We start from the raw sequence: 57671 nt of genomic DNA on the forward strand, positions 1-57671 counted from the left end.
ATTGCGGTGCTGTTCACGGCCGTCAGCTATGGCAAATTGGTTAAGCGTTTCCCGTCTGCGGGTTCCGCTTATACCTACGCCCAGAAATCCATCAGCCCGAATGTTGGCTTTATGGTGGGTTGGTCATCATTGCTGGACTACCTGTTCATGCCGATGATCAACATTCTGTTGGCAAAAATTTACCTTGAGGCGATTTTCCCTGGTGTGCCGTCGTGGATTTTTGTCGGTGCGCTGGTCAGCCTGATGACGCTGTTCAACCTGCGTGGCATCAATATCGTCGCGAACCTGAACTCGGTCATTGTGGTGGTACAGGTGGCGATCATGGTGGTCTTTATGGGGCTGCTGATCCATGGTGTTTATCAAGGCGAAGGGGCCGGTACGTTAGTCAGTGCGCGGCCGTTCTATTCTGAAAACGCTCATTTGGTGCCAATGATAACCGGGGCCACAATACTCTGCTTCTCGTTCCTTGGTTTCGATGGGATTAGCTCCTTGTCGGAAGAGACCCCGAATGCCGGTAAAGTGATCCCGAAAGCGATTTTCCTGACAGCGTTGATCGGTGGCATCATCTTTATTGCGGTGTCTTACTGTTTGCAGCTCTATTTCCCAGATATTTCGCGTTTCACCGATCCTGAAGCGTCACAGCCGGAAATCATGCTGTTTGTGGCCGGTAAATTCTTCCAGTCAGTGATCCTGTGTTTCTCCTGTGTCACCGTATTGGCATCAGGTATGGCCGCACACGCAGGGGTTTCACGTCTGCTGTATGTGATGGGCCGTGACGGTGTATTCCCAGAGAAAGTGTTCGGTTATGTGCACCCTAAATGGCGTACTCCGGCGATTAACGTTCTGTTAGTGGGTGGCGTGGCATTGTCCGCTATCTCATTTGATCTGGTAACGGCAACGGCATTGATTAACTTTGGTGCGCTGGTGGCGTTCACCTTCGTTAACCTGTCTGTGATTGCTCAGTTCTATGTTCGTGAACGCCGCAACAGTACGTTCAAGGATCACTTCAACTACCTGATTCTGCCAATGATTGGTGCGGGTACGGTGGGGGTACTGTGGGTGAATCTGGAAAGTAGTTCAATGACGTTGGGTCTGGTATGGGGCGCAATTGGGTTGAGCTATATGGTCTGGAAAACGCGCGCTTTCCGCCGGGCGCTGCCGCAGTTTACTGAAGAGCCAGCCCAGTTATAAGGTAAGATCACGCTCATCATTAAGTTTATCAATCCGGCACAGTCTCTGTTGCCGGATTTTTTGTATTCAGAAAACCAGGCCATGGCGTATTGCCGTGCGGCTACAATCTCAATCGTGATTAGGCTAGAAAAATCAATCGAGGTGATGAACCCTGGCAGGTAGACTATCAACTCGTCGTGGGAAAATACCGGATAGCGGATAATGCCGCCCGCACCAAGCAATGCCGTACCTAATCCGCAATAGACGATACCGCGTAACCGCACCAATTAGCCAAGAGTAGAGACCCACAGCCCCGGCAATGGAAGCAATTTGGCTGGCGGCAACCAACCGGAACCCTAAATAGTGCCCATTCCAATAAACGTCAGGTCGATGAGCGCCAGCTGTTTTTTAAATTTGCCCTGGACAGGCCAGAAACATTGGCCGCAGCTCCGCCGTTCTCCTCAGAAGAATAATCATTAGGATCCGGTTACATCCCCATAGATTCTTGTGACCCTCTTTTTTCCACTATTACTAACTTATTGATTTTTATGCTTCTCAGGTGTTTCACTAAAAAAAGGGTTTTTACGCATTTTTCGCAATTGCTAATTGATAAATATCAGCTTATCCGTATTATCTTACTTGTTCACTGCCGCACAGGCAGCTTAGAAATTGATTGAAGCTATGTAATTGGGCGCTGCATCGTTCACTGCCGCACAGGCAGCTTAGAAAAATAATTAAAGCCTTAGTAATGGCTCTAACTGGTTCACTGCCGCACAGGCAGCTTAGAAAAATTAAGGAACTGCCAAGGCTCATCAGCCTTTGTTCACTGCCGCACAGGCAGCTTAGAAACGGAAGCATTCGGCGAGCGAGAACTTAACATTGTTCACTGCCGCACAGGCAGCTTAGAAAATCGATAAAGGATCGGAAAGACGGCAGAAAGAGTTCACTGCCGCACAGGCAGCTTAGAAATGACTGAACACAGTGAACCCGTACAGTACCCAGTTCACTGCCGCACAGGCAGCTTAGAAATATGAAATGTATGTAGAAAAAGAATGGGTGATGTTCACTGCCGCACAGGCAGCTTAGAAAATTTCATGAGATACGGAGTTTAGCTTCACGACGTTCACTGCCGCACAGGCAGCTTAGAAAAACGGAAGAACAATGGATGGCGCTGGCTGCGTGTTCACTGCCGCACAGGCAGCTTAGAAAGCCCCAGGTGCCACCCAGTTTTTCCCAGTACTGTTCACTGCCGCACAGGCAGCTTAGAAAAGCAGGAACAGACTGTTGTGACGGATAATAACGTTCACTGCCGCACAGGCAGCTTAGAAAAAACCGCCCAGATTTCTCGCATTGAGCAAATAGTTCACTGCCGCACAGGCAGCTTAGAAAAAGAATGTTTAAATGGGATAAGGACGGCAACTGTTCACTGCCGCACAGGCAGCTTAGAAAAAGTAACGCAGGTTTACAGCTTCACCGCCCACGTTCACTGCCGCACAGGCAGCTTAGAAATGACTGCTAATATTAAAAAAGAGCATTGGTATGTTCACTGCCGCACAGGCAGCTTAGAAAGTCAGCGTCATGACAAACGGGCAGGGGATGCTGTTCACTGCCGCACAGGCAGCTTAGAAATGAAAGCCATAAGTTGCAGGGCGGAAGTCGTAGTTCACTGCCGCACAGGCAGCTTAGAAATGACTTCTCACCCAATACGGTGACTTCCGAGGCGTTCACTGCCGCACAGGCAGCTTAGAAACTCCCGGTTGGGTGGGCGTTCGTTGTGTGAATGTTCACTGCCGCACAGGTAGCCCAATAATCTCAGCTATCTGGCGGCGCTTTATCTGCAAATATTAACTCACTAATCCCTTGGCATATTCAAACAACGCTTTTAGCAGCGCAAGTTTCTCTTTATCGTCTTCATACTGGTTATAAAATTGTTCCAGTTGCAAAACATAATCTTGTACCCGTTCAGGGCTAAGCGCTGAACGGCGATGCTGTAACCAGCGCTGTTGCTCACGGTCATTCAAGGTATTCGGGTAGTTACGGGCGCGGAAGCGGAATAGCAGGGCCTCCAACCGTGGGTCCTGAAATGTCAAATCCAGTGCGGGCAGATTTTGTGGCTCAGTTTGCTGGATAATCTTCATGGTGGCGCGGTCGGCATCACTGAAAAAGCCGTTATACAACTGTGTATCCACATCATCGGCAACCGTGAATGGCTCCGCTTGTGCAAACAGCGCGACCACTCTTTCACGCACCTGTGGGTTTTGACGCAGCAGTTGCAGATTTTGCAAACAACGCTGGCGATCAATCCCCAAGCGATCGGCATTCTCTGGCAGCAGGGTTTTCGCAGGAGCCAATACCGGACATTTATTGATATGTACCAGTTTGATAGGGATTGCCGACTCTTGGGCTTGGAGCTTGTCACGGCGGGTATACAGACGTTCGCGCAATGTATCGCTGTCCAACTCCAGCAGTGGGGACATATCCCCGGCCAGATCACACATAATCACCGCATTTTTGTTCTCGGGGTGCCATGCCAGCGGTGCCACCCAACTGGTGTTGCCCCGTGCGGCACCAAACATGCCAGACACATGAACCAGTGGTGTCATCTGCGCGATATCAATCAACGCATTGATCTTATGCTTACTGCGATGCTGATACAGATAATCAAACAGGCGGGGTTGGGCCTGCTTCACCAATTTTGCCATGGCAATGGTGGCGTAGACATCGGACATCGCATCATGGGCCTGTAAATGTTCGACGCCATTGGCTTTGGTTAAATGTTCCAGTTTAAAGCTGGGCAGGCCATCATCATTTTCGGGCCAAACAATACCTTCTGGGCGCAGGGCATAGCAGGCGCGCATCACATCCAACAGGTCCCAACGGGAATTTCCGCCCTGCCAACTGTAGGCATAGGGATCATAAAAATTACGATAGAAAATGTTGCGACTGACTTCATCATCAAAACGAATATTGTTGTAGCCGAGGATACAGGTGCCGGGTACCGAAAATGCCTGGTGTATTTGGCGGGAAAATTCAGCTTCATTGACCCCGTTGGCTAAGGCATGTTGGGGGGTAATGCCGGTTATCATCACCGCTTCGGGCTGTGGCAGATAATCATCTGCGGGCTTGCAGTAAATGACCAATGGCTCTTCGACGATATTGAAATCCAGATCGGTACGTACCCCGGCAAACTGCGCAGGTCTATCCAATGCTGGCCGCTGGCCGAAGGTTTCATAATCGTGAATGTAAAATGTTGGTTGCTTATTTTTATCTGACATTATTCGGTTTAACCCTTCATTTATCGTGGTCATCTTCGGGTGGGACCTGCTTCCAGAGGGCAACCCGCAGCGACTGATGACGTTGACGCTAGAATATCATTTCAAACGAGCCGAGACGTCAGTTTTGTACCATTAATGATGGTAATCAATGGATGTTTGACGCGCTTCTGGCCGGATTTATTGTTAAATAATTCTATTTCAACTAAAACCTATCGATCTGGCTAATATTTACCTGCCGTTTACTCAGTGATCCATACAATCCGTTGACTAAAAATAAGACAGGATCAGAGACGTTGAAAAAGATTTTATTAACCGGTGCAACAGGTTTTCTAGGCGGAGCTGTACTAGAAAAATTATTGTTGGCAAATTCAGATTTTAATTATTTATTACTGGTGCGAGCCAATACACTAGAACAAGGTTTAATGCGTATTCGCAAGAATCTGGAGAAGTTTTATCTGCCAAATGAGCTGATTAATAAAATAAATATTAACCACATATTATTAGGTGACTTGGCTGAGCCGGATAGTTTTATTAATGATGTGCGCATTGATGATGTCACTCATGTTATTAACTGTGCGGCTATCGCTTCATTCGGTAATAATCCTTTGATTTGGAAAGTGAACGTTGAAGGTACCTTAGCCTTCGGTAAGAGAATGGCACAGGTAGCTGGTTTACAACGTTTTGTTCACGTTGGAACGGCGATGGCCTGTACGCCAGAGGCCGATACCGTGGTTAATGAACGGGTATTGTCCACTGAAAATGATGCTCATTTAGTGGAATACACTAAATCTAAATCAGCCATTGAATGTCTACTGGCTGAACACTGCCCGACATTACCACTGGTCTTTGCCCGGCCCTCGATTGTTGTGGGGCATACCCGCTTGGGATGTCAGCCTTCCAGCAGTATTTTTTGGGTATTCCGCATGGCATTGATGCTGCGGAAATTTATGTGTTCATTAGATGATCATATTGATGTTATTCCCGTTGATTATTGTGCCGATGCGTTACTCTATATTTTGGAATACCCAAATTTACCGGACAATATTTATCATATTTCTGCTGGAGAAAAGGGTAGCGTCAGTTTCTCGGAAATTGATCAGGCGATGTCAGTAGCCGCCAAACAAAAACCAGTGGGTGTTAATTATAGCCAAGTGGAATATACGGCATTGGTGCAGATGCGTAATCAGCTGAAAGGTATTTTTGGCCCTTGCAATGAACGGTTAATGTTGAAAGCGATGCGGTTATACGGATCTTTTGCCATGTTGAATGTGCGTTTTAGTAATGAGCGCTTGCTGAGTCTGGGGATGCCACGTACGCCGCGCTTTACCGATTATATTGCTCTCTGTGTGGAATCCAGTCACGGGATGACTATCCAGCAACAGATGGCTGTCGATTTTAAATAATTCAAAACTCTACAGGTCATTGTAGGCCTGATTGCATTTTAACTTGAAGCGTATCCTGATCTTGAACTGTCGTCTTTCACTCCGATGCTGACGGTTACACAAAAACAACAGGTAAAAATGCCAGTTTACGGCTATGTTTGGTTGAGTATCAGAGTTGACTAAACCCTAAATAATTCGGGTTGCTGAACGTAGCCAACGCACCTGCAGCTTGAAGTATGATGGGTATAAACTGCTTGAGGAATGAGATGATCTCATTAATATGACCTCGCGCAAGTGATGAATCATGGTGGTCAGGCAGATGAAGTTTCTGTCTGATGGGTAAAGCAGGTAAGATAAGCCAATGAATCTTGTCACCAGGCACGGCTAAGCGGTATGGTTTGGGTAGCGTGGTCGGCAGCCGTTGAATTTGTGTAAACTTAAGTGAAGGTATGAAAATGGATAATGCAAGTAAGCCAACTTTCCAGGACGTTTTGGAGTTTGTGCGTATGTTCCGTCGCAAAAACAAGTTACAACGTGAAATCGTTGATAACGAAAAGAAAATTCGTGATAACCAAAAACGCGTTCTGTTGCTCGATAACCTGAGTGAATACATCAAACCAGGTATGAGCATTGAAGAGGTTCAGGCCATTATTGCTAACATGCGTGGTGACTACGAAGACCGTGTTGATGATTACATTATCAAAAATGCCGATCTGTCTAAAGAGCGTCGTGAGTTGTCGAAAAAACTGAAAGCGATGGGTGAAGTTAAGTAAGGTTTATCCAACGCAGGATAACCCCCTTTTAGCAGTTTTGAAGGGGAAAGAGAGTGGGGCTGGCATCTATTGTCAGCCCTTTTTATTTGTGTGCCTTAACCGGACAGCTCTTTGGCTGAAATAACACTGGGCCTGCGTTAGAACAGCACTCTTACAGGGCAATTACCTTCCTCAGGCGATACGTAAAGCTCAGGCGATACGTAAAGCACAACTGCCGAAACCTCAACGTGGGGTAAGAATACTGGGTATCCCAACAGTGGTAGATAGGTTTATCCAACAAGCAATCCATCCAATAACATCTCACACCTTATTACGGGCTAGAATTCTCAGAATCGAGTTACGGCTTTAGGCCAGATGAGCGGTATTTATCGCCGGAAAATCGCAATACATTATGCACTAGAACCATCCTAACCCCACTCAGGGTTAGGATGAGGGAACAAACTATTTTATACACATGTAAGCAAGGGTTTCATTCGAGGCTGAATGAGTAAGGCCGGTATCGATATGGAAATCATTAGTCTCTATTGACGTCCAAATGATCTGGGCGGTTGGGAAACTTGGGTAGGCATTCAAGTTACCCCACTCACCGAATAACGAACCTACACCACGAACACCTTGACCAGCCGACATTTCGCTATTGGTCGGTAATCTCATTCCGGCGTTGATACATGACGCATTGGCCTGCGCCCAGCTCAGATTAGTCGAGCTATAGAGGCCTACCCAATAATTTAGCGTAAAGTCATAAGTGAACACTTTGCTGCTGTCTTGTTTCCAGGTTGCAGTAATGGTCACTTTTCCACCCGGGTTATCCTGAAGCGTAATTGCACCTGTGTTACTGACACTCACGTTAGGATGACTACTTACCCAATCATAGTCGCTGTTAGCGCCGGTAATACCATGTGGCGATAATTGGAAGTGGGTATCTTTAAATCCTGTCGTCGGGAAACCACTATTAATATTAAAGCCACTATAAGTATTCGCTGGCGTATTCAACGTGGCTTTAGTGAAATCTGGATAGAAAGTTACCGGTTTATCTTGTGTACTGGTCACGTTCGCTGAGTTACTCATTGTTGCCGTCACCGTACTGACAGTACCACCAACATTGGTCATTGAGAGGTTGGTAGTTACTTTACCGTTATCATCTGTTTTGGCTGAGGCTGTCTCTACTGTTACGCCGTTAGTGGCAGTAAAAGTCACGGTCATATTAGCCACAGGATTTCCCTTTTTATCCACAACAAGGGCTTGTACCTGGTTAGTTCCGCTTCCTGCGACTTGACCATCTACTTCTACCGTAAAGTTATTAGCCGTAATTTCTGCTGTGGCAGTATCTGCAATAAAGTTAACTTCTACGGTTTGTTCTTTACCGTTGAGAGTCGCCTTCACCGTATGGTTTTTAGCCTGACTACTGATGATTTTTGCCGTTGCGACACCATTAGCATCCGTTGGGGTGACTTCACTAATTATCGCCCCGGTATCCGTGGTAAAGGCTACATCCACATTAGGTACGGTGTTACCAAACTTATCGACTACCGTCAGTTGAACGCTATTGGCGCTTTCACCATCGGCTACCTGACCATTAGTGACCCACTGCAATTTATACTCATCACTGTCATCCAGTGTTGCAGTGCCAGCATCTGGGATAAAGTTAACATCGATCTGTTGTGTTACCCCATTAAGTTCGGCCGTGACCGCATATGTACCCGCTTTGGTACTGGTGATTACTGCGGTTGCTACCCCTTGCTTGTCGCTCAAGGTAGTTTCTGCAATTTTGGCATTATTACCCACAGTGAAATTGACTTGAACACCAGACAATTTATTGCCATAAGCATCAACCACTACGGTGCGTATCTGGTTAGCATCTGTATCATCTGCCAGGCTACCATTGGTGGTGACTTGTAGGCTGTTCGTTTGTAACGTTGCCGTGCTTTGATCGGCAATCAACGTAACCTTGGTTTGCACATCGGCTAATAGCACACCATTAATCTGGGCTGTAATATTAATCAGTTGTGGCTTACTTCCCGATGTGAGCGTTGCCTGATAAATACCTGGAGCAGATTCAGTAATCTCCGTTAGAGTATGAGACACATTCTTCAATGGAACTGAGCGTGCTTTAGCCTTAGCCAGTTCTTCAGGTAACTCTGCCAGTTCGAGAGAAAACGCCAGTTCATTGGCAATCCCCGTGACGGGCTGGTTAGCATTATCTTTAATATTGAATTCAATAACACTGCTTGCACTCGCATTTGCCGGCAGAATTTCTGGCGTAGCAACCAAGCCTGAGGTTTTAGTATTCACACCATGGCTATCTACCACGATATCGCTGTAAGCGACTGGAGAAGCATTGCCAAGGGTGTCGTAAGCGATAGCACTAATACGATAAGTGTTATTACCCTCACCACCAGAAAGATAGCTTGGTAATGTTATCTGCCAATTATTGCCGCTGCCGGTTATTTTTCCACCCGCTAGCGTTAAAGCACTGGCTTCCCATTCGATACGATCAATACCTTGTTGTGCTGTGGCATTTACCACTAATGGCATTGTTTGTCTTGCAGCACCACTAACACGTCCTGGCAACTCTAGGGTAACCAAATTCTGCTTACGGTATTTCATAACAATCTGATTATTACGGTCGACCAGATTATAGCGGCTACCCATTAAGCTACGTTTAATTGCGACTGCATCAGAATCGAGCTGATGTGCCAGAGGAGTGCCAAATGCGTAGTTAAAACCAAGATTGAACCGAGTGTCATTCATTCCTGCGCGTCCCATCTTATGGTCGACACCAACAGTAAATAGAGGGATTGGGGTATAATTCACCCCCATAGTGACCGCAAGAGGGTTTTTCTGACGGTTATCCACCCCAAACAAGCCGACTTCATCACCAAAATATTGTTCATATATCAGCTTCCCCCCCAATTGTGGCAACGTTGGCAGATAAGCTTCACTGCGTAAATCAAAGCCGTTTGCGACTTTTTCATCATACTTATCAAGATCTGGCGAATTTTTCCAACCACTGACACCAAAGTAACCGTTAGCTGCCAGATTAATAAAATCACGACCATATTCAGCACCGACGCCAATACGGGTATGGCTATAGCTTGCATCATGATCAACAAACAGGTTGTAGCCCAGCATTTGCTGTGCAAAGAAATGACGCTGGCCCAAACCAAAGTTCAATGTCACACGGTCATCAATATAGCGGCCACCCAACTGAGTAAAGGTGAGTAAATCTGGGCTATCGGTCAGCGGCAGCAATACATCCAGTTGGCTACCTTTAAGGCTCAATTTTTCATCTAGATTTAGTTGTACTTTCGCACTGCCAAACTGATTAAACCACTTTTGCAATGCTTCATTACCTGCACTGGCGGCGGTACCGCGCGCAATGGAACTCGCTTGCTTGGCTGAGTCATCATTTGCCAATATTGATGCCAACCGTGTTGCTGCATTGGCGGTAGACTGTTCAGCCTGTGAGGTCGAGCGCGGTTTCTCATCCGAGGCTTCGACGGTTTCAGCCGCCATTACCGCAGGGGTAAAAGCAATACTCAAAGGAAATATGGCTTGGATTACAATGTTTGCCCAGACGACTGATTTTGAAATTCGGGTTTTATTTAACTGCTTGTTTTTATTTAACTGCTTGGCTTGATGTAGTGATGATATGCGATAGAAGTTCATACTTACCTAATACTCCATAAATTAAGAATTAATAATAAAATAACCAGATGTGCTTATTCGGGTTTTATTTATGAATTAAGTGGCATTAACCCGGCATGTCAAATACGGGAGGTTCGCCATAAAATGGTGAAATTATTGTTGTGATTGAGGGATGCGAGTGAGTATTTATTGGCAAGAGAAAAATCAGTCATATTAAGGCTCGTCGGTATTAGCATCTCATGATCACGAGTAAATATGAATAATTTAATGGCTTTTAACTAATAAAACAGTCACTTACTGTATTGCTGTTATAGCAATTCATTGCGGCATCCAGTTGTTATGGAATAAATCACAAAAGACATATTGATAACACTATGAGTTAATTCAAGTAACAAATCTGATGAGCCATTAAACATCATGCAACATACTTTATATATCGGAATGCAAGAGAACTTAACGTAGGAATCTTCCTATATAAAATTGTAGTTAAGATTTTTTATTACTATATTTTAAACTGCTTGCTGTAAAATGACGTTAATTTCATAAGCAAAAATTACATTTAAAAAAGTCAATCTGGCATTTTTATGAAAATTAATACACATATTAATAATGAGTGTTCTCTATTAATTTTGGCTAAATATACGGTGGTCTATACCCAAGTTACTTCAAGATGCAGGTAGGCAGCAACCGAGTAACAAATGGGTCGGGGATCCATTTGAACAGCATTTATGCTGCCCGCAGGGTGAGTCTCAGGGACGAGGCTCATTAATCCCCAGGAGCTTATTTCTTTTTAAGATTAACAACACTAAGTAACAGGGGTGAGCAAGGGCAGCTAACCCCCTGCATCTTGAAGGGCGGCGGGTATAACATGCTTAGCGGGAAAGAGGCCAAAGCGGCGGGAAGCGCGGAGCCAGTATCAACCCCGTGGTTATTGTTCATATAGCCATCGTTCATATAGCCATCGTTCATATAGCCATCGTTCATGTGACCATCGAAGAATGGCTGATTCAGTGATTTTCTGCACATAAAATAACCAATTATTGCCAAATTTGTTGATGATAAGTTAATTATACGTTAACGATGTGTGATTGAGATCGGGTGTGGACGATGCGATTGACCCAGATTTCATTTTTTAATGCCCTTATTGGCCTGACCTTTAGTCCTTCTAGTCGTCATCCGTTAGCTATGTCACTAATACGGAGGTCCAATATGTCGAACTTTAACCACTACCCAGACTCCACGCTTAATTCTGCTATTAAGAAAGCGTGGTACCGGCTGATGCCACTGATGTTTATTATGTATTTCGTTGCCTTTATTGACCGGATAAATGTTGGTTTTGCTAAAGATGCGATGTCTGCCGATATCGGGTTGTCACAATCGGCTTTTGCCTTAGGGGCGGGAATTTTCTTTGCTGCTTATGCTCTCTTCGGTATCCCTGCAAATTTAATGATGAATAAGTTAGGTGCCAAGGTATGGCTAAGCTCAACAACGGTGGTCTGGGGGCTGCTGTCCGCCGGTACCGGTTTGGTTAGCAACGAGTACCAATTTGTTATCCTACGCTTTCTACTGGGTGTTGCGGAGGCGGGCTTCTATCCTGGCATACTTTTACTGGCGTCGATTTATTTCCCTAACAAGATCCGGGCATCGGTCATTGGTATCTTCGTCCTTGGCGTACCCGCGGCGCTCACCTTGGGTTCACCCATTTCTGGCGCATTATTGGATATGCAAGGTTTTCTGGGGCAACCGGGGTGGTTTTGGATGTTTCTGCTGGAGGGGGTGCCCGCCGTGGGGTTAGGTATTTTTGCTTTTTTCTACCTTGATGATAGCCCCGCCACAGCCCGTTATCTTAATCCAGAAGAAAAACAGGCCCTTATCACCCAACTCAGTATTGAACAAAGTGATACCGAAAGCAGCAGTGTAAAAGCGGTATTACTCAGCCCTAAAGTTTGGCATCTGGCTTTGATTTACGGGACGATCCAAGTTGGTGTGTATGGTTTGATATTTTTCTTACCCTCGCAGGTCGCCACCTTGCTTGGCTCTACATTGGGATTCAAAGAATCACTGGTGGCAGCGATACCTTGGGCATTTTCCGCGTTAGGCGTGTATTACATTCCACGCTATGCCGATAGAAAAACACATCGCCGTAACCCGATTGCGACGCTGAACCTGGTTGTCGCGGCGATAGGGCTGATCATTTCAGCTTACGCCAGCCCCGTATTGGCCATTGCAGCCCTGTGCCTTTGCGCCATTGGCTTTTTAGCCGTACAGCCTATTTTTTGGACATTCCCTGCACAGATTCTTTCAGGGAAAGCATTAGCGGCGGGCATCGGATTTTGTACGACTATGGGGGCATTTTTCAGTTTTCTGGCGCCGATAATCAGAGTTGAAGCCGAAAGCCTGTTCAACAGCCCACCCGCCGGTCTGATAACACTTTCACTGTTCTCGCTGCTGTCTGCCACGTTAATCTTTTCGTTAAAGTTTTGGCCTTCAAAGGCAACGGCTGAGGTTATCTAACCCGCGAATTATAAGAATCGCCGATCATGATCCGCTTTTAACGTCCTGACGGCATCATAGCGGCCAAATAAACGGTAGCGGTTAAGGGCAATGCCATCATAGCATCCATCACGTAACGGACGCGGGAAGATACGCAACACACTGAGTATTCGCCATGGCCACGGTAAGTTTGCTATTACGCGGAAGATAGCCTCGGAACGCAGATAAACCTGTTGATTTTCAATCAGTACGAGGGTGTTAATTTTCTCAGTTGGCAACCCCGCCCATTCCAACAATGCGCGGCCTTTTTTCGATTGTACGGCGGACAGACGCACGGTGTGGTGGCGGTCATGGCGAATAAGAAAATTAACCCAGCCAGTACACAACGCGCAGACACCATCATAAATGATGACGCGTTCACCTGGCTTGATATAGGGCAGCGGAGCGGACACCACATACCTCCTGAGAGCGTTTAACTATGTTCGAAAAGTTAGCTACGTTCGAAAAGTTTAACGACGTTCGAAAATTGTGGTCACTGTTTTTTATTACGGTCACCGTGTTTTATTACGTTTATTACGTTTATTACGTTTATTACGGTCACAGTCTTCAAATGCGTTTTTATGGTTTTTTTGGCAGTAAGGGTATCACGCGTTTCGAACGCAGTGGATCAGTTATTTGTCTGTATTTTATGTTTTTTTGATCGGGTCTGGTCATCAAAATACATCCTAAGTTAAGCGATTCAGCGTGCATTTATAGGGTATAAATATTGCTGATTTGTTCTTTGTATGTAAATAATTGGTTAAATATTGAGCGAATTTAACGGCTGCGCTGATAAATATGTTAGCAAAAAGATCTGTCTTCAAACGTTTTACCCTTCGTGACCTGACCATTAGACCTTGAAGCCGGGGAATAACGATGAATCTGAAAGGGAAGAAAGCCCTGATCACTGCTGCCGGGCAGGGGATCGGCTTCAAAACAGCCACGTTGTTTGCCCGCAAAGGTGCAGAAGTGATTGCTAGTGATATCAATATCGCTGCGTTGTCCAACATTCCGGGTATAACGGCAATGTCATTGGATGTGACTGACGCGTTGGCTATCAACGATGTGGCGCAGGAAATCGGCTCGATAGACGTGCTGTTTAACTGTGCTGGCGTGGTACACAGCGGCGATATTCTCACCTGTAGCGATCAGGAGTGGCAGTTCGCGCTAGATCTCAACGTCACCGCCATGTTCCATATGATCCGTGCCTTTCTACCTGGGATGATCGCGTGCCATCAGGGTTCTATCATCAATATGTCTTCGGTCGCTTCAAGTATTAAAGGGGTATCGAATCGTTTTGCCTATAGCACTTCTAAAGCCGCGGTAATTGGTCTGACGCGTTCTGTTGCTGCGGATTATGTCACGCAGGGCATCCGCTGTAATGCCATTTGCCCCGGAACAGTTGAATCTCCTTCTCTGCGTCAGCGGATTGCAGTGCAGGCACACGCCGAAGGCCGCAGCGAAGCTGATGTCTTTCAGGCATTCGCTGCACGTCAACCGATTGGCCGTATCGGCAAAGCAGAAGAGATAGCGCAATTGGCATTGTATCTGGCCTCGGACGCCAGCGCTTATACCACCGGCACGGTACATATTATCGACGGAGGCTGGAGCAATTAATATTTAGCGACCGTCATGGGTATTCAGTCAGTTCTGAGGAGAACGACATGAAACTATTACGTTATGGTCCAGTCGGCGAGGAGCGCCCGGCGTTACTTGATGAGTGGGGAGAAATTCGTGATCTCTCGGCACATATTGACGATATCAGTGGCAAGTTTTTACTGCCTGCGACGCTGTACAAACTGCGTCAGTTGGATACCGCCAGCCTGCCATTAATTCGGGGTGAGCAACGCCTCGGTGCTTGCGTGGGTCATGTCGGTAAATTTATCTGTATTGGTCTGAACTATGCCGATCATGCTGCTGAAACGGGGGCGGAAATCCCACAAGAGCCGGTGATCTTCAATAAGTGGACCAGCGCCATTATTGGTCCGAATGACGATATAGAAATCCCGCGAAACTCAGTGAAAACCGACTGGGAAGTTGAACTAGGGGTGGTGATCGGCACCGGCGGGCGATATATCTGTGAGGCCAACGCCATGTCTCACGTTGCTGGTTATTGCGTGGTCAACGATATTTCCGAGCGTGAGTTCCAGTTTGAGCATGGCGGCACTTGGGATAAAGGGAAGGGGTGCGATACTTTCGGCCCGATTGGACCGTGGCTGGTAACCTGCGATGAAATACCCGATCCACATCAGCTAGGGTTGTGGTTAGACGTTGACGGCAGGCGCTATCAAAATGGCAGTACCCGCACCATGATTTTCAAAATCCCGCAAATAATCAGTTATCTAAGCCGCTTTATGAGTTTGCAATCCGGGGATGTGATTTCTACCGGGACCCCACCTGGCGTGGGCCTTGGGCAAAAACCGCCCGTCTATTTACATGCAGGGCAGATAATGCGTTTGGGTATCGAAGGTCTGGGAGAACAGCGCCAGAAAACGATACAAGCTTAGCACTCAAGCAAACGGAGAGGTTAACCATGACAATAATCACTGCATTACGCACTGAGGATGTACGCTTTCCCACCTCATTGGAATTAGATGGCTCGGATGCAATGAATCCCGATCCTGACTATTCAGCAGCCTATGTGATTTTAGACACCGATAATCCGGCCCTCAGTGGCCACGGTCTGACGTTCACCATCGGACGTGGTAATGAAATTTGCTGCGTGGCCATCCATGCATTGGAACATCTGATCGTTGGCCGTGATTTAGCATCAATTACTGCCAATATGGGCAAGTTTTGGCGTGAATTTACCAGCGACAGCCAGTTACGTTGGATCGGCCCGGAGAAAGGGGCGATTCATCTGGCAACTGGCGCGGTAATCAATGCGGTATGGGATTTATGGAGCAAGGCAGAGGGCAAACCGCTGTGGCGTTTAGTGGCCGATATGTCCCCTGAAGCGTTGGTACGCTGTATTGATTTTCGCTACATCACCGACTGTATTACCCCGGAAGAGGCATTGGCGCTGTTGCAGCAGCGGGCGCATAACAAAGCCCTACGGCTGGAAAAACTGCAAGACGAAGGCTACCCTTGTTATACCACGTCAGCAGGCTGGCTGGGATATCCCGATGACAAGTTACGGCGCTTATGCCAGGACGCGGTGGATGCCGGTTTTGACTATTTGAAACTCAAAGTCGGGCGTGATCTCGAAGACGATATTCGCCGGGTGCGCATTACCCGTGAGGTACTTGGTCCTGATCGTAAACTGATGATTGACGCCAATCAGATCTGGGAAACTAACGAGGCTATTTCGTGGGTGAATCAGCTCGCGTTTGCTGAACCGTGGTTTATTGAGGAACCCACGAATCCGGATGATATCGAAGGCCATCGTCGTATTCGTCAAGGTGTTGCTCCGGTTAAAGTGGCAACCGGCGAAATGTGTCAAAACCGCATTATGTTCAAGCAGTTCATCATGCGCGAAGCTATCGACGTGGTGCAGATAGATGCCTGCCGGTTAGGCGGCGTCAACGAAGTGTTGGCGGTAATGCTGATGGCGGCAAAATACGATCTGCCAGTGTGCCCACATGCCGGTGGCGTCGGGTTATGTGAGTATGTACAACACTTGGCGATGATTGACTATCTGTGTATTGCCGGGACGGATAAAGGGCGGGTGATAGAGTATGTCGATCACTTACATGAGCATTTTGTTCACCCGTGTGTGATTAAAAACGCGGCCTATATGCCACCGGAGCAACCGGGTTTCTCCATCGAAATGCATCAATCGTCGATAGAGAAGTACCGTTTTCGCGTTTAACGCCAGTGGTAGCGCAAATCAATACAACAAGTGGGGCCTACAAGCAGAACGGAGGATGAACGCAATCGCATCATGATAAGTATGATTGTTATGATTAGCGAGATTGATAATCAAGTCAGACCAGTCAGTGACTGGGGTGAACGAAAGCAGCCAACACACCTGCAGCTTGAAGTATGACGGGTATATCTTTATCAACCATAACACCATCATGGACAGCGAAGATGATCATTTCTGCCTCAACGGATTATCGTGCCGCAGCGCAGCGTAAATTGCCGCCGTTTCTTTTCCACTACATCGACGGTGGTGCGTACAACGAACACACTCTACGGCGCAATACTGCCGATTTGGCTGATATCGCCCTGCGCCAGCGTGTGCTGAAGAACATGTCGGAACTGAGTCTGGAAACACAGCTTTTCGGCGAGACGCAGGCAATGCCTGTTGTCCTTGGGCCAGTCGGTCTGAGCGGCATGTATGCACGGCGTGGTGAAGTGCAGGCTGCGCGGGCGGCGGATAAAAAAGGTATCCCTTTCACCCTCTCAACCCTTTCGGTTTGCCCTATCGAAGAGGTGGCTCCTGCCATTGCACGGCCAATGTGGTTTCAGCTTTATGTCCTGAAAGATCGGGGTTTTATGCGTAATGCACTGACGCGTGCACAGGCCGCTGGCGTGAAGACGTTGGTGTTTACCGTAGATATGCCGGTACCTGGCGCACGTTACCGCGATGCACACTCTGGTATGAGTGGGCCGAATGCTGCCGCTCGCCGCTTGCTTCAGGCGATAGCCCACCCACAGTGGGCTTGGGATGTGGGCTTAAACGGCAAGCCCCATGACTTGGGGAATATATCGGCCTATCTCGGTAAACCAACCACGTTGGAGGATTATATGGGTTGGATAGCGACAAATTTCGACCCATCGATTTCGTGGAAAGATTTGGAGTGGGTACGTGAGTTCTGGCAAGGGCCGATGATCATTAAAGGTATTCTTGATCCGGAAGATGCCAAAGACGCAGTGAAATTTGGTGCTGATGGCATTGTGGTGTCAAACCACGGCGGGCGTCAGCTTGACGGTGTGCTCTCCACGGCTCGTGCCTTGCCAGCCATTGCAGATGCTGTCAAAGGGGATATCACTATTCTGGCTGATTCCGGCATCCGCACTGGGTTGGACGTCGTACGAATGATAGCGCTCGGCGCGGATAGCGTGCTGTTAGGCCGTGCCTTTGTCTATGCTCTGGCCACCGCCGGAGAAGCCGGTGTTATCAATCTGCTGACGCTGATCGAGCAAGAGATGCGTGTGGCGATGACGTTGACCGGAGCGAAGCGAATTGCCGATATCAACCGAGATTCTTTGGCAGTAAGTGAACGGGGGCATAAGGAATGAACAGGGAGTAAAGGAATGAACGGGGGTAAAAGAATAATAGATAAAAAGCGTTTCGGAGCCTGTGTCGGTTGATGGCCGTCCGATGATTTGACTGAACACCGGCCTAATTTACTGTTGATATGAGAAGGGTTAAGGGGGGGGGCTCCCCTTAACCGCTTGAGGTCAGCGCAGGTAAAGTAACCGCAATCTCATGTTAAATAAGCACCCACTTTCCCCCGCCAATGCCAAGAATAATTACTGACGCTTATCCTGCAACCCACGCCCTGACGACAGATTATTGTTATCCACTTGTGGCAACCCCGTCGCTGCAGATGACGTCAACAACCCCGTCTCAACATAGTTGAATAACTTCTCGCGGGTATCGGTGATGTCCAGATTACGCATCGTCAATTGGCCGATACGATCATCTGGTGAGAACACGGAATCACCTTTCTCCATCGTCAAACGTTCTGGTTTGTAAGTCAGATTGTCAGACACGGTATTCAGGATGGAGTAATCATTGCCACGGCGCAGCTCCAGCGTCACTTCACCGGTTATCTCGCTGGCAACCCAACGCTGAATGGAGTCACGCAGCATCAGCGCTTGTGGATCAAACCAACGGCCTTGATATAGCAGACGACCCAGTACCCGCCCATTAGCATGATATTGCTCAATGGTATCTTCATTGTGAATACCTGTTAGCAAGCGCTCGTAGGCGATATGCAACAGCGCCATCCCCGGGGCTTCATAGATGCCACGGCTTTTGGCTTCGATGATACGGTTTTCAATCTGATCACTCATACCCAGACCGTGACGGCCACCGATGCGGTTAGCCTCCATCATCAGCTCAACGCTATCGTCAAAGACAACACCATTTAGCGCGACCGGGTAACCACGTTCAAAACGGACAGTGACTTCTTCGGCCTTCACCACCACATTTTCGTCCCAGAATTTCACGCCCATAATCGGGTTAACGATTTTAACGCTGGAGTTGAGGAACTCCAGATCCTTGGCCTCGTGGGTGGCACCCAGCATATTGGAGTCGGTTGAGTAGGCTTTTTCGGTTGACATTTTGTAGTCGAAACCGGATTGGATCATAAATTCTGACATCTCGTGGCGGCCGCCCAATTCATCGATGAAATCAGTATCCAGCCACGGTTTGTAAATTTTCAGCTCAGCGTTGGTCAGCAGACCGTAACGATAGAAGCGCTCGATATCGTTACCTTTATAAGTGCTGCCGTCACCCCAGATATTCACATCATCTTCTTTCATGGCGGCTACCAGCATGGTGCCGGTTACCGCACGGCCTAATGGCGTGGTGTTGAAATAAGTGACACCCGCAGTGGTGTTATGGAATGCACCACATTGAATAGCGGCGATACCTTCTGCCACCAACTGCTTACGGCAATCGATCAGACGGGCTTTTTCCGCGCCGTACTCCATCGCTTTACGCGGGATGGCCTCGTAATCTTCTTCATCAGGCTGACCCAGATTAGCGGTATAAGCGTAAGGAATAGCGCCTTTTTTTTGCATCCACAGTAGTGCCGCACTGGTGTCCAGGCCACCGGAAAAAGCAATACCAACACGCTGATTAATAGGAAGGTGTTTAAGAATAGTTGTCATCAATTAAATCCTGTATGAATTAGGTCAGTCTGGAGAATGTGTCAATGCCTACAGTGATATCGCAAAACCCGCCGTCGAGTCAAAGAAATTTTGCATATTTATGGATTTTTATTGCATAAGTATTGCAATTTAATTTCATGAAACCATGTTCCATTTAAAATAATCCTGTATTCTATTGTGGGGCCTGCGTGGGTTTTTTGAAACGCGCAGCGGGTTAAAATATCTAGCGGGAAATCAACATTGTAAATCGGCGCATTGGGATATTTCACCATAGTGGTGGAAAGCGCGGATGGATGCAAATGAACAGGGTTTCAGAGGCCGTTAAGTTGAAAATCTTCCGCGAAAGCGTGTGGTATAAGAAGCGAAAATCATCTCGGGTACTCTTTTGGCGTGAGATCACACCGCTGGCCTTTCCGTTGTTTATTGAAGGTTTGTGCGTACTGCTGATGGGGGTATTTAGTACTCTACTGGTGAGTTGGTTGGGTAAAGAAGCGATGGCAGCGGTGGGGCTAGCCGACAGTTTCAATATGCTGATTGCGGCTTTTTTTGCCTCCGTGGCATTAGGGACCTCGGTCGTTGTGGCCTTCAGTCTGGGCCAACGCAAACGCCAGCAGGCGCAAACTGCCGCCCGGCAATCCATGACACTGCTGGTATTAATCTCCCTGCTATTAGTTGTCTTGGTTCATTTTTCAGGCCAAACCATTATTGATTTAATGGCTAACCAGGCAGACCCCTCGGTTAAAGCGATGGCCCTGACCTATCTACATTTCACCGTCTGGAATTACCCCGCGATGGCGATAACCTTGGTGGGGTGCGGTGCGCTACGTGGTGCGGGCAATACGCGCTTGCCGATGTTTATTAACATTGGCATGAATATTCTTAACATTGTCATTAGCAGCATATTGATTTATGGCCTCTTCAATTGGTCGGGGCTGGGTTTTATCGGTGCTGGTATTGGCATCACATTGGCCCGCTATGCAGGTGCACTGGTGGTGGTCGTGCTGCTGATTTATGGTGCCAATAATACGTTGCGGATCCCCTTCAAAAACTATTTTATGCCCTTTACCTCAGCCATTATGTTTGAGGTGTTGAGCATTGGTATTCCGGCGAGTGTTGAGTCAGTCATGTTCAATATTGGCAAGTTAATCACTCAGCGGTTTGTTGCCGGCATGGGGACCGACGTGATCGCGGGTAACTTTATTGCTTTTTCGATTGTGGCGATAATCAATCTGCCCGGTAATGCGCTGGGGTACACCTCAACCATTATTATTGGTACCCGGCTGGGCAAGGGGCAAATTTTGCAACCTATTCGGCAGATAAAACATATCTTTTGGCTATCGACGCTTGGGGTCTGCTTTATCGCATTGCTGTCCATTCCCAGTGCGGGCTTTCTGGCCTCGCTGTATACCGATGATCCGGCAGTTATCACGGTGGTGAAGCATTTGATCTGGATGAATGCGTTATTTATGCCGATTTGGGCGGCGTCTTGGGTCTTACCTGCCGGCTTGAAAGGCGCTAAGGATGCCAGTTACACCATGTGGGTTGCCCTGGCCGGGATGTGGGGCTGTCGCATTATTGCTGGCTACATTCTGGGGGTAACGCTAGGGTTTGGCGTGACGGGGGTATGGATGGGGATGTTCCTGGATTGGATGGTCCGGGGGGTGTTGTTTTATCGCCGCATGTCCACGGGCCGTTGGTTATGGCGCTACCGGCCCAGCGTCTGAGAATATGAGCCGGTGTCCCTCATCGAATTACTTCACACTCTGCGGTGCCACGTGTCGGGCAAACAGCATAATGACGCCAGAGACAAAACAGGGGATGGCACCGAATAACAGGGCCGCGGTCTGCCAGTTGCCCCCACTGCTGAGAATGCTGGTCGCCCCCATGCTGGCAATAATGGCACCGATAGGCCCCATGGCGATGATAAATGCGCCAGCAGTGGCACGGATGGCGCTGGGAAAGCTCTCACTAAAGAAGAATAGGGCGGCAGAATATGGCCCTATCAGGAAAAACAGACCTGTGCTGTACAGGATAACGATGAGGGAAAAATCGGCTGGCCCATAGAGCATGGTGGCTAAAGATAAACCGCCGAGCATCCAGCCTATAGCAATGGTATTCCGGCGACCGAAACGATCCCCTAACCAACCATGCGCCAGATAACCGCAGTAGCCCACAAGGTTGGAAAGCACCAGGACCCAGAGTGAACTCTCAAAGGAAACATCGTGTACCTTGGTGATAACCGTGGTGCCGAGCACCCCGAAAATCTGAATAGCAAACCAGTTGATCATTAAGGCTCCACCGAGCACCAATGTGGTGCGCAGTGATGTGCCACGAAAAATGGCTGACAGGCCGGTATGTTGGTGATCGGCATACTCAAAATGATAATCTTTTGCTACCTGACGGGCTTTTTCTGGCAGGCCAGCTTCCGTTAATCGACGAATGTGCTGGTGGATTTGAAATTGTGGGGTTTCTTTTAGTTTTAGGGCCAGCAGGGCAATAATAAACGAAGGGACTGCGGCAAAAATAAAACTCCCTTGCCAGCCGATAATCGGCATCAGCAGGGCTGACAGCCCTGAGGCGACCAGTGCGCCAACTGGCCACCCCCCTTGTACCAGACTATAAATAAAGCCTTTGTGCCGATTTAATGTTGGGTCGTTGATGGCGGCATACATTTCGGTGAGATACGTTGCATTCACCGTTTGCTCGGCGAAGCCTAGCCCCGCTATTGAACGAATACCGACCAATACGCCTTTGCCCCATGATCCCCCGATTGCGGTCAACAGAGAGGATATCGCCGCACCGGTTACGGTAAACACAATGCCCAAACGCCGCCCTAACCTGTCAACGATGGGGCCAACAGTCAACGCCACAACCGCACCTCCAGCGGCGACCCAAGTCGCTAACTTAGCCTGTTCTATTTCATCCCAACCAAAATGATCACCAATTTCCGGTAGCAGGGTACCGAACAGAATAAAGTCATAAACGGCGAATACCCATGCGAAGAATGCGAGCCATGTGGCGAATTTGACATCTTTGATTGTTAATTGCTGCGGCTGCCAGCCATCAGCAGATATTTTTTTATAGATGTTCATGGTTGTTATCACTCGTTCAATAGGACGACGCCTCAGGATCAAATTTTGCGCGGCATACGGCGCAGGTAGTCGTCGGCGATCTCATCAAAGGTCACGAAACGTACGCCCTGATGGCTCTGGATATGTTTGATCAACCGTTCCAGCATCAATAACACTTGCGGGCGACCAGATACGTCAGGGTGGATGGTCATGGTAAATACGGCATAATCATGTTCGCGGTATACCCAGTCGAACTGATCGCGCCACATCTCTTCCAGATGGCGGGGATTAACAAAACCATGGCTATTGGGTGCTTTCTTGATGAACATCATGGGGGGCAAGTCATCCAGGTACCAGTTAGCCGGGATCTCCACCAGTGCGGTTTCTGCCCCTCGTTGCAATGGCTTCATCCAGTGGTCTGGGGACTTGCTGTAATCGATGCGGGTCCAATGGTCGCCGACGCGCACATAGTAGGGGTGAAAATCGTGGTGCATCAGGCTGTGGTCATATTTAATGCCTTTTTTCAGCAACAGCTCGTTGGTGACGTTGCTAAATTCCCACCAAGGTGCGACATAGCCCGTGGGCGGTTTTCCGGCCAATTGGGTGAGGAGGGTGATGCAGTGATCCAGCACGGTCTCTTCCTGTGCTGGTGTCATGGCGATGGGATTCTCATGGCTGTAACCATGGATACCCACTTCGTGTCCAGCCGCGGCTACCGCTTTCATTTGTTCAGGGAACGTTTCGATTGAGTGACCGGGAATAAACCAGGTGGCCCGTAGGTTATGGTCAGCAAAGAGTTTGAGCAACCGTGGCGTACCCACTTCACCGGAGAACATACCGCGTGAAATATCATCGGGTGAGTCCTCACCGCCATAAGATCCTAACCAACCAGCCACCGCGTCAACATCAACGCCAAATGCACAGAATATTTCTTTAGCCATAGTTCTTCTCCTGAGTTTGCGATTTATCGCAGGCAAGTTGCCACCTTGCGCGCTGTTGTAAAAACGCGGGAGCAGATCAGCAGGTCAATATTGGCTGCTATCAAATGGGCGTGGACACGTCTATCTATTTGCGACGCTTGCAGTGAGTTTACTTGGGAAGCGATCCCGATAAACAGGTGTTGCAAGGCCGCATGTATCGTAGATATTTTCAGACTGATCACCCAGAGACCTCCGCTGTTTATCGTTCATCTACCCGTCATACTTCAAGCCGCATAGGCGTTGGCTGCCTTCCTGCCACTTGAATTATTTTGGGTAGAGTTCTCCCATAAAATGTATTTTCTAAAAAATGGACATTTCACCGTAACAAGAGAAAGACCCGATTGTTAACTAAATTGATCAAAATTTGATCAATAATGTGACTAAATCGATAAAAATATGTTAAAATTTGATGGTGCAACCCCGATTGTTCGATTTTAAAGGGTAAGAATTGGCAGGGGGGGCGCTCGTAAAAAGCGGTGAAACTATCGTGGTATGTGAAAAAAATGATATTGACTTGTGTGATGCGAATATCCGCTTAACGGTTACATTTGACGAAAAATATAGTGATAATAACTTCTTTGGTAATCCAGGGCCGTTGTCGTCAAGTGGTAAAGCCTAAATTCAGAGGGAGACTACACTGCAACCTAGTACAGCCTCAAAAATTACAGGTATAATCCCACAAATTATTAAACTGGTTTAAAAACGAAAATGACAAAACTCACCTTACAAGAACAAATGCTAAAAGCTGGATTAGTGACCAGCAAAAAAATGGCCAAAGTCCAAAGAACGGCTAAAAAATCACGAGTTCAGACTCGTGAAGCAAGAGAGGCTGTGGAAGAAAATAAAAAAGCGCAACTTGAGCGTGATAAACAGCTAAGCGAACAACAAAAACAAGCGGCTTTATCTAAAGAGTATAAAGCTCAGGTTAAACAGCTCATTGAAATGAACAAAATCGATATTTCAAAAGGCAATATTGGTTTTAACTTCACAGATAATAATTTAATTAAAAAAATAGTTGTGGATAAGCTTACTCAAGCTCAGCTGATTAGTGGCCGTCTCGCCATTGCCCGTTTGGTTGTTGATAACAGTGGTGAGAGTGAATACGCAATTATCCCCGCGAGCGTAGCCGATAAAATTGCGCAGCGAGATGCGAGCAGTATTGTATTAAATAGCGCGCTTAGTCAGGAAGAGCAAGATGGCGAAGATCCGTATGCCGATTTTAAAGTGCCTGATGATTTGATGTGGTAATTAACGTTTTGTAGAGGCTTATGTTGGCAAATACTAATCTTTACAAATACTCATAGATGAAAAGTCCCTCAGGGCTTTTCATTAAGATTTTATGTTCAGCCAGTTAATGGAAAAACGCAGGGTTGTTCTGGAGAGTCGCCAACATCTTTGCTGCCAGCCGACTGGATTACGTCTTTTGGCTTCCCCGCTTTTTATCGTATCTACGCGAGTCCCTTTTGTTGTGCTGGGTGTAAACGGGGATGATAGTCAACTTCTTGCATTTATCTGTCTAGCAGAAACGACTGAAATGCAAAAACCCTGCTTAGTTACCTAGGCAGGGTTCTTTAATTTGGCTCCTCTGACTGGACTCGAACCAGTGACATACGGATTAACAGTCCGCCGTTCTACCGACTGAACTACAGAGGAATCGTGTGAACGGGGCGAATAATAGCGGGGACAGAGGGACATGTCAAAGAAGAAAAGACAAATTTGGATTGTTTGCTTACAAGTTGGGCAACTTGTTGAGATTTTTAGCTTTTAGGCTAAAACTTCGTCAAAATTGTGGGCAACAAAAAAGCAATAGCTGGCGCCGCCAGTAAAGCGTGTAGTGACGCCAAAAGTGCTGTGTCAGCCAGGCCAGTAGTAAACTCAACGTAGGGGAGAGTAAAACTACCGTATTGACTTGCAATTGTTCGTTATGTAGCCAGTCCAATACCCCGAGTTCGGTTAGCAAAAGTACCGGCCAATAACGGCGCGCTACCAGAATCATCAGTACCAGTCGTAGTCTCTGGGGCAACAGTAAAATGGCGTGCCTATCACGGAGCAATGGTTGTTATCAAAAATACAATGGACTTAACATCTGTGGGATAAAAATAGCTTAAAAAGTAGTCAGGGATAGATGTTGTGGGAAGAAATAAATGTTGCGGAATGTGTAGTGCGGATTGAAACCGTTATTCAGATAATAATGAGCCGGGCCAGTTAGCTGCCCGGTTCATTAATAAATGGCCTTTAACCGTTATATATTCCAAACATTCGCGGTAACCACAGAGAGATTTCCGGAATATAGGTCACCAGCATCAGCACAAAGAGTAACGCACCGTAGAAGGGCAACATTGCTTTTACCACTTGTTCTATCTTTTGTTTACTCACCGCACTGGCAACGAATAAGACCGATCCCACTGGTGGCGTAATCAGGCCAATCCCCAGATTAATCAACATAATCATGCCGAAATGGACCGGGTCAATGCCTAACGAGTTGGTTACAGGCATTAATACCGGTGTGAGGATCAAAATCAGTGGAGCCATATCCATCAGCGTACCAATCAGCAGCAGCATAATGTTGATACACATCAGAATGACGTATTTATTATCAGAAATAGAGGTAAAGAAATCAGTGATACGTTCCGGTAACTGCATATAGGTCATGATGGCACCGAAACTGGCGGCAAATCCTATCAAAATCATGACGATAGTGACGGTTTTGACCGTGCGGTACATCAGTTTGGGCAGTTCGGACCACTTATAATCACGGTAGACAAACATGGTGACGAAAAATGACCATAAACAGGCGATAGCCGCGGATTCAGTGGCGGTAAACACGCCTGACAGGATACCGCCCATGATGATAACAACCGTCATCAGCCCCCACAGCGTATCGACAAAGATTTTGAGTGCCTGACGGAATGGCACCCGCTCCCCTTTGGGATAACCACGCTTATAGGCGAAGCCAACACACATGAGCATTAAGGTCAGGCTGAGTAGCAGGCCCGGAACGATACCCGCAATGAATAGGGCAGAGATGGAGACCGTCCCACCAGTTGCCAGTGAATAGATCACCGAGTTATGGCTAGGTGGCGTCAATATTGCCTGCACTGAACCACTGGCAGTCACGGCGGCGGCAAAATCGCGGGGATAGCCTTTTTTATCCATCTCAGGGATCATCACTGAGCCGATAGAGGCGGTGTCGGCCACCGAAGAGCCGGAAATGGCACCAAAAAATGTTGAGGCGACAATATTCACCAATGACAGGCCACCGCGGATAAAGCCCACGAAGATATAGGCGAAGTTAACCAGCCGTCGTGCAATACCGCCCTCCGCCATAATGGCACCCGCCAGAATAAAGAAGGGAATAGCCAGTAGAGAAAATTTATTGACCCCACTGGTTATTTGGATCATCACGGCTTCCAGTGGCAAATCAATCCAAAACGCTCCTGCAATGGCACTGAGGCCCACGGCATAGGCAACGGGGACACCAATAGCCAATAGAATTGCCAGGGTAAAAACTAAAATAAATGCGTCCATAAGGCAGAGTTCCCCAAAATTATGAATTGCCGATCATGACTACCGGGCGCTGGGTTTGCGGGCCAAAAAATAGGCGCTCGATAATAAACATCAGGGTAATAGCAGAACCAATGGGTAAAGGAAGATAGGTTTGCCCAGCGGTCAATAATGGGAACTCCGCTACGGGTTGCGACCATAACTCGCTGCACAGAATATAGCTGTAAACCAAAATAAACAGGCTTATCATCACCATCAGCAAATTAACCAGCAACGCACAGATCTTTTTACCGGCTTCGGGAATTCTATCGATCACCATGCTCACGGCAATATGAGAACCAGAGCGATAACTGGCCGCTGCGCCAATAAAGGTGAATGTCACCATACATAAAATAGCTACCGGTTCTGGCCAAGATAAGCCATCATTTTGAATATAACGGGCAAATATACCGATAGGGATGGCGGCAACCATAATAATTAAAGCAATACCGGCTACCCAGATTGACAGGCGGTATAAAACATCCATCGCAGAGAGATAATAGCGAGCCATAGTGGAAACCTCAGTATTCCCTTTGTCTTTGGCGTTGCAACGGCGTTAGCAACCCTGCTGCAACGGCAATGACGTTGGGTAATATCAGCGGTATTAAAAATAATTCAATACCGCCGGATGGATGTTATTGGACATCGCCAATTTGTTTAATTAAATCCTCATGACCTTTGCCGAACTCATCGCGTACGGGCTGAGTGGCTTTGTAATAATAATCACGATCAATCTCATGATATTGCACACCGCCGGCCTTCATTTTCTCATGAGCTTGTTGCTCATAGGCTGTCCATAATACGCGCTGCTCAGCTTGCGCTTCTTTTGCTAATTTAAGAATGGTTTGCTGATCTTCGGCAGATAATTTGTCCCACTTGGCTTTAGAGTACAGGAACACTTCAGGAATAATAAAATGGCCGCTCAGGGTATAGTTTTTGACAACGGGCAGGTAATTATGGGCCACAAACGTTGGTTGATTATTTTCAGTGCCGTCAATAACCCCGGTTTGCATGCCACTGAACACTTCACTGACGCCCATACTCAGCGCATTGGCTCCCATTGATTTTAGCGTTGCCAACGCAATCGGGCTGCCTTGAACACGGATTTTCATCCCGCTGAGATCTTCCGGTTTAATCACCGGCTGTTTAGTAATCAGGTGACGGGTGCCGCCATCCATCCAACCTAAGAACACCAATTTTGAGTTTTTGTTATCAGTGATTTTGCCGCCTATTTCCTGACCAATTTTACCATCAAGGACTTTATGTAAATGATCTTCGTCACGGAAGATATAGGGGAGGGTAAAGACATTAATCTCCGGTAAAATAGAGGCAACGGGTGTCATAGAAACACGAATAATATCGATTGCGCCCATTTGCGCCTGTTCTATCATTTGCTTCTCATCACCTAACACTCCACCAGGAAATGTTTTCATCTCCAGACGGCCATCAGTCGCGATTTTCAGTTTTTCGCCCATATCTTTCATCGCCACGACATTGGGATAATCTTTAGGATGAACATCAGCCGCTTTAATTTGCTGGGCAGCCGCGGATTGGCTAAATAGCACTTGGCTAAATAACAACGCTGAGGCGGTTAAACATAATGTAGGGAAAGACTTTGGCAATCTCATTCAGTGATCTCCAGAGGTAGAATGCCCTTCATATTTGAAGTTGTAGCGGTGTTATCGACTCTCTTATGAACCACTTACCTAAGTGAGCTCATTGGGATCCGTTCGTTTTTCACCTTGCTACAGTCACCTTGCTACAACGGCAATGACTTTGGGCATAACGTATATAAGTAAAAGAGGTTGTTTTTAATAATCAAAGGGCAATATCAGTATATATAATAGGGATATATCCTTATCCCGATAGCGAACAAGCTAGTCGTTTATATTGGGTTTTAAATTGATGATGGTCACAGAAAAAGAAATGACAGAAACTGCGTTTCAATAATTGTGAAGTGTCATTTCATCACAAGGTCAGAAAAACAGATAATCCCCCATCCCACCGGCGAAAGTTGCGGAATTTTCCTGTGTCCAGATCCTTGAGATTGTTATAGTCGGGGTTAGCAACTACGATAACAGTCTATGAATTAAGATAATTAGGGTAACGCGTGACGTCGGTATTCATCCGTAATTTTACTTTTGCCGCACTGCCAGCCAACGGCCTCAATGGCCAACCACCGTTTCATGGGCTTTTGGCTAAGTGTGATTTTGAGGTGAATGAATATCGGGACGAGTTGTTCACAGCCTATGGTATTCCCTTTCCTGGGAACCTGAATAAGGCGGTGAATAAACGCCGTGCCGAATATCTTGCTGGGCGTTTTGTGGCTCGGCAGGTGTTGAACTTACTGGATATCCGCGATTATCCGTTAGCGAATGGCCTGGATCGTGCACCGCGGTGGCCACCCAACCTGATTGGCAGTATTAGCCACAATAACCAGCGTGCGTTATGTGCCGCTCAAATGATAGCTCCCAGGGACGTCGAGTCTCCTACTTTGCATGGCATAGGCTTGGATATTGAAAGCCATATAGCTGCAGATAAAGCACAGGAGATTTGGTCGGGTATTATCAGCGATGAGGAGTTTTCGCTGTTACAACAAGGCCCATTGCCCTTTAATCAAGCACTGACATTGGTTTTCTCGGCTAAAGAAAGTTTATTTAAAGCGGTATATCCCCAATCTGGCCGCTATTTCGATTTTATCGAAGCACGCCTGTTGAGTTACTCATTAGCGTCAGGAAATTTTGAATTACAGTTATTACGACATTTAAATGATGACTTTCCCGCTGGCCGTTATTTTAGTGGTTGTTTTAGCCTCAGTGAGACGGATATTCAGACCTTTATTGCTTATTAAAACCATGAGAACAAGGGGCTTAACATGAAATAATAATTAACTATGAATGTGTTGGGAGAATCGTTAAAGGACATCACTCGCTATGTAGTTAATAACAATAATTCATTTAATAACAACAATCTATTTAATAAAAACAATCTATTTAATAAAAACAATCTAGCTAATATATTATTAATTGTCATGGTGTTATTTCGTGGTTTTTGCATACTGTCAGGCATGTCCAGAACCTCGATCTGATGGTGTGTGGATGGGTTAAGACCAGGCATCAATACGTTGGTGTGAATCGGCTTGGATACCCGCTATTTTGGTCGGGTCAGGAAAGGAAGGGCGCTGTTGAGCTGCTTAGGCTAGACGTAGATAAACGAGGATAGTAACTCAGTCATAGAAAAGCAAAAATCCCGCTTAGTTTCCTAAACGGGATTTTCTAAATTTGGCTCCTCTGACTGGACTCGAACCAGTGACATACGGATTAACAGTCCGCCGTTCTACCGACTGAACTACAGAGGAATCGTGTGAACGGGGCGCATGATATCCAGCATGCCCGATACTGTCAATGCTAAATTAGTACATTACGTTTAACTGCTCAGCATCTGAACAAATAGAAGGTAAATAATAACAAAATAGCGCCAGCCCAAGGTTTTTATTATTCACGCATATTTTTAGGGGCGGAGAATAAGCTAACTGTGCGAGTGAGTATTCTCGGGGGGCGGATTGTCTGCCAATGCGTTTTCCCAGCGTTTTAGTCGGGCCAATGGATCTTGACGATAGAACCGGCAAAAATGTTGATAGACTGCCGGAAAACGGCCCTCCAGCAGCTCCGGGGCACTGAAAAAATATTCTGATAATACGGCAAAACATTCTGCTGGATTGCTGGCTGCATAGGCATCCATACTGGCACCTTCCACACCAACCATATCAATCTCATCCTGGATATTATCCATGGCGTGGTGTAGATCATGCTCCCATACCGCCACATCACGCATCGCAATTGGGGGTACGCCATTTGAATTACCCCCATTACGCATATCCAACTTATGGGCAGCCTCATGGATCACCAGATTAAAGCCTGATAAATCGAATGAATCTTTAATATCTTGCCAGTTCAGGACGATAGGCCCTTGTTCCCAGCTTTGGCCAGATTGCACGCTTTGGCCAGAATGAACCAACCCGAGGTCATCTTGCCAGCTCTCCTCAACGACAAAGGGAGAAGGGTAAATAAGGACTTCATGGAAGCCATCTAACCATTTGGCACCCAGTTCCATAACCGGCAGTGCGAATAGCAAAGCAAGGCGTGCCTGCATCAATGGGGTTAATACCAAGCCTTGTAGCGGGACAAAGCGCTTTTGTTGTAACAAATGACTGGCCACCGAAACCAGCCGTTGCTGCTCTGATTCGTTTAGTGGAGCCAGCAAAGGAATATTTAGTGCCTCATGCCATTGCGCAAGCATCTCCGCTTGCGGTTTATTTGCTTTCCACAGCCATTTAATCATCAGGTTGCTCGCAAAGTAATCATGCTAACGTCTAAAGCAGGGGGAGTATTGTAGTCAACATGCCGTAAAAGTAGACATGATGGCAACTGTTATTATGGAGAGATACTGGAATCATTGAACGAGGTGGCTTGGAAAACCGTTGAGAGGGAATTCCTCCAAGGAGCCACATTCATCTCTACTTAATTATTCAATCAGTTACGGAATAAAATGTCTGTGACCGACCCCGCACTTAAATTACGTATAGGAAGTTTTTAGTTTTTAAGTGGCTGAATGATTTGGTTTTATGATTATAACATGTATTAAAAAAGGGAACGGGACTGTTCAATACCATCTTGCTATTTTCTGAGAAATAAAAGGTTAGCGAGGTTAATGACTAACCTATTTTATAGCGCGGTGTTTGAATGGGGAACTGCGCCTGGATCGAAATATAAGGGCGGTTTAGTGCTTTATGCCATTTGTATCTTAAATCTTACGGCTCAACAGCACGTTTCCGTTAATCTGAATTTGTCAGCACTCTGTAGCTATGGCATTTACCATGGCTTATGGTGTGTTTTACACATGCTACATCACAGTGACTTCAGTGCTTCGACCGACTCGATGGCCATTGAAGGGACAAATTCTGTCACGCTGTAATCTGCGACAGCATTAAACGGATCTTCTGCCAATATTTTATCCAATGCTTCACGCGCAATACTTTTCACTAAAATAATGCCGCCAGTGCGTGGTACTTTCCGGCCAGAGGCGATAAAGACGCCTTGCGCATAATATTTTTTCAACCAGTCTTTGTGGCTCTCGGTGAGTGCTTCGACGACGTCGATAGGTTGATGGTAGGTCAAGCTGACAATAAACATGCACAACTCCTTCACGGTTGAGGGATATTCAAGATAACGCCTTAGTACGTGGCTGGCGTCCCTAACATAATAAATTATTAGTCGTTCTTTCAAGTCTCGGTGATGACATGCCTATGTAGTCGATAGCTAACTAACTGAGATATTACCAGGTATGGGTAGGGGGAGCAGGGAAGGCCGCTGCTCCAGAGGTTGTTTTTTAATCTGCTTAGAGGGTTTAATTTACCTGGAAGGTCTAACTTACCTAGAGGATCCAACTTATTTAGTTGTTGTGCTCTTGAGCCTCGCGCAGACGTTCTTGTTCTTCGGCAATGACGGCTTTAATTTCATCTAATACAGCATCGACATCCGCTGCCTGAGTACTTTCTACAAAGTCCCCAGTGAGAGGTGTATCTGGATGAAGTTTACCGTCTTCATAGAGCGCCCACATCTCCTTGGCATACTTGCGATTAAGTAATTCGGGGGCATATTGACCATAATAGTGGGTCATATTGGCAACATCCCGCTCAAGCATGGCTTTAGCATGGTTATTGGCGGCCGCATTAACCGCCTGCGGCAGATCGATAATAACCGGGCCATCTTTATCCATTAACACATTAAATTCTGAAAGATCGCCGTGTACCAGACCTGCGCATAACATCCGTACCACGTATTGGATCATGACTTCATGGTCAGCCAGGGCCTGCTCTTTAGATAACGGCACGTCACTGAGTCTGGGGGCCGCCAGGCCATCTTCATCAGTGACCAACTCCATCAGTAAAACGCCATCAAGACAGGTGTAAGGCTGTGGAACACGCACTCCGGCATTAGCTAACAGGAACAGCGCATCTACCTCGGCAGTTTGCCAGGTTTCCTCTTGCTGTTTGCGGCCAAATTTAGAGCCTTTAGCCATTGCCCGGGCATCACGGCTGTTACGGACCTTACGCCCTTCTTGATATTGAACCGCTTGTTTGAAACTGCGGTTCTCTGCTTCTTTATAAACTTTAGCGCAGCGTATGTCTGACCCGCAACGGACAACATACACATCAGCTTCTTTGCCACTTTTCAAACGACGGATGACTTCGTCAACCAAGCCGTCATCAACCAGCGGTTGGATTCGTTTTGGAATTTTCATGGCGTCCTTGTACCCTATTTAAGCCCGCGATGGAATGGCTTCGGCTGAATTTTTCTTCAGTTTACCACCCGGAGTCGTTAACGGGTGGGTTTTTACTGAGTATCAGGCCGCACTGAACTGAGCATGGTGTAATATTGCGTAGGCACCTTGACGTGCCAGTAATTCGTGGTGATCCCCTTGTTCAACAATCCCTCCTTTATCGACCACAATAATACGATCAGCATTTTGAATTGTGGCTAAGCGGTGTGCAATGACTAGTGTGGTTCTGCCTTGAGATAATTCTGTTAGCGCCAGTTGAATAGCTTGCTCGGTAGCGGTGTCCAGCGCTGATGTTGCCTCATCCAAAATCAGAATGGGCGGATTCTTCAGGAAAATACGCGCAATGGAAAGACGCTGTTTTTGTCCGCCAGATAATTTTACCCCGCGTTCACCGACGAGGGTATCTAGCCCCTCGGGCAGAGAACTGATTAACTCATCCAAACGTGCCCGTTGTGCGGCAACCATGATTTCGTCATCACTGGCATTCAGCTTACCGTAGGCAATGTTCTCTCGGATGGATCCGCCGAATAAAAAGACATCCTGCTGAACAATACCAATATTGTTGCGTAAAGACTGCTGTGTCATCTCTCGGATATCAATACCATCAATAGTAATAGCACCTGCATTTAGCTCATAGAATCGAGGGAGCAATGAGCATAACGTGGTTTTACCTGCCCCGGATGGCCCGACGAACGCGATGGTTTCACCCGCATGAATTTGCAGATTTAAATCAGTGAAAATGGGCGCTTGGGACGAATAACCAAAGCAGACATGTTGGTAGCTGATATCCCCACGGAGGTGACCAACTGGACGTGCATTTGGTTGATCGACAATATCAGGTAAAGTATCAATCAACTGGGTGAATCGCTTAAAGCCAGCAATTCCTTTAGGGTAACTTTCCAGTACTGACGTTATTTTCTCTACAGGGCGGAAGAATACTTCGACTAATAGCAGAAAACCAACAAAACCGCCGTAGCTCAGTTGATCGTGGATCACATACCAGGTGCCAACTACCATCACGATTAATTGCACCAAACGGGTGCTGAGATAGCTCATGGTCATGCTGGTGGTCATTATCCGATAGGCACGCAGCTTGGTCGTCCGGTAATTTTCGTTATCTTTGGCAAAGAGTTTCTCTTCGTGGGATTCATTCGCAAAGGCTTTCACCACGCGAATACCACCAATGCTCTCTTCGATACGGGTATTAAAATTACCCACCTGACCAAACAGTTTGCGCCAGGTATCCGTCATTTTTGAACCATAACGGGTAACCAGATAGGTCATAAACGGCACAATGATGATAGTGACCATCGCCAGTGGTAAATGAACGGTGGCCATCAAGATAAAGGCACCAATAAAGGTCATGACGGCAATGAAGAGGTCTTCTGGCCCGTGGTGGGCAACCTCGCCGACTTCTTCAAGATCTTTGGTAACATGGGTGATGATATGACCTGTTTTTATATTGTCATAATAGCTAAATGACAGTTTTTGTAAGTGATTGAATGCTTGACGGCGCATGTCTGTTTCGATACCGACACCGAGCGCATGTCCCCAATAATTGACAATGGCCATCAGTACCGTATTCAGCAGATAAATCAGTAGTAGCCCAGCCGCAGCCCATACAATCATCACCCAGTCCTGATTGGGAAGCAGCTTATCGATAAACAGCTTTACCGCCATTGGGAAGCTGAGTTCTAAGAGCCCGGCTAGAATTGCACAACCAAAATCCAGGAAGAAAAGCCCTTTATACGGGGCGTAATAAGAGAAAAAACGGCGGAGCATTAGACATCCTTATTACAGAAGAAAAGATCGGCACACATGTCCGATAAATCAGTTTGAAGCATTATAAATACAAATGGTTCTTAATAGCATTTATTTTACCCGCGCTAATAAATGAAGAAAATCTTATCCACAGGAATAGGTGTTGAATTTGGCGAAATATCGACCGATGTTCATTGTTTGAGCTTTGGTGTTGGGTGCTTTCTGCCCAAAAGAATCCTCTGGTTCTCGGATTAGAATAAGCGGCTGTTACTTAAAATAAGCAATATCGATAAAATACTTAACTTATATTAATGTATTTATCTGGCTTTCTTAACTTTACAATAGACGGACTTGATCTATAGCGCAGAGTAAGACAGGATCATTTTTGGATATCATTCCAGGCTGTCGTTGACAATAATATGTCCAGTAAAAGACGCGACTTTTTCATCAGGATGGTAGCTAATGTAGGTATTTATTTGAAAAAACAACGAGATATTATTCGAAAAGGTGATTATGCAGCGGGAATTGATGATGCGCAATTTGCATTAGTGGTTTTATTTACTGCATCATGTTTGCTGATTGCAACTACCTTGATTGTAATCTTGTGGCTAATATGATGGGACGAAGATATTAAGGAGGATATGTGGAGACGAGTTTGTTTGATGATAATAAAGTCATCGCGTTGATTGGTTTACTTTCGGCAGCACTTATTGTGGTTAGTGTGATGTTTGTTATGACATATATGGCGGACCACCAACGTAATGACACACAACTTATTGATGTGCAGAACTGTTATAAAGAGGACTGAGAGTTTTATTCTCAGGGTGGCTATTTTGTGCATTACAGGCACTTGCTGCATTAGCGATGAATAGCGATAACAAGAAGTTATCAGGCCTGTTTTTGATGAATAGCATGTAAAGGCAATGCTATATTAAGGCCAATATCTGTGTTTTGTCTGAAGTCATACGGAGTGATGCCGTAATGCTTTCTAAACATATACGTAAAGTGTGATTGTGAACCAAAGCCAAAATCTAAAGCGATATCAAAAATAGTGCTATCACTACTTCTTAGCTGATAAACAGCGCCTGCTAATCGCCTCTCCCGGATGTACTTACCCAGTGACACGCCAGTGACATCTTTAAATATTTTTTGCATATGCCAGAGCGAATAACCTGAATATGCCGCTAACTCTTCAAGATAGATGACCCGACCCAGATGGGTTTCGACCCATTTACTGAGGGCGCAGACTAACGCGAGATGATTTTCTTGTGACATTATTTAGTCTGTTTTTCTGGTTGGGAGTGTTGCAGTATACACAAGTTGAATCGAACAACATAAAACACTGAACTCTCCTGAATCATATAAAATGTGCGGTAAAGACTTTTTGGCCGGGATTTGGCAAAAGAGTTTTCAGGTGCCATAGTAAAGGGGAAGTGCCATCATGTTTCCATGGAGAAAAGGCTGAGTTTGGAAAAATAGAGATTAAGAATGATGAGGTGATCGCATGTTGATAACAGTGATTATGACTCTGATAGCGGTTGTTGGTGTAACCATTTTTTTAAAAATGCCAGTAATGGTATTTCATAAAGGTAAGAGCTCAGGAGGTGATGAACTATGAGATCAGGAATATTGTGATCGGTATTCATACAGTCGCTTTCCCCAGAACCAGGTAATTGATAGCCATCAAGCCTGGTTTTTTATATTGCATATAAATTCGCCGGTGCCGCTGTATAATGCCTCCATGGGATAGCAATCGACAGACTAAAGAAATTTGTAAATAGTCATGATATTATTATTCAATATTACTACTATTTTTAAGGTTTTTTCCATGTCTGAAATGTTAACTACTGACCAAGAATTAGTCTCTGATCTGGTCGCTTGCCAACTGGTCATCAAACAGATTCTTGATGTTATCGATATCATAGCGCCTACCGAAGTACGTAATAAAATGTCGCATCAACTCAAGACTATCGATTTCTCAACACACCCAGCGGGGGCAGATCCAGTGACCAAAAGAGCAATCGAGAAGGCCATCGCACTGATTGATCTGAAATTTACACAAAAATAGTGTGCTCGATAAGACAATATTGTGCTGTGAAGTATGAAAGTATGATAGTCAAATGGCTGAAAAGAGAGCGAATTGATCGCGTTCAATCAGCCGATGAATCATTCAAATACATTGTTGCCGATTTTTTTTACTAATGGGCAACTGCTGATACCTAGGATACCATTCTCACCATTTATATACTGAGCGGTGGCGATATTTCTGGCAGTGAGATATTTGCACTGTAAACCTAAACCAACGGCGTTTTTTTCACTGCCAATCAGTACGCCGTAGCCAGAAAATAGCAGTCCTAGGTATATGATCGCCACCACTAAAAACAATCTGAATAAACTCATGTTGTTGCTCCAGAGAATAAGTTACATCTCTTTTTAAGAGAATATACTCAACAGTTTAATTTATGACACTGAGTTAGTGAATGGTAAAAATCCTAAATGTGGTATATAGGTTTAACACGCCATACCGTCGTAAAAATGTTGTTGCTAGACTATTTTCTATACGGACACTTTGGTTATAAATGGTTGATGTTGGTTACAGTATAATTTAAAAAATGATAAATAAGGGTGCCTGATTTGAACATAACGAAACTTGTTACAACGGTTGTGATCATTGCCGCTTGTTGCTTGTTTTATCTATTAGCTCTCGATAGTTACTGCGATCAGGGAGGGACTTTCTCAACCGGCATTTGTGCTATTACTACGATTGTTCCCTGGTAAGGGGGAACCGATGCCTCTATTTATACCCAATAGCTAAAGCCATTCGCTGTCATCAATAGCACGTCTCCGTTGAATTGCTGACGAAGGCTCAGTGATTCAGGTGAATAAGCGTGACGAAGACGCAGCAACGCCAAACCAATGAATCAGCATAACCACGAGTGATTGTTTTCGTTGGTTTTTTTAACCATCCGCACAATCCTCTTTTTCTGATTCACCTTTGTTGCGGGCAGGGTGATAAGATAGTGCCTTCACCATGCATATGTAATAGGGCTGTCAATGTTGGATACAACTATAGGCGCGTTTGGTGTCGCCTCAATCGTGTTATCGCTAATTACCGTTCTTTTCTTCTTGATCGTTTGGTTTTTTTTGAGCCGAGCGAGTGTGCGGGCCAATGAGCAGGTTCGGTTATTGCGAGAAATTGCCGAGCAGCAAAAACGTCAGACAGAATTGCTTACTGCATTACTGGAAAATGCCACGGGTGCCAGTAACGGGCAGATCGACAGTGATACAGTTTCTCCTCTCGATTTCAAAGGCTTTATTCCAGAGCGATAAATTTGTCCCGATGCTGACACTACCAACGGGCAGTGTCAGCATGTTGCCTACATTTTTGTTGGCTATGACAAATGTAAGCGCATCATCATTGGGGTGCCTTTTCTTCACTGGTGGCCAGATACCGCCAATCTCCTAACCTTTTCCTTACATAGCTCTTCATCAGTTCTTGCTCAAGGTAAAAGAAAGCCACCAGATTGTCATGAATCCAGATTGTCATAAATCTGTCTTCTTCTCACCGTAATGTAACCAGAACTTTTCAGGTCAACGGGGGTTCTTATGATTAAATGGTATGAAGAAAGTGATAGTGAAGTGAACCGAAGCATTGCGCTGCTTACCGGTGAAGACCCTGACAAATGGTATCCTTACGGTGGTATTAAAGGTAAGGACTACTGCAAAAACCCCTCCGATGCATGGCCTATCATCTATGCCAATAAAATTGGTCTCTTTTATCCTGAAACTGATGACAATAATCAGTGGAATGCCCGTATTACCAATCCTCAGGGGGAATGGCAGGCTTATAGCCAAAGTCCGCTACGCGCGGCGATGATCTGTTATCTGCTCAGTCAGGAAGTGTAGTCTGTCATGGCCGAGAATTCTCAGTAAGCGTGAATATCTCGCTTGTATCGTACTGACAGGAAGCCGCTATCAGTAAGAGCTCCTCTTACTGTTTTCGTGGAGTTGATGATGAAGCGTATTATTAAAGGCGACTTAAATTTATCTCATCTGGTTATTGCCCACGCGGCAATTGATCACCATCAAAAGTCATACGGAGAACGGCGTCAGGGCTGGGCATCCACTTATCTTGTTCGCTACAAAAATAACCGTGTTGCTGTTGAAGTTGTCACCCGGCGTCAGTCGTATGTAGCGACACTGATGATTGGCGCACGTAATTTGAGTAAGTTATGTGGAGTATCAGCATTATTACCATAATTATGATTTATCTATTGGGCAGACGATATGATATTTCATCAAACCGTTGTGTGCGTTAAATCACGTAAGTGTATGTGTGTTTGTACCTCAGCCATCAAACAAGCCTTTATCCTTGATGCTGGCGGGTTTAAGTGTTAAAAAAACCGCCGCAGACTCATTTATGAAATGCGCTGTTTATTCACACCAGTGCGTAATCAGTGCAATAGAGGATAGGATGGAACAGCAGTTACAGAACTCATCATTAAAACGCGGTTTAAAAAATAGACATATTCAGCTGATAGCTTTGGGTGGCGCAATCGGAACCGGGTTGTTTCTCGGGATTGCCCAAACAATAAATATGGCCGGCCCTTCAGCAATATTGGGGTATGCAATAGGCGGTTTTATTGCTTTTCTGATTATGCGTCAATTAGGTGAAATGGTTGTCGAAGAGCCTGTTGCTGGCTCATTTAGCCACTTCGCCTATAAGTATTGGGGCGATTTTGCTGGTTTTTTATCGGGCTGGAACTATTGGGCCATGTTTATTCTGGTCGGTATGGCTGAATTGACCGCGGTAGGTATCTATATTCAATATTGGTGGCCTGAGATACCAACATGGGTTTCAGCAGCAATATTCTTTTTCATAATCAACGCTATCAACTTAGTTAACGTACGTATGTATGGCGAAACGGAGTTTTGGTTTGCCATCATTAAAGTTGCTGCAATTATCGGTATGATTTTGTTCGGTGCTTATCTACTGGCATCGGGATCTGGTGGGCCAGAAGCCTCGGTGACGAATCTCTGGGCGCAGGGTGGTTTTATGCCCCATGGCTTTAGTGGTTTGATCATGGCGATGGCGGTTATCATGTTCTCCTTTGGCGGTCTGGAGATGGTAGGTATTACTGCAGCAGAAGCCGAAGATCCACGTAATAGCATTCCTAAAGCGACTAATCAGGTCGTTTATCGCATTCTTATTTTTTATATTGGCTCACTGACGGTACTCCTGTCTCTTTTCCCGTGGAACAACGTCGTTGAAGGGAGCAGCCCTTTCGTGATGATTTTCGATGCGTTAGATAGCCCTTGGGTGGCAACAGCATTGAATGTGGTTGTCTTGACTGCCGCCCTGTCGGTGTATAACAGTGGTGTGTATTGTAACAGTCGTATGCTTTTTGGGCTGGCATCTCAGGGGAATGCGCCTAAGGTGTTGACCAAGCTAAATAAGCGTGGTGTACCCATCCGTTCAATTGCACTTTCAGCATTAGCGACTTCAGCCGGTGTGGTGATTAACTATATTATGCCCGGTAAAGCCTTTGAATTACTCATGGCGTTGGTGGTTTCAACACTGGTAATCAACTGGGTGATGATTTGCCTGGCGCATCTGAAGTTCCGCTCGGCTAAAGTTAAAGAGGGCGTTGTGCCTCGCTTCAAAGCGCTATGGTACCCCTACGGCAATTATCTGTGCCTGGTTTTCCTCGCATTGATTCTCGTCATCATGTATCTCACCGAAGGGATCCGGGTCTCTGTATTGATGATACCAGTATGGGTAGCGTTACTTCGGTGTGGTTTTGTGCTTACTCGGCGTAAATGTCAAAAAACGGTGAATAGTCTCTAATGCTTCCTGATTAGCAGAGCAGTAAAACGCCGCGCCTGGAAGGGGGCGGCTTGAGCTTATATAGATAGTGATTGTTCGATTGTTGTACTTTATTGTTATCGGACATCAGCCAGATTATTTTGGGTCGTTCAAATAAAATAGCTATAAATAAATTTTTCTAATGTATTTGTTCAAGAGGTTGGGGATATTGCATCTTTATAGTTCATCAACACAACTGAATTAGCCCTCAATCAAGCATATAACCATTTTCATATTATGGTTATATGCTGTTTTTTTTAGTTAAATAATATCGTCAATTAAAATTGCCAGCGAATCCAGGTAAACAACACATTCCCATTATTATAAGTGCCGGGAATATAGGTGGTTTGTAGGGATAATCTATTATATTCAATTGAAATAAGAGGCAAAGGTAACGGAAGGGGAATATAACGATATTCATAGCGTGCAGTAATACTGGCCGTAAAACCCACCCCAAAGCGCCACCCCTCCATGTTCCCTGGTATCCACATCTTCTGATAGCCATAACCCAGAATAGGTTCGACTCTATTGTGCGAATCCATAAATGCCATCGCGTAGACAGAATGCCAATTGTTATCTTCATCATAGCGGTACTTACCGTACCCGATACCCCATGGTCTCTCGTTGTATGAGGCTATCTTTTCATCATCGTAGGTCCAACGGTTATGCCAGGTATTTACCGGGATATAAAGCTCCTGATTAGATGAGTCCCAGGCCAAAGAGATATTGCGCATCAGACGCTGCCATAGGTTACCGTTACCTTCTGCTGTGGGTTGAGGGGATTCCTGCCCCTTGGAGACACCGACGAAGGGGGTGCCAGCCAATGCGAATGGTGTGGGTAAAAGAAACATCCCGCTAAGAATGTAGGAGTTGATAATATCCTTATAATTCATAATGTCTATCTCTGATGCAGATAAGGGGAAATAAGATTGTTGGGCATCAATCAATCTATATACTTAACAAAGTGAAAGTTGGAAAATGGATTATTGGAAATTTATCAGAGGGAGAAACCTTTAACTTAAACGGTTCTGTAACGAGGGGGGAATATAGAGATTTAAACTATCTAGCAGAGTCGATAAAGTTATGTATAAGAAATTTTGATAAATATCTTACTTCTGTTTTTTTGCATAAATTAGCAGAGAATGGGCTTATGTTTCCCCGTTATTGAGTGATTAGTAACCGCTGATAACCTGTATATTTATGCAACATATAAGGTCTGCTTTCGCACTTCTCTGGTGCAGTATGCGAAGGGGAGAATGGTTTATTGCACTTGTTTTGGGCACGACGATAATAAACCAATAATCACGTGATGTTCGTGGCGGCTCATATTTAATTTAATATTTTCCTGATCGCGTTTTTTCTCTTTAGCTTGCATGAAGAATGGGCTATTGCTCTACTCAGGCTGATACTAATAAATATCCTATTATTGAATCTGTCATGCGAGTGAAGCTTATTAATCATAAAGCAATAACCTGAGGTTAAGTAAGGGGTTAGTCCTGGCGAACTGGCCTCATAAGGGCACCGTCCATGCGGTGATGAGATACTGTTACAGGTGTCGGGTTATATTCAATTATTATATATATAATGCTAATAAATTTTATACTTAACTGATTTTTTGCTTGGCTCAAAGGATGAAAACCAAAGCGGAAGTAAGTGATCGGTATTATAAAGAGAGTTAGCTAAAATGTTAAAAGCCAGTAAAGTAGGGGGGATGTGACAGTATAAAAAAATAGAGCAGAAAATACGATGACCTTCAACAAATTTTAGCATATTCACGCACTCTTTATGACCAACCGTTTCAAATATGTGCGACAGGTTCATCCTTGATTAAAAATGGCTTGCCATCGAATACAGAGTATGTGATAACGCATATGGGTAAAACGAGGTACAGTTCTGTATATGTGTGGCATTTTCAGTAAAGAAGTTCTGAGTAAAGACGTTAGCGTTGAATACCGCTTCTCTGCCGATCCTTATCTTAGTGCCTCAAGCAGTAACGACTCTAGTTTGTCTATGTAAACGCCTACGGGCGAGTTAAACAATCCAAAGGAAATACTCAAGATGGCAAAGATCAAAGGTCAAGTTAAGTGGTTCAACGAGTCTAAAGGCTTCGGTTTCATCACTCCAGCAGATGGTAGCAAAGATGTGTTTGTACACTTCTCTGCAATCCAAGGTAATGGCTTCAAAACCTTGGCTGAAGGCCAGAACGTAGAGTTCGAAATCCAAGACGGTCAGAAAGGTCCGTCTGCAGTAAACGTTACTGCAATCTAATCAGCGTTTGCTGTAAAAACCCGCCCTTGTGCGGGTTTTTTCATGTTTGGGGAAACCCTATCAGCCAATCGCCGCAGGCAGTCACCTTTTTTAAGGCAAGATGACCACTCCCGAATATTGGTTACGGCCTTTAATTCCTGGGTGAGTAGGGTCAATGGCTTGCTGTTGACTGGTTCGACGGAAACTGGTGTATTTAAATTGAGGTAGGTGTTCACTCTCTGATTGTTGTGTGGTCGTACAAATAGTATATGTAGTGCAAATAGTATATGTAGTGCAAATAGTACAACTGCCAACCCGGTCAATTTGTTGGATCCCGGCGTTACGTAATTGGTGCTCAGCAATGGCAGCTAAATTTAGGTGGCGAAACCGGGGTGAGATAATATGTTTTGCCAGCGGTAATTCATTAATAAACCGTTCGACCAGTTCTTCATTGACTTCATAACAGCAAGAGCGTGCCGCAGGCCCGATGGCGGCAACCCAGTTGATCGGGTTGTCATCACGGGAAATACGTTCAACCATCTGTAAAACGATACCCTCTAATAACCCGCGCCACCCAGCATGTACTACGGCTACCCCTTTTCCATGACGCTGGCTGAAAATAATCGGTAAGCAATCAGCCGTGAGCACCGACAATAGAATACCCGTCTGTGTGGTATAGAGGCCATCGGCTTCCCCACACGCTTGCCCAGCCTCTGTCACATCAACAATTTGGATACCATGAACCTGTTTCTTATTCGCTTGAGATGCCTGATAGGGCTTAAGGCAGTCAGGTAATAAAGCAGATTTATTACCAAAACCATGGCTGATGGTGGCGATGCGACTGAGTCGTGGTGAAAAATCGGTCATAAGATTTACCTGATGAAGAGAATGGCCGACTCAGTGTAAGCCGTTTTTTAATTTATTGGCCAGTCAGCTTTTATTATTAAGCCTCCAATTCGCAAATTGTTGCAAAATAAAGCCGCCATATCATGGTTTCCCTCTATTGCCTCTGGGGGGTAGGCGTTAATCGCGAGTCTTTGTTCGTCGCAATTAATATCCGGTTCGTTGCAATAAATATTCGCGTGATTCAATGAGCTAAAGAACAGCCACTGACTTGCAACCGGGGGGGGGCTTCTTTAGACTAACGCCGCGTCTGCCCGCTATCTTGGCGGTTATTTACCTGTTATCTGGAATTCAACCATGTCTTATCAGTGTCCTCTCTGTCATCAAACATTGCAACTTAACCAACAGCAGTGGCGTTGTAGCAATAATCACCAGTTTGATTGTGCCAAAGAGGGCTATGTCAATTTAATGCCAGTACAGCATAAAGGCTCTAAACAACCCGGCGATAGCCCAGAGATGATGCAAGCACGCCGGGCTTTTCTTGACGCAGGCTATTATCAGCCTTTGCAACAGCGGGTAAGCGATATTCTGGATGAGGCTTTGCCGCTTGATGCCACCAGGTTATTGGACATCGGTTGCGGTGAGGGTTATTACACGGCGGCGGTGGCTGATCGGCTAAATCAGTTGCGTCAGATGGCTATTTTTGGTCTGGATGTGGCAAAAGTCGCGATAAGATATGGGGCTAAACGCTACCATCAGGTCAATTTCTGCGTGGCTTCCAGCCATCGCTTACCTTTTGCCAATGGTACACTGGATGCCGTATTACGCATTTATGCGCCTTGTAAGGCGGCTGAACTGGCCCGCACGGTAAAACCTGGTGGGTTCGTGGTTACCGTGGCGCCAGGCCCTCGCCACCTCTATCAGTTAAAAGCACTTATTTATGCTCAGGTGCAACTGCATGATGATACAGAGGAACACCTTGATGGCTTTGAATTAATCAGCCGCGAAACATTGGCCTATGACATGAAACTCACGGGTGAGCAGGGCTTTAATTTATTACAGATGACCCCGTTTGCCTGGCGGGCATCGGTTGATACTGGGCAGAAATTAGCCGCTCAACCGTCTTTTAGTTGCGAGACTGATTTCGTCATTGCACTGCATCGTCGTAAAACAGACAGTCCTCCGAACGATATTTAATGTTCTGGTCCATTCTCTGGGACTATTCGCTTTATATCCCCTGTAGTTGCAGGGGAGTATTGCTGAGTAAATTAAATTTGGATTATAATCCACTGAAATAAACATGTTATTCTGTAGTTATATTATTTATTTTATAATGAAAAGGTAGAAATCCCTAGCGAAGTATTAATGTGAGACTTAAGTCAAATTTAAAGTTTTTTTATTTATAAAATACAGAGTGAATTATTTAAGATCCAGATTTCGCCAGGTTCTACCGCTAGACTCGGTGACTAAAATCGATGGAATGAAGCGGATTTCCTCAGAAATTTTTAGTGCTAAATCAGCCACTTCCTGCTTGTCGAGTATGCCGCTACCATAGTTGAACTCGCCTTCAGGTAATTTATAGACCTTCTCTCTACCTATCAAACAGGTAAAACCGGCATCAATCATTTTTTTGTTAAGTTTTTCATAATCGCCTTCAATGGCGTTATGTAAAACAACACTAACCGTAAAGTACGGCATACCTATCCTTCAAATTAACCAATGATGATATTTATATATCACATACCTATAAGAGATATATTGATCAGGATCGAATTGCTGAAAATACCGCTGTTTATATTATGGGGGGGCAGAAACAATGCTAATTCACTTTTTGGGCCGTATCCGTATTAATGCTGAGCAGAGGGATGGGCCAATCATAAAAAACATTGCAGGTGACATGATAGCCACCCGCAATATGCCTCAAGAGGTGAGTGACAACTGGTTACGGCCGGCATGTTTGGCCTTATAGCAGGCAATATCGGCCAAACGCATCGCTTGCGAAGCGGATTCAGTTTGTTGGGTCAATGGTATTGCCCCCAGACTTGCAGTAAGGACATAAGATTGCCCATGCCAATGAAACTGGATGGAGGCAATATCCGCCACTACCTGTTCCAGTATTTCTGCCGCAGATTGACTGGGGCAATTAAATAGCACAATCGCAAATTCATCTCCGCCTAAACGGGCAACAATATCGTTTTCACGCACCGCTTGCTGCATGGTTTGTGCGACCATTCTCAGCACCATATCCCCCGCTTCGTGGCCAGCATTATCATTCACATCTTTGAAATAGTCTAAATCGACGTAGCAAAGCATATGTTGTCCGTCATGAGCTAATTGATTAATCGCTTGTGTCAATCGTTCTTCCAGACGACGGCGGTTAATGAGCCCTGTGAGCATGTCGTGGCTAGCCTGGTATTGTAACTCCCGCTGCTCATGGCGTGCGCGGGTGACATCTTGGAATACCACGACAGCACCAGTAACAATATTGTCACGATCACGTATTGGTGAGGCTGAACAGCGTATTTCTTGGCGTTCTCCCCGGCGAGATACCAGATGATGACCTTCTGGTAATAGGGTATGTCGTCCTTCAGCCAGGCATTGATTAAAGGCCTCTAATTGATTTTTATTCTGTAGTGGAGACCACAAAATAAAGACCTCTTCGATCGGTAAACCACAGGATTCATTCTGCCTACAGCCCGTCATTTCCTCAGCTTTCGGGTTCATTAATACCACTCGGCCTTCACTATTGAGGGAGATAATCCCATCAGGGATGGATGACAGAACCTGATGCAACTGCTCACGCTCTTCATAGCGGGCAGCTTCACTGGCACGCAGAGCATCTTCGCGTTGTTTTCGCTCACTCATATCACGGATGAGTTTGGTGTAACCCAACAGTTTACCGTTATGGTCATGTATCGCTGTAATCACGGTAAGCGCCCAATAACGGGTAATATCTTTACGAACTAACCAACCCTCGTGCTCTATACGGCTCGTTGACGCCGCTGTTTTCAGCAGTTTTCCTGGTAGCCCTGCGACAATATCTTCCGGCAGGAAGAAACAGCAGAAATGCTGGCCGATAATTTCGTTACTGGCATAGCCAATATTGCGTTGTGCACCGAGATTCCAGGTATTAACCCGCCCCCAAGGGTCCAGCATTAAAATGGCATAATCTTCAACAGAATCAACCATCAGGCGAAAGCGTTCTTCGCTGATACGCAATGTTTCTTCACGTTGGCGGCGTTCAGTCAAGTCGCGGACAATCTTGGTGAAACCCAATAAGTTTCCTCTGTCATCGTGTATTGGGTTAATGGCGACACTGGCCCAATAACGGATATTATTCTTACGGACATGCCATCCTTCAGTCTGGAAATTACCTTCTGCTACGGCCTTGGCGAGTGATTTTTCCGGCACACCCGCCGAAATGTCCTCCTGCGTAAATAATAGAGTAAAGTGTTCACCGATTATCTCCTCACGGGTATAACCTTCATGCCGCTCCCCCCCTTTATTCCAGGTAAGGATGCGACCAGCAGTGTCGATCATGTAGATGGCACAATCTTCCACTTCACTGATCAGGTGACGAAACAGTTCTTCACTTTTGCGCAGTGCATTATCCCGCTGCCATTGGTCGGTTAGGTCACGGGTAACATGAACAAAACCCTGCAAAATATTTTCTGAGTTATGAAGTGCACTGAGAGTGACGTTGCCCCAAAAACGTTTGCCATTTTTACGCACACGCCAGCCTTGTGATTCGTAATGACCAAACTGATTAGCGTGCTGAAGCCCTTTGACTGACAAGCCGTTTACTAAATCTTCTGGGGTATAAAACAGCTCGAAGGATTGGCCGATAACCTCTTCGGCACAATAACCGGTATTACGTTCTGCGCCATTGTTCCAGGTCAGAACGTGTCCCTTGGCATCAATGATGTATATGGCGTAATCATCAACAGCCTCAATTAATAACCGGAAAACATGATCGTCAAATGATGCTGGGTACAAAGCCATTCCTATCTTTTCCTTGAATGTTTATTCAACCAATCGTTGGTTGAGTCGTGCGATAGCCAGAATATTTAATCTGTAAGGGGGAACAATATTGCGCTCGCCTATTGCTAACAAGGGATAACCGTGAATTCTTTCGCTGTTATCGCCCTTCAAGCATCGATGAACTGTATGACAATGTCATGATCCATCCGGTTTATTGCAGTACTTAACCAGAACTTTTCGCGATAGCCAAAAAAGCCAAAAAAATGAGCGACTGACAGACAGAAAGACTTGCATTAGCTAGGGCTATACGGATAATCCTCAATCTTTATGATAAGCGTTCGTATTACACTTTTATGTGTAAGCTTTAGGGGTATCAATGCGATGAATCAGTCAGTCTCCATAAATACGGAGCCGAAACGTTCGGCTCCGCGTCTTTTGTGCGTCATGATCGGCGTAGCATTAGGATCTTTATCTGCATCTTCATGGTCCGCAGCAGTGGCTGACAGTACTAAAATGGCCAGCGCAGTCGCAGAGACCAACAGTGCTGAAAACAGCAATAAAACCGATACTATTACCGTGGTTGGCACGCCAGACACGTTCCGTGCGGGGGGAAATGATTTGATCCCGACCTATATGGATGGACAGGTGGCAAATGGTGGCCGTATTGGTTTTCTGGGGCAGCAAGATGCTCGCAATGTGCCATTCAATATTATCGGTTACACCTCGAAAATGATTGAGGATCAGCAAGCGGCGACCATTGCTGATGTGGTCAAAAACGACGCCTCGGTACAGAACGTGCGAGGTTACGGTAACCCATCACAGAATTACCGTATTCGTGGTTTTAATCTGGATGGTGACGATATTTCATTCGGTGGTTTATTTGGTGTGCTACCACGCCAGATTGTTTCTACCAGTATGGTTGAACGAGTCGAAGTCTTTAAAGGGGCTAATGCCTTTATTAACGGTATCTCGCCAAGTGGCAGTGGCGTTGGAGGCATGATTAATCTGGAACCTAAACGTGCCGGTGATACGCCATTGACTCGCGTTACTGTGGATTATGGTTCAGCAGCGCAAGTGGGGGGAGGGCTGGATGTCGGACGCCGCTATGGTGATAACGATCAATATGGTGTGCGGGTTAACGTACAGCATCGTGAAGGTGAAACGGCCATTAAAGATGAGAAGAACCGCCTAACCGCCATGTCTACCGGCCTTGACTACCGTAGTGATCGCGCTCGGAGCTCATTAGATGTGGGGTACCAAAAGCAAACTATTCATCATATGCGTACCTCCGTGGGTGTCGGTGCGGTGACCGTTATTCCTGAGCCGCCATCAACAACACTGAACTATGGTCAACCGTGGGTTTATACCGATATGGAGACCACGTTTGGTATGTTGCGTAGCGAGTATGATGTTAGCCAAAACTGGACGGTTTATGGTTCTATCGGGGCCAGCCATAACGAAGAAACGGGGCAATACGGCTCGCCAATCCTGACGGATAACAGCGGCAATGCGAAGATCAGCCGTTTATATGTGCCTTATATTTCTGAGTCTATTGCCGGTTTAGGTGGCATTCGTGGGCATTTTGATACTGGTTTTATCACCCATAAAGTGAATTTAGGGTATGCAACTAATTATCGGACAACCAAATCTGCCTTTAATATGTCCGAGAGTGTCAATACCAATATCTATAATCCGGGGGGCATTCCTTTCCCTCCAACATCGACTAATCCCAATTTTTATAGTCCCAACCAAGATCCTACGTTGACAAGTCAAGTTAGGGCTTCCGGCTTATCATTGTCCGATACCTTATCGATGATGGATGACAAAGTTCAGCTGATGTTGGGGGTACGCCGTCAGGATGTCACTATCCGTAATTTTAATAATGGCGTACCAAACAGTGCTGGCTCATTGGATGCGATGAAAGTGACGCCAATTTATGGTGTGATGGTGAAGCCATGGGAGAAGGTGTCTCTGTATGCCAACCATATTGAAGCGTTGGGGCCGGGTAAGTCTGCGCCAAATGAATTTAACGGCAAGCCGGTGGTCAACAAAGGCCAAATCCCAGGGATTGTTCACTCCAAACAAAATGAAGTCGGCGTGAAATTCGATAATCAGCGCTATGGCGGGACGTTGGCTTTATTTGAAATTACCCGCCCGACCGGCACGGTTGATCCCGCGACCAATACTTATGGTTTCTATGGTGAACAGCGTAACCGTGGTGTTGAATTGAATGTCTTTGGTGAGCCGGTATTGGGTACTCGTTTGTTAGGGAGTGCGGTCTGGTTAGATCCTAAACTGACTAAAACCCAAAATGGGGCGAACAACGGTAATTATGCTGTCGGTGTTGCTCGTTATCAGTTAGCGTTCGGCGGTGAGTACGATATCTCCGCAGTAGAAGGACTGACCGCCACGGGTACCCTGACACGTTCTGGATCACAGTACGCCAATGAAGCTAATACCTTGAAAATTAAACCATGGACCCGTCTGGATCTGGGTGTGCGCTATACCATGCCAATGAAAGAGACTAACCTGATATGGCGTGCTAACCTTGAAAACGTGACTAATGAGCGTTATTGGGAATCGATTGAAGATAGCGGCGTTTACCTGTATCAGGGCGATCCTCGCACGCTGAAACTGTCCGTCTCTATGGACTTTTGATGCTGAGCTGAAATGTTGTTTTGCTGAAATGTTGATTTACTGAAATAAAAAACCGCGATTTGATATGTCGCGGTTTTTTATTGTCAGCTTTAAACTGCCTTCTCGGGAGGTAGCGATTATTTTTTCATTCTCATTTATCGCGCTGCAGTACTTTATTTTACAGCGAGAATAAAAGGGCGGTGCTCTTAGGCAGTAAGGTGTATATGTTCATACAGAATATTAAAGCCGATACCTATCAATACGATCCCGCCGATAATCTCAGCGCGCTTACCCAGTAGTGGCCCAATATAGCGGCCAATCAGCATCCCCAGCGTTGCCATAATCATGGTGGCTAAGCCAATAGCCATCGCGGTGTGTACGATATCCACTTGCAAGAAGGCCAGACCGACGCCGATCGCCATCGCATCAAGGCTGGTGGCAATGGCGGTCGTCACCAACACCCAAAAACTATGACTGCGCATTCTTTCCGTTTCTTCTACCCGCTGTTTCATACCTTCAAAAATCATGCGGCAACCAAGAATAAACAGCAGACTGAAGGCAATCCAGTGATCCCATTCCATAATATATTGGCTGGCGAACAGGCCGATGCACCAACCAATCAGCGGGGTAATTGCTTCGATGACGCCAAAAATCAGGCCGGTACGCAGTGCTTCACGAAAACGGGGTTTATACAGAGTGGCACCTTTGCCAATTGACGCAGCAAATGCATCCATAGACATAGCAAAAGCGAGAATAATTGTTGCAGATAGATTCATAGAAATAGTCTCGGCCGGGCGGCTCCATATACACGTAACCCACCCCCCAACCTAACGACGGAGCTACGTGTCTATGGTCTCGCCAACCTTACCTGGCTGCCCGCACCACGTTTCAAATAAATGAAACGAGTATGTTGATACGAGCGTTTCTGCTAACCAATATATTATGAATATATTGTACAGAAACCGGCTACTCCCCATGAACGGCGCAACCTTAACATATAAAATCGAATGCCGACAACCCCAAATACAATATGGTATATGCTCGCTATTGATAATGATTTTCATTATCAATGCGGGTTTAAAAAATAGAGCATATAAGCATCAGTAACGGTGTGGAAATAAACAGAAGGGAAATTTTAAATCTTGCTGGGAAATTAATCATTAGGTTGTAGCGTAAATTGATGAATTCCCCAGAAGTAAAAATGTTTATGATTGATTTTCAATGAAAAAATTATATATTTTTTCTAAATCATCTAATTTTTTAACCTGGATTAGTAACCTACGCTGCTCTAAATCAATCACGAGGATTCCATCTTCAGATAAATTCATACTTTTTATCCGGCTATATTCAATAAAAGTATTAGCATAGAAAAAACCTGTATTTTTAAACAATAACTTGGGCCAGCGAATATACGAAATATAAACCGCAACCAATGCTAAACCCACTAATAAATAGGTGGTTAATGGCGCGCCATGAGCCACAATATTATTGTAAATAAGAATGCCAATCAGTCCGACAAAGATCATGCAATCGAGTTTATTTTTACGTTTCAGGTGAACTTGTAGTCGAGTTTTTCCCTTCATCATGTTCATGATGAATTCATCATAGATGGCATAAATGAGTAGTAGGGCGATAAAAACAACTAAAACAAGATCGGTAACCGACATGCAACAACTCCTGTATACCCTTCGAACCTGGAGTTGTCGGGGGGTTAGCTACGCGTATTCACTCGCCGTGTAAGTTCATCGGGATTCATTCGCTTGCCGCCTACCTGCAACGCCAATTTTTTTGAGTTTCGAACGGTGTCTGAAAGATAAAATAACCGGGAGCAAGCCCCCGGTTTTGGATGAAGATAATCGCCAGAGTTATGGTGCTAAGAAGCCAATCCAGTAGCCGAAGATACCGATAGCGAAGAAGCCCATAATAATCCACAGTGCGTTAACTTTACGGCGCAATAGCCACATACAACCGAAGGTCAATAGCAGCGGCACTAAGCCTGGCATCAACTGATCCAAGATCGTTTGTACCGTTGTTACTGTGGTTTCGCCCGCCGGGTTGGTTATCCTGGACACCACCACCGGTATGTTGACGTGCGTCCACTTGTTAACCAAGGCCCCCATAACAAACAGGCCGAGGATAGACGCCCCTTCCGTCAGTTTCTGTAGGAAGCCGCCGCCCATATCATTAACGATATTGACGCCTTTTTTGTAGCCATATGCCACACCGTAATAACGGGTCAGTAAACGCACCACGTTAAACAGTACGAAGAACAGCAATGGACCCAGTAAGCTACCGCTCATGGCGATACCAGCACCAAGAGCCGCAAACACAGGACGTACGGTACCCCAGAAGATTGGGTCACCTACACCGGCCAGTGGCCCCATCAGACCCACTTTAATGCCGTTAATTGCAGCATCATCGATCTCAGCGCCATTAGCTTTCTGTTCTTCCATCGCCAAGGTGACGCCCAGAATTGGCGCGGCCACGAAAGGCTGGGTATTGAAGAATTCCAGATGGCGTTTGATCGCCTGCTTACGCTCTTCCGAGTTCTCTGGATACAGACGACGGATCGCTGGCACCATGGAGAAACAGAAACCCAGCGCCTGCATACGCTCGAAGTTCCACGACCCTTGGAAGAGGTTTGAACGGAGAAATACACCGCGAATGTCGCTGGCCGTGAGTTTCTTTTCACCGGTAGTTGTTTTAGTAACAGTTGTTGTATCAACAGTTGTTGTATCAACCATTTCTCTCACCTTTTCCTAGTCTAATTCGTTATCAAGATCGTTATTGGCCGGGCCAGACTGTACAACCTGAGACTTGTTGTATTTAGGACTGACTTGGATATAAAGAACAGCCATAACCACACCAATAACCCCCAGTGCTACCAGGTTGAAGTTGGTAAATGCGGCAGTAACGAAACCTAAATAGAAGAATGGCATCAGGTAGCCAGCACGCATCATGTTGATAACCATGGCGTAACCAACTACAACGATCATACCACCGGCGATGTTCAGGCCACTGGTAACCACTTCAGGAATTGAACTGAGCATCATCTGTACTTCAGATGTACCCACGGACAGAGCAACGATAAGCGCGGGAATGGCGATACGCATTGCCTGCAAGAACAGAGCAGAGATGTGGAGCCAGGTAATCGCTCGTAGACTGCCACGTTCGGCAGCGCCATCAGCGGCGTGTTGGAAGGCCACGGTAATGGTACGCACGATAATAGTTAACACCTGACCGGCCGCAGCCAGTGGGATCGCCAAGGCGATACCGGCACCGATGTCTTGGCCCCCGGCGATAACCAGGATGGTTGAAATAATTGAGGCCAGAGCCGCATCAGGTGCTACAGCAGCCCCGATGTTCATCCAACCAAGCGCGATCATTTCTAAGGTACCACCGATGATAATACCGGTTTTCATATCACCCAGAACCATACCTACCAAAGTACAGGCGACGAGCGGGCGGTGAAATTGGAACTCATCCAGAATGGAACCCATCCCGGCGATACATGCAACGATAAATATCAGCACAATCTGAAGAGTTGTTATCTCCATTGTACTTCTCCTATGACCAATAAAGCTGAGTAAAATAACCACGCCCCAAAATAGAACAGGGTATTATCTTTCTACGTAGTTTTTAGTGGAGCTATTTATTTAATTTACTAATCAAGTCCATCATTTTGAGCCGGCTATCCGAAGACACTTTTCGGACTTCCAATTCAATACCGCGAGCATTTAATTTGTTAAACGCTTCAATATCTTTTTCATCAATGGAGACGGCATTATTCACCTGGGTTTTCCCCTGACGGAATGCCATACCACCAATATTGACTGATTTAATGTCTACACCGCCCTCAACCAAACGAACAACGTCAGTCGGGTTGGTAAATAGCAGCATGACCCTATCATTGGCATATTTAGGGTTGTTATAAACGCGAATCGCTTTTTCTACATCAACGACGTGTGCAGTAACACCGGGAGGGGCAACTTGCGTTAGCAAGGTTTTACGCATTTTGTCGGCAGCAACTTCATCACTGACCACGATAATGCGGTTTACGTTAGTTTCTTTGGTCCAACGGGTAGCAACTTGTCCATGGATTAAGCGGTCATCAATACGTGCCAGCCCGATCTTCATATGATCGTTCGGACCTAAAGCAACGGCAGGAGCCTTGGCTGTTGGCACTGGAGCTGTTTGTTGTGTCTCGGGCTTATCACTTTTAACATCAGGCGCTTTTAATGCTTTCACGCCTTCTCGGCCGGTCTCTACAGCCACTGCAACCAATTCGGAAAATAATGGTTCATCATCACGTGCCATAAAGGTTTCAGCCAGCATCGGAATGTTAACGCCAGTGACGACCTCATAGTTCTCTTTATCGATAGCAATGCGACTGGCGGCATTAAACGGGCTACCACCCCAAGTATCGACCAAGAATAGAACACCTTTGCTGGTATCTAGCCCGGTCAATCTATCGTTGTATTTCTCAATCAATGTTTCAGCATTTTCACCTGGGACGAAATCGATATAAGCAACATTACTCTGTTCACCTAAAATCATTTCAGCTGTTTTAAGCAGTTGTTCTGCCGCAGCCCCATGTGTGCCGATGATAATAGCTATACTCACTCGCTACCCCCTCTGTTAACTCAAAATTGAGTTATTGCACTAACAGAAAAACAACTCATCACCAAAAGTATTGTTGAGCTACTTGAATCTATCATGATAGTCGCAATATTCGCTTGTCGCTGACGATTTGCTTCTACTATTAATGAATCGATTCAGGCAACCGTTCTCAGTACTCTGGTATGATTTATTTTAGTCAGTGAAAAAATAAATTATGTGACATTGCTCATCTATTAGGAGAAGTTATGAATGATTTCGCTTACTTGGATAATTAATCATCATTTATGTGACAAGCATGTGTATGAGGTTGGGCATGAGTAATAATGATACTGCCGTGCTGGTGGTGTTCAGGACCGATGAAATTTCCATCGGATCGTTATTCCTTAATTTCATTAGATGGTGATTTGTATAGAACTAATGAATAAATGCGACTATGCCAACAAAAAAAATCCTGATAAAGTTGGCGTCTCTTTTAATTGTCAGGAGTTAAGGGCCTCAGCTCTCCCTATGGACTGTCACCGAAGTTACTGTTTCTTTAGCGTTAACACCCAACCAATGGGTTTAAATCTGGTTATTCAATCACGCACCTTAGCTGCGTATCATTTCACCCGATCTTTCTGTGTATCAGTGCTGACAACCGTACAGCGGCGTTTTGCCGTCTTTGTTGCAGGGCGCGCATCATCTGGATCATGTTCTTATTTTCGGAGTCTGACATGGAACTTTTAATGGACCCCTCAATTTGGGCAGGGTTACTTACACTGGTGGTGTTAGAGATTGTTCTGGGTATTGATAACCTGGTATTTATTGCCATTTTGGCCGATAAACTACCGCCTAAACAAAGGGATAAAGCCCGCATTATCGGCTTGTCTCTTGCGTTGATCATGCGCTTGGGGCTGTTGTCGGTCATTTCATGGATGGTAACTCTTACGACACCGTTGTTCAGCGTCGGTGAGTTTAATTTCGCCGGGCGAGATTTGATTTTGCTGGTGGGGGGGCTGTTCCTGCTATTTAAAGCTACCACCGAGCTACATGAACGGTTAGAAGGTAACCAGCACAATGATGGTGCAAACCGGGGCTATGCCAGCTTCTGGGCGGTAGTGGTCCAAATTGTCATTTTGGATGCAGTCTTCTCTCTGGATGCGGTGATTACGGCTGTGGGGATGGTCAATGACTTGCCTATCATGATGACAGCCGTGGTGATTGCCATGGGGGTCATGTTACTGGCATCGAAGTCCCTAACCCGATTTGTGAACGAACACCCGACGGTGGTCGTGCTATGTCTGAGCTTCCTGTTGATGATCGGCCTGAGTTTGATTGCCGAAGGTTTTGGCTTCCACATTCCGAAAGGTTACCTGTATGCCGCGATTGGCTTCTCAATCTTGATTGAGTTGTTTAATCAGATTGCGCGCCGTAACTTCATCAAACATGAATCTCGTTTACCAAGGCGTCAACGTACAGCAGAAGCGATCATCCGCCTGATGGGCGGGCGTCAGCAGCAGGAACAACAGAGTGGTGACCCTCAACAGGCATTACCAACAGAAGCCTTTGCTGAAGAAGAACGCTATATGATCAGCGGAGTATTAACTCTGGCTTCACGATCATTACGCAGCGTAATGACACCGCGTACTGAGATTTCTTGGGTTGATTGCAACCGTTCACAAGCTGAAATTCGCGAACAATTATTAGATACTCCGCACAGTTTGTTCCCTGTTTGCCGTGATTCATTGGATCAAATTATCGGTGTGGTTCGCGCTAAAGATCTGCTGGTCGCCATTGAACGGGGTGAGTCTATTTGTGACTTTGCTGCGACAACCCCGCCTATCGTGGTGCCTGATACCATGGATGTGATTAATCTGTTGGGTGTGTTGCGCAAAGCGAAGGGCCGTCTGGTGGTAGTGAATGACGAGTTCGGCGTGGTTCAGGGGTTGGTAACACCGCTGGATGTACTGGAAGCGATTGCCGGTGAATTCCCTGATGAAGATGAAACGCCGGATATTATTGCCGATGGTGATGGCTGGTTGGTGAAAGGCGGGGCAGATATGCACTCGTTGGAGCAGGCGCTGGATTGCCAGACGCTGGTTAGCCCAACGGCTGATTACGCATCGTTAGCCGGTATGTTACTTTCTCATTCGGGCCATATGCCAATGGCGGGTGATGTAATTGAACTGCATAATCTGCGTTTCCAGATTATGGATGTCTCAGATTACCGTA

Annotated in this window: 48 protein-coding genes, 2 tRNA genes, 2 pseudogenes, 1 CRISPR repeat array and 1 riboswitch (2 of these 54 running past the window's edge); of the genes and pseudogenes, 23 read left to right on the plus strand and 29 right to left on the minus strand. The window is 45.9% G+C overall.

What is annotated here, in order from left to right:
• A protein-coding gene (locus AC971_RS02120; RefSeq protein ID WP_025383485.1) for an APC family permease crosses the window boundary here: on the plus strand, window positions 1–1191 show its 3' portion. 198 nt of this gene lie to the left of the window's left edge; 1191 of the gene's 1389 nt are visible here — the last part of the coding sequence; its start codon lies off the left edge, out of view; it ends in the stop codon at window positions 1189–1191.
• A 47-nt stretch (window positions 1192–1238) separates the two neighbouring features.
• Here the strand turns inward: AC971_RS02120 and AC971_RS24115 are convergent.
• Both AC971_RS24115 and sbcB read right to left on the minus strand, forming a co-directional pair.
• Window positions 1239–1541: pseudogene (locus tag AC971_RS24115) on the minus strand (aspartate:proton symporter); the annotation flags it as partial.
• A 270-nt stretch (window positions 1542–1811) separates the two neighbouring features.
• A CRISPR array of direct repeats spans window positions 1812–2980; the repeat unit is 28 nt; unit sequence GTTCACTGCCGCACAGGCAGCTTAGAAA.
• 34 nt (window positions 2981–3014) lie between these two features.
• Complete coding sequence (gene sbcB, locus AC971_RS02125) at window positions 3015–4445, minus strand: exodeoxyribonuclease I (RefSeq protein WP_025383486.1); 1431 nt, start codon at window positions 4443–4445, stop codon at window positions 3015–3017.
• Window positions 4446–4738: 293 nt separating this feature from the next.
• Between sbcB and AC971_RS02130 the strand changes: the two genes are divergently transcribed.
• Window positions 4739–5848 carry an SDR family oxidoreductase gene (locus AC971_RS02130; RefSeq protein ID WP_025383487.1) on the plus strand — a complete coding sequence of 370 codons (1110 nt, stop codon included), beginning with the start codon at window positions 4739–4741 and terminating at the stop codon, window positions 5846–5848.
• A gap of 434 nt (window positions 5849–6282) precedes the next feature.
• Window positions 6283–6600 (plus strand): PTS system regulator TmaR, encoded by a 318-nt coding sequence (gene tmaR, locus AC971_RS02135; protein WP_002217522.1) that lies wholly within the window; start codon window positions 6283–6285, stop codon window positions 6598–6600.
• Window positions 6601–7041: 441 nt separating this feature from the next.
• On the opposite strand, the gene AC971_RS02140 is transcribed toward tmaR, so the two are convergent.
• Complete coding sequence (locus AC971_RS02140) at window positions 7042–10269, minus strand: inverse autotransporter beta domain-containing protein (RefSeq protein WP_025383488.1); 3228 nt, start codon at window positions 10267–10269, stop codon at window positions 7042–7044.
• 759 nt (window positions 10270–11028) lie between these two features.
• Window positions 11029–11274 (minus strand): hypothetical protein, encoded by a 246-nt coding sequence (locus AC971_RS23795; protein ID WP_025383489.1) that lies wholly within the window; start codon window positions 11272–11274, stop codon window positions 11029–11031.
• A 183-nt stretch (window positions 11275–11457) separates the two neighbouring features.
• On the opposite strand from AC971_RS23795, the gene AC971_RS02150 reads away from it, so the two are divergent.
• Window positions 11458–12762 (plus strand): MFS transporter, encoded by a 1305-nt coding sequence (locus tag AC971_RS02150; RefSeq protein WP_025383490.1) that lies wholly within the window; start codon window positions 11458–11460, stop codon window positions 12760–12762.
• Between the two features lie 8 nt (window positions 12763–12770).
• On the opposite strand, the gene AC971_RS02155 is transcribed toward AC971_RS02150, so the two are convergent.
• A complete protein-coding gene (locus tag AC971_RS02155) occupies window positions 12771–13193 on the minus strand; it encodes a thiol-disulfide oxidoreductase DCC family protein (RefSeq protein WP_025383491.1) in 423 nt (140 codons plus the stop codon).
• Between the two features lie 463 nt (window positions 13194–13656).
• Between AC971_RS02155 and AC971_RS02160 the strand changes: the two genes are divergently transcribed.
• The 4 genes from AC971_RS02160 (at window position 13657) to lldD (ending at window position 17967) form a co-directional block, all read left to right on the plus strand.
• Entirely contained in the window at window positions 13657–14397 is a 741-nt protein-coding gene (locus AC971_RS02160) for an SDR family oxidoreductase (protein WP_025383493.1), read from the plus strand.
• 47 nt (window positions 14398–14444) lie between these two features.
• Entirely contained in the window at window positions 14445–15287 is an 843-nt protein-coding gene (locus AC971_RS02165) for a fumarylacetoacetate hydrolase family protein (protein WP_025383494.1), read from the plus strand.
• A 26-nt stretch (window positions 15288–15313) separates the two neighbouring features.
• On the plus strand, window positions 15314–16591 hold the full coding sequence (locus tag AC971_RS02170; protein WP_025383495.1) for an L-fuconate dehydratase: 1278 nt from the start codon (window positions 15314–15316) through the stop codon (window positions 16589–16591).
• A gap of 221 nt (window positions 16592–16812) precedes the next feature.
• Window positions 16813–17967 carry an FMN-dependent L-lactate dehydrogenase LldD gene (gene lldD, locus AC971_RS02175; RefSeq protein ID WP_025383496.1) on the plus strand — a complete coding sequence of 385 codons (1155 nt, stop codon included), beginning with the start codon at window positions 16813–16815 and terminating at the stop codon, window positions 17965–17967.
• Window positions 17968–18201: 234 nt separating this feature from the next.
• On the opposite strand, the gene argG is transcribed toward lldD, so the two are convergent.
• Window positions 18202–19569 carry an argininosuccinate synthase gene (argG, locus tag AC971_RS02180; protein WP_002211920.1) on the minus strand — a complete coding sequence of 456 codons (1368 nt, stop codon included), beginning with the start codon at window positions 19567–19569 and terminating at the stop codon, window positions 18202–18204.
• A 293-nt stretch (window positions 19570–19862) separates the two neighbouring features.
• Between argG and AC971_RS02185 the strand changes: the two genes are divergently transcribed.
• The gene (locus AC971_RS02185) at window positions 19863–21293 is read left to right on the plus strand and encodes an EmmdR/YeeO family multidrug/toxin efflux MATE transporter (protein ID WP_025383497.1); all 1431 of its coding nucleotides are present in this window, start codon (window positions 19863–19865) and stop codon (window positions 21291–21293) included.
• Between the two features lie 27 nt (window positions 21294–21320).
• Here AC971_RS02185 and AC971_RS02190 read toward each other — a convergent pair whose 3' ends face one another.
• A complete protein-coding gene (locus AC971_RS02190) occupies window positions 21321–22661 on the minus strand; it encodes an MFS transporter (protein ID WP_025383498.1) in 1341 nt (446 codons plus the stop codon).
• A 38-nt stretch (window positions 22662–22699) separates the two neighbouring features.
• A complete protein-coding gene (locus AC971_RS02195) occupies window positions 22700–23581 on the minus strand; it encodes a polysaccharide deacetylase family protein (RefSeq protein ID WP_025383499.1) in 882 nt (293 codons plus the stop codon).
• Window positions 23582–24328: 747 nt separating this feature from the next.
• Here AC971_RS02195 and AC971_RS02200 point away from each other — a divergent pair.
• Window positions 24329–24868 (plus strand): DUF2058 domain-containing protein, encoded by a 540-nt coding sequence (locus tag AC971_RS02200; RefSeq protein WP_025383500.1) that lies wholly within the window; start codon window positions 24329–24331, stop codon window positions 24866–24868.
• 329 nt (window positions 24869–25197) lie between these two features.
• Here the strand turns inward: AC971_RS02200 and AC971_RS02205 are convergent.
• The 5 genes and pseudogenes from AC971_RS02205 to AC971_RS02225 all read right to left on the minus strand — a co-directional run bounded on the left by AC971_RS02205 (window position 25198) and on the right by AC971_RS02225 (window position 28791).
• Window positions 25198–25273: transfer RNA gene (locus tag AC971_RS02205), tRNA-Asn, on the minus strand.
• A 148-nt stretch (window positions 25274–25421) separates the two neighbouring features.
• Window positions 25422–25658, minus strand: a pseudogene (locus AC971_RS02210) (MASE1 domain-containing protein); the annotation flags it as partial.
• 197 nt (window positions 25659–25855) lie between these two features.
• Window positions 25856–27148, minus strand: a complete 1293-nt coding sequence (locus tag AC971_RS02215; RefSeq protein WP_025383502.1) for a TRAP transporter large permease — start codon at window positions 27146–27148, stop codon at window positions 25856–25858.
• Window positions 27149–27167: 19 nt separating this feature from the next.
• The gene (locus AC971_RS02220) at window positions 27168–27674 is read right to left on the minus strand and encodes a TRAP transporter small permease (RefSeq protein WP_025383503.1); all 507 of its coding nucleotides are present in this window, start codon (window positions 27672–27674) and stop codon (window positions 27168–27170) included.
• Window positions 27675–27798: 124 nt separating this feature from the next.
• Window positions 27799–28791 carry a TRAP transporter substrate-binding protein gene (locus tag AC971_RS02225; protein ID WP_025383504.1) on the minus strand — a complete coding sequence of 331 codons (993 nt, stop codon included), beginning with the start codon at window positions 28789–28791 and terminating at the stop codon, window positions 27799–27801.
• Window positions 28792–29273: 482 nt separating this feature from the next.
• On the opposite strand from AC971_RS02225, the gene AC971_RS02230 reads away from it, so the two are divergent.
• Entirely contained in the window at window positions 29274–30014 is a 741-nt protein-coding gene (locus AC971_RS02230; protein ID WP_025383505.1) for a 4'-phosphopantetheinyl transferase family protein, read from the plus strand.
• A gap of 431 nt (window positions 30015–30445) precedes the next feature.
• On the opposite strand, the gene AC971_RS02235 is transcribed toward AC971_RS02230, so the two are convergent.
• The 5 genes from AC971_RS02235 to AC971_RS02255 all read right to left on the minus strand — a co-directional run bounded on the left by AC971_RS02235 (window position 30446) and on the right by AC971_RS02255 (window position 35287).
• Window positions 30446–30521, minus strand: a tRNA-Asn gene (locus AC971_RS02235).
• 170 nt (window positions 30522–30691) lie between these two features.
• The gene (mtfA, locus tag AC971_RS02240; RefSeq protein ID WP_025383506.1) at window positions 30692–31504 is read right to left on the minus strand and encodes a DgsA anti-repressor MtfA; all 813 of its coding nucleotides are present in this window, start codon (window positions 31502–31504) and stop codon (window positions 30692–30694) included.
• A gap of 566 nt (window positions 31505–32070) precedes the next feature.
• On the minus strand, window positions 32071–32355 hold the full coding sequence (locus AC971_RS02245) for a YciI family protein (protein WP_025383507.1): 285 nt from the start codon (window positions 32353–32355) through the stop codon (window positions 32071–32073).
• A 259-nt stretch (window positions 32356–32614) separates the two neighbouring features.
• Window positions 32615–33466 carry a PA4780 family RIO1-like protein kinase gene (locus AC971_RS02250; protein WP_025383508.1) on the minus strand — a complete coding sequence of 284 codons (852 nt, stop codon included), beginning with the start codon at window positions 33464–33466 and terminating at the stop codon, window positions 32615–32617.
• 102 nt (window positions 33467–33568) lie between these two features.
• The gene (locus AC971_RS02255) at window positions 33569–35287 is read right to left on the minus strand and encodes an ABC transporter ATP-binding protein (protein WP_025383509.1); all 1719 of its coding nucleotides are present in this window, start codon (window positions 35285–35287) and stop codon (window positions 33569–33571) included.
• Between the two features lie 622 nt (window positions 35288–35909).
• Between AC971_RS02255 and AC971_RS02260 the strand changes: the two genes are divergently transcribed.
• Window positions 35910–36074: a hypothetical protein gene (locus tag AC971_RS02260; RefSeq protein ID WP_025383510.1), complete on the plus strand. Its 165-nt coding sequence runs from the start codon at window positions 35910–35912 to the stop codon at window positions 36072–36074.
• Window positions 36075–36154: 80 nt separating this feature from the next.
• Here the strand turns inward: AC971_RS02260 and AC971_RS02265 are convergent, their stop codons facing one another.
• Entirely contained in the window at window positions 36155–36541 is a 387-nt protein-coding gene (locus AC971_RS02265; protein ID WP_025383511.1) for a helix-turn-helix domain-containing protein, read from the minus strand.
• Window positions 36542–37094: 553 nt separating this feature from the next.
• Here AC971_RS02265 and AC971_RS02275 point away from each other — a divergent pair.
• Window positions 37095–37334: a DUF2766 family protein gene (locus AC971_RS02275; protein ID WP_025383513.1), complete on the plus strand. Its 240-nt coding sequence runs from the start codon at window positions 37095–37097 to the stop codon at window positions 37332–37334.
• A gap of 98 nt (window positions 37335–37432) precedes the next feature.
• Here AC971_RS02275 and AC971_RS02280 read toward each other — a convergent pair whose 3' ends face one another.
• The gene (locus tag AC971_RS02280; RefSeq protein ID WP_025383514.1) at window positions 37433–37666 is read right to left on the minus strand and encodes a YobH family protein; all 234 of its coding nucleotides are present in this window, start codon (window positions 37664–37666) and stop codon (window positions 37433–37435) included.
• Window positions 37667–37900: 234 nt separating this feature from the next.
• Here AC971_RS02280 and mgrB point away from each other — a divergent pair, with 234 nt between their 5' ends.
• The 5 genes from mgrB to AC971_RS02300 all read left to right on the plus strand — a co-directional run bounded on the left by mgrB (window position 37901) and on the right by AC971_RS02300 (window position 41114).
• Complete coding sequence (gene mgrB, locus AC971_RS22575) at window positions 37901–38044, plus strand: PhoP/PhoQ regulatory lipoprotein MgrB (RefSeq protein ID WP_002430101.1); 144 nt, start codon at window positions 37901–37903, stop codon at window positions 38042–38044.
• Window positions 38045–38320: 276 nt separating this feature from the next.
• Window positions 38321–38596: a YebO family protein gene (locus AC971_RS02285; RefSeq protein WP_025383515.1), complete on the plus strand. Its 276-nt coding sequence runs from the start codon at window positions 38321–38323 to the stop codon at window positions 38594–38596.
• 276 nt (window positions 38597–38872) lie between these two features.
• A complete protein-coding gene (locus AC971_RS02290; protein ID WP_025383516.1) occupies window positions 38873–39172 on the plus strand; it encodes a phage protein NinX family protein in 300 nt (99 codons plus the stop codon).
• 108 nt (window positions 39173–39280) lie between these two features.
• Window positions 39281–39526, plus strand: a complete 246-nt coding sequence (locus tag AC971_RS02295; protein WP_025383517.1) for a DUF4060 family protein — start codon at window positions 39281–39283, stop codon at window positions 39524–39526.
• A 214-nt stretch (window positions 39527–39740) separates the two neighbouring features.
• Window positions 39741–41114, plus strand: a complete 1374-nt coding sequence (locus tag AC971_RS02300) for an amino acid permease (RefSeq protein WP_025383518.1) — start codon at window positions 39741–39743, stop codon at window positions 41112–41114.
• Window positions 41115–41410: 296 nt separating this feature from the next.
• Here AC971_RS02300 and pagP read toward each other — a convergent pair whose 3' ends face one another.
• Window positions 41411–42025, minus strand: coding sequence for a lipid IV(A) palmitoyltransferase PagP (gene pagP / locus AC971_RS02305; RefSeq protein WP_025383519.1), 615 nt, complete (start codon window positions 42023–42025; stop codon window positions 41411–41413).
• A gap of 1006 nt (window positions 42026–43031) precedes the next feature.
• Between pagP and AC971_RS21650 the strand changes: the two genes are divergently transcribed.
• Window positions 43032–43148 carry a DUF2627 domain-containing protein gene (locus AC971_RS21650; protein ID WP_002211058.1) on the plus strand — a complete coding sequence of 39 codons (117 nt, stop codon included), beginning with the start codon at window positions 43032–43034 and terminating at the stop codon, window positions 43146–43148.
• Window positions 43149–43190: 42 nt separating this feature from the next.
• The gene (gene cspE, locus AC971_RS02310) at window positions 43191–43400 is read left to right on the plus strand and encodes a transcription antiterminator/RNA stability regulator CspE (RefSeq protein WP_002221949.1); all 210 of its coding nucleotides are present in this window, start codon (window positions 43191–43193) and stop codon (window positions 43398–43400) included.
• 90 nt (window positions 43401–43490) lie between these two features.
• Here cspE and pgeF read toward each other — a convergent pair whose 3' ends face one another.
• The gene (gene pgeF, locus AC971_RS02315) at window positions 43491–44246 is read right to left on the minus strand and encodes a peptidoglycan editing factor PgeF (protein WP_025383520.1); all 756 of its coding nucleotides are present in this window, start codon (window positions 44244–44246) and stop codon (window positions 43491–43493) included.
• Window positions 44247–44579: 333 nt separating this feature from the next.
• Between pgeF and rlmA the strand changes: the two genes are divergently transcribed.
• Window positions 44580–45419, plus strand: a complete 840-nt coding sequence (gene rlmA / locus AC971_RS02320) for a 23S rRNA (guanine(745)-N(1))-methyltransferase (protein WP_025383521.1) — start codon at window positions 44580–44582, stop codon at window positions 45417–45419.
• Window positions 45420–45641: 222 nt separating this feature from the next.
• Here rlmA and AC971_RS02325 read toward each other — a convergent pair whose 3' ends face one another.
• A complete protein-coding gene (locus AC971_RS02325; protein ID WP_025383522.1) occupies window positions 45642–45920 on the minus strand; it encodes a hypothetical protein in 279 nt (92 codons plus the stop codon).
• A 222-nt stretch (window positions 45921–46142) separates the two neighbouring features.
• Complete coding sequence (locus tag AC971_RS02330; RefSeq protein ID WP_025383523.1) at window positions 46143–48224, minus strand: PAS domain S-box protein; 2082 nt, start codon at window positions 48222–48224, stop codon at window positions 46143–46145.
• A gap of 423 nt (window positions 48225–48647) precedes the next feature.
• Between AC971_RS02330 and AC971_RS02335 the strand changes: the two genes are divergently transcribed.
• Window positions 48648–50861 carry a TonB-dependent receptor gene (locus tag AC971_RS02335; RefSeq protein WP_025383524.1) on the plus strand — a complete coding sequence of 738 codons (2214 nt, stop codon included), beginning with the start codon at window positions 48648–48650 and terminating at the stop codon, window positions 50859–50861.
• Window positions 50862–51046: 185 nt separating this feature from the next.
• Here AC971_RS02335 and mntP read toward each other — a convergent pair whose 3' ends face one another.
• The 5 genes from mntP to manX all read right to left on the minus strand — a co-directional run bounded on the left by mntP (window position 51047) and on the right by manX (window position 55463).
• Entirely contained in the window at window positions 51047–51616 is a 570-nt protein-coding gene (gene mntP, locus AC971_RS02340; RefSeq protein ID WP_025383525.1) for a manganese efflux pump MntP, read from the minus strand.
• A 10-nt stretch (window positions 51617–51626) separates the two neighbouring features.
• A riboswitch (yybP-ykoY riboswitch) is annotated at window positions 51627–51827 on the minus strand.
• A gap of 218 nt (window positions 51828–52045) precedes the next feature.
• On the minus strand, window positions 52046–52507 hold the full coding sequence (locus AC971_RS02345; RefSeq protein WP_025383526.1) for a DUF986 family protein: 462 nt from the start codon (window positions 52505–52507) through the stop codon (window positions 52046–52048).
• Between the two features lie 198 nt (window positions 52508–52705).
• A complete protein-coding gene (locus AC971_RS02350) occupies window positions 52706–53584 on the minus strand; it encodes a PTS mannose transporter subunit IID (RefSeq protein WP_025383527.1) in 879 nt (292 codons plus the stop codon).
• 15 nt (window positions 53585–53599) lie between these two features.
• Window positions 53600–54397, minus strand: a complete 798-nt coding sequence (locus tag AC971_RS02355; RefSeq protein WP_002211068.1) for a PTS mannose/fructose/sorbose transporter subunit IIC — start codon at window positions 54395–54397, stop codon at window positions 53600–53602.
• A gap of 91 nt (window positions 54398–54488) precedes the next feature.
• The gene (manX, locus tag AC971_RS02360) at window positions 54489–55463 is read right to left on the minus strand and encodes a PTS mannose transporter subunit IIAB (RefSeq protein ID WP_025383528.1); all 975 of its coding nucleotides are present in this window, start codon (window positions 55461–55463) and stop codon (window positions 54489–54491) included.
• Window positions 55464–56173: 710 nt separating this feature from the next.
• Here manX and AC971_RS02365 point away from each other — a divergent pair.
• Window positions 56174–57671, plus strand: partial view of a TerC family protein gene (locus tag AC971_RS02365; protein ID WP_025383529.1) — the 5' portion only. The gene runs 47 nt beyond the window's last position; 1498 of the gene's 1545 nt are visible here — the first part of the coding sequence; it begins with the start codon at window positions 56174–56176; its stop codon lies beyond the right edge, outside the window.

The organism is Yersinia similis, from assembly GCF_001053095.1.
In the GTDB taxonomy this organism is placed as follows: domain Bacteria; phylum Pseudomonadota; class Gammaproteobacteria; order Enterobacterales; family Enterobacteriaceae; genus Yersinia; species Yersinia similis.

What these genes read in the sequence shown, in the direction of transcription:
- sbcB (WP_025383486.1), bottom strand. Translation starts at nt 4,445, where the DNA reads ATGTCAGATAAAAATAAGCAACCAACATTTTACATTCACGATTATGAA.
- tmaR (WP_002217522.1), top strand. Translation starts at nt 6,283, where the DNA reads ATGGATAATGCAAGTAAGCCAACTTTCCAGGACGTTTTGGAGTTTGTG.
- AC971_RS02140 (WP_025383488.1), bottom strand. Translation starts at nt 10,269, where the DNA reads ATGAACTTCTATCGCATATCATCACTACATCAAGCCAAGCAGTTAAAT.
- AC971_RS23795 (WP_025383489.1), bottom strand. Translation starts at nt 11,274, where the DNA reads ATGTGCAGAAAATCACTGAATCAGCCATTCTTCGATGGTCACATGAAC.
- AC971_RS02150 (WP_025383490.1), top strand. Translation starts at nt 11,458, where the DNA reads ATGTCGAACTTTAACCACTACCCAGACTCCACGCTTAATTCTGCTATT.
- AC971_RS02160 (WP_025383493.1), top strand. Translation starts at nt 13,657, where the DNA reads ATGAATCTGAAAGGGAAGAAAGCCCTGATCACTGCTGCCGGGCAGGGG.
- AC971_RS02165 (WP_025383494.1), top strand. Translation starts at nt 14,445, where the DNA reads ATGAAACTATTACGTTATGGTCCAGTCGGCGAGGAGCGCCCGGCGTTA.
- AC971_RS02170 (WP_025383495.1), top strand. Translation starts at nt 15,314, where the DNA reads ATGACAATAATCACTGCATTACGCACTGAGGATGTACGCTTTCCCACC.
- lldD (WP_025383496.1), top strand. Translation starts at nt 16,813, where the DNA reads ATGATCATTTCTGCCTCAACGGATTATCGTGCCGCAGCGCAGCGTAAA.
- argG (WP_002211920.1), bottom strand. Translation starts at nt 19,569, where the DNA reads ATGACAACTATTCTTAAACACCTTCCTATTAATCAGCGTGTTGGTATT.
- AC971_RS02185 (WP_025383497.1), top strand. Translation starts at nt 19,863, where the DNA reads ATGCAAATGAACAGGGTTTCAGAGGCCGTTAAGTTGAAAATCTTCCGC.
- AC971_RS02190 (WP_025383498.1), bottom strand. Translation starts at nt 22,661, where the DNA reads ATGAACATCTATAAAAAAATATCTGCTGATGGCTGGCAGCCGCAGCAA.
- AC971_RS02195 (WP_025383499.1), bottom strand. Translation starts at nt 23,581, where the DNA reads ATGGCTAAAGAAATATTCTGTGCATTTGGCGTTGATGTTGACGCGGTG.
- AC971_RS02200 (WP_025383500.1), top strand. Translation starts at nt 24,329, where the DNA reads ATGACAAAACTCACCTTACAAGAACAAATGCTAAAAGCTGGATTAGTG.
- AC971_RS02215 (WP_025383502.1), bottom strand. Translation starts at nt 27,148, where the DNA reads ATGGACGCATTTATTTTAGTTTTTACCCTGGCAATTCTATTGGCTATT.
- AC971_RS02220 (WP_025383503.1), bottom strand. Translation starts at nt 27,674, where the DNA reads ATGGCTCGCTATTATCTCTCTGCGATGGATGTTTTATACCGCCTGTCA.
- AC971_RS02225 (WP_025383504.1), bottom strand. Translation starts at nt 28,791, where the DNA reads ATGAGATTGCCAAAGTCTTTCCCTACATTATGTTTAACCGCCTCAGCG.
- mtfA (WP_025383506.1), bottom strand. Translation starts at nt 31,504, where the DNA reads ATGATTAAATGGCTGTGGAAAGCAAATAAACCGCAAGCGGAGATGCTT.
- AC971_RS02245 (WP_025383507.1), bottom strand. Translation starts at nt 32,355, where the DNA reads ATGTTTATTGTCAGCTTGACCTACCATCAACCTATCGACGTCGTCGAA.
- AC971_RS02250 (WP_025383508.1), bottom strand. Translation starts at nt 33,466, where the DNA reads ATGAAAATTCCAAAACGAATCCAACCGCTGGTTGATGACGGCTTGGTT.
- AC971_RS02255 (WP_025383509.1), bottom strand. Translation starts at nt 35,287, where the DNA reads ATGCTCCGCCGTTTTTTCTCTTATTACGCCCCGTATAAAGGGCTTTTC.
- AC971_RS02265 (WP_025383511.1), bottom strand. Translation starts at nt 36,541, where the DNA reads ATGTCACAAGAAAATCATCTCGCGTTAGTCTGCGCCCTCAGTAAATGG.
- AC971_RS02275 (WP_025383513.1), top strand. Translation starts at nt 37,095, where the DNA reads ATGTCTGAAATGTTAACTACTGACCAAGAATTAGTCTCTGATCTGGTC.
- AC971_RS02280 (WP_025383514.1), bottom strand. Translation starts at nt 37,666, where the DNA reads ATGAGTTTATTCAGATTGTTTTTAGTGGTGGCGATCATATACCTAGGA.
- AC971_RS02285 (WP_025383515.1), top strand. Translation starts at nt 38,321, where the DNA reads ATGTTGGATACAACTATAGGCGCGTTTGGTGTCGCCTCAATCGTGTTA.
- AC971_RS02290 (WP_025383516.1), top strand. Translation starts at nt 38,873, where the DNA reads ATGATTAAATGGTATGAAGAAAGTGATAGTGAAGTGAACCGAAGCATT.
- AC971_RS02295 (WP_025383517.1), top strand. Translation starts at nt 39,281, where the DNA reads ATGAAGCGTATTATTAAAGGCGACTTAAATTTATCTCATCTGGTTATT.
- AC971_RS02300 (WP_025383518.1), top strand. Translation starts at nt 39,741, where the DNA reads ATGGAACAGCAGTTACAGAACTCATCATTAAAACGCGGTTTAAAAAAT.
- pagP (WP_025383519.1), bottom strand. Translation starts at nt 42,025, where the DNA reads ATGAATTATAAGGATATTATCAACTCCTACATTCTTAGCGGGATGTTT.
- AC971_RS21650 (WP_002211058.1), top strand. Translation starts at nt 43,032, where the DNA reads ATGTGTGGCATTTTCAGTAAAGAAGTTCTGAGTAAAGACGTTAGCGTT.
- cspE (WP_002221949.1), top strand. Translation starts at nt 43,191, where the DNA reads ATGGCAAAGATCAAAGGTCAAGTTAAGTGGTTCAACGAGTCTAAAGGC.
- pgeF (WP_025383520.1), bottom strand. Translation starts at nt 44,246, where the DNA reads ATGACCGATTTTTCACCACGACTCAGTCGCATCGCCACCATCAGCCAT.
- rlmA (WP_025383521.1), top strand. Translation starts at nt 44,580, where the DNA reads ATGTCTTATCAGTGTCCTCTCTGTCATCAAACATTGCAACTTAACCAA.
- AC971_RS02325 (WP_025383522.1), bottom strand. Translation starts at nt 45,920, where the DNA reads ATGCCGTACTTTACGGTTAGTGTTGTTTTACATAACGCCATTGAAGGC.
- AC971_RS02330 (WP_025383523.1), bottom strand. Translation starts at nt 48,224, where the DNA reads ATGGCTTTGTACCCAGCATCATTTGACGATCATGTTTTCCGGTTATTA.
- AC971_RS02335 (WP_025383524.1), top strand. Translation starts at nt 48,648, where the DNA reads ATGATCGGCGTAGCATTAGGATCTTTATCTGCATCTTCATGGTCCGCA.
- mntP (WP_025383525.1), bottom strand. Translation starts at nt 51,616, where the DNA reads ATGAATCTATCTGCAACAATTATTCTCGCTTTTGCTATGTCTATGGAT.
- AC971_RS02345 (WP_025383526.1), bottom strand. Translation starts at nt 52,507, where the DNA reads ATGTCGGTTACCGATCTTGTTTTAGTTGTTTTTATCGCCCTACTACTC.
- AC971_RS02350 (WP_025383527.1), bottom strand. Translation starts at nt 53,584, where the DNA reads ATGGTTGATACAACAACTGTTGATACAACAACTGTTACTAAAACAACT.
- AC971_RS02355 (WP_002211068.1), bottom strand. Translation starts at nt 54,397, where the DNA reads ATGGAGATAACAACTCTTCAGATTGTGCTGATATTTATCGTTGCATGT.